The sequence below is a fragment of the Paenibacillus sp. JSM ZJ436 genome (assembly GCF_044383795.1).
Classification (GTDB): Bacteria; Bacillota; Bacilli; order Paenibacillales; family Paenibacillaceae; genus Paenibacillus_AQ; species Paenibacillus_AQ algicola.
Window position 1 is genome coordinate 287936 of record NZ_JBISEO010000003.1, and the last position, 57671, is coordinate 345606.

Sequence of the window (57671 nt, forward strand, 5' to 3'; positions counted from 1 at the left end):
TGCAGGTGAAATTCTCGCTCGGCGTATATACCAGAAAGCCGATTGTACGAGGTGAAGCCGAGTGGCGCTTCACGCCTGACGGGGGCGTCTTGGTTAAGGTCACGGCACAGGTGAAGGAAGAGATTGATTTCCTGCCCCGTTTCGGACTGCAGCTTGTGCTGCCGGAAAGCCTGGATCAGGTGGAGTACTATGGGTACGGTCCGCATGAAAGCTACATTGATAAACGCTATAGTGTCCGCAAGGGCAAATACAGGCATACGGCAGACGAAATGGCCGAGACATACATTATGCCGCAGGAGACAGGCTCCCGGTGGGGTACGGAATGGGCCAGGATCACTAATGAGCTGGGGATGGGTCTTCGCTGTGAAGCCGGTCAGCCTTTTTCGTTTAACGTCTCGCATTTCCTGCCGTCAGACCTGACAAGAGCCAATCACACGCATGAGCTGCAGAAACGAAAGGAAACCATTCTTCAGCTGGATTACAAGATGAGTGGTGTAGGCTCTCATGCGTGCGGACCGATGCTGGCGGAAGAGTATCAAATGAATGAGAAGCAGTTTACGTTTGAGTTTCATCTGCTCCCGGTTTTCGCGGAGGATGAATAACTGACTGTACTTCATTTATAGTTCTTTGTGAAAATAGGGTTGCCACACACATTCATCAACTGTATAATCATTTATAAAATTGGAACAGTGTATCGAATATTTAAGTTATTTTTTAATTAATAGTATGGGTTCTGTTATTTTAAACTTACTGATTGACGCATATTGAACGCCAAAGGAGATGTGTAGGAAATGATGAAAGCAGAACATAATGGTCAAGAATACTACCGCTTGTACATTGACGGTCAGTGGGTAGACTCCTCATCCGCCAAGCTGATCGAGGTGCAGAATCCCGCCAATGAGGAAGTTATCGGGCGGGTCAGCGACGCTGCGGCATCAGATGTACAGAAGGCACTGGAATCCTCGGAGAAAGCACAGCTGCAGTGGCAGCGGCTTCCAGCTGTCAAACGTGCTGCCTACCTCGTCAAGCTGGTAGAGAAGGTGAAGGAGAAGCGAGATTTTCTTGCCAGGCTGCTGGTGCTGGAGCAGGGCAAGACCTATGGCGAGGCGCTGGGCGAGGTGGACGACACCATGGCCTACATGATGTATGCTGCCGAGTCTGCGAACAAGATTAAAGGCGACATTCTGCCTTCGAACCGGGAAGGAGAGATCCTCCAAATCCGCAAGGTTCCTTACGGCGTGACGATTGGCTTGTGTGCCTGGAACTATCCACTTGCCTTGCTTGGCAGAAAGCTTGGACCAGCGCTCGTCACTGGCAATACGATGATCATTAAGCCGCACGAACTGACGCCGATTGCCTCAGCTGAATTTTTCAATTTAATCCACGAAGTAGGGTTTCCGCCCGGCGTTGCCAATTTCGTGACCGGCACTGGCGCTGAGGTGGGACAGCTGCTAGTCAGCAGCCCGATCACCAAGCTGGTTACGGTTACCGGCAGTGTCCGTGCAGGGCAGCAGATTTATAAGGCCGCTTCCGACAATATTACCGCATTGTCACTGGAGCTGGGCGGCAAGGCTCCGTTCATCGTGCTGGAGGATGCAGATATTGATAAAGCAGCGGAAGCGGCGGTGTCTGCACGATTCGCGAACTGCGGTCAGGTTTGCGTGTGCAGTGAGATGGTGCTGGTCCATGAGAAGGTGGCCGATGAATTTACCGCGAAGCTGCTGGAGCATATGAAATCCATCAAGGTCGGGGATCCGTTTGATCCGTCGGTCACGATGGGACCGAAAGCGAACGGCAATGACCTGATCAAGATTGACGACATTGTGCAGCAAACGGTAGCCCAGGGCGCTTCCATCGCGTGGGGCGGCAAACGCCCGAGCGGCGGTATTTTTGACAAAGGTTACTGGTATGAGCCGACCATTCTGGTGGATGTGAAGCCGGATATGGCTGCAGCGCAAAAAGAAATCTTTGGACCGGTGCTTCCGATCGTTCGGATCTCCAGCTTCGAAGAGGCAATTGACATCGTCAATGCCAGCGAGCTGGGCTTGTCGGCTTACCTGTTCACGAATGATATGAAGAAAATGATGCACGGTACGGATGTGCTTCAAGTCGGAACCGTATTCCTGAATCAGGGCATGTCCGGCTGCATGCAGGGCTACCATAGCGGTCACAAGCTGAGCGGGCTCGGTGGAGAAGATGGCGAGTATGGCCTAGAAGGATACCTGCAGAAGCGGACCATCTATATGAATTATTTATAGTACACCTTCATCGGCCTGTGATTATTTCATCACAGGCCGATGATTTACCTGAAGTAGGGTCTAAACAGTGAGCATTCAGGCTGCAATCAAAGAAAGGAGATCAATGAATGAGAGGCATACCTTGGAATGAGGATTGGCGTTTTACACTGGAGGAGCCCGAGGCTCCGCATCTTTTACATACTGATGATTCTACCTGGCGTACGGTGCGGCTGCCGCATGACTGGAGTGTGAAATTCCCGTTTGATCCGGAACTGGAGGCGTGCACAGGTTACCTTCCGGGCGGTACCGGCTGGTATAGAAAGCGCTTTATAACTTCGCCGGAGATGACGGAACAGAAGGTGTTTCTTAACTTTGATGGCATCTATAACCGGGCAAGCATCTATTGCAATGGCAGCCTTGTTCGCTTTCATCCCTCCGGCTACTCCCCGTGCCTGATTGAAATTACCGATCAGCTGCATGGAGTGGATGAGGAGAATGTTATTGCCGTCAAGGTAGACCGGACCCGGTATGCCGACAGCCGCTGGTACACAGGCTCCGGCATTTACCGGAAAGTGGCGCTCCACCTTCTGCCAAAGCTTCATATTCCGGTATGGGGCACCTATCATACGACGCCCCGGCTGGATGACGAAAAAGGCACGCTGCTAAGCCGGATTCAGCTAAACAATGATTCCGGCGAGCTGAAGATGCCGGAAATGAGCGTAACTGTATACCGTCCTGATGGACAGCTGGCAGCCACTCAAAGCAGAGTGACAGCGATCCCTTCAGGGGAACGGTTGGAGCTTAAATTTGAACTGGAAATTTTCCAGCCGCAGCGATGGGAAATTCATGAAGCCAGACTGTACAAGGTTGTAACCGTAATCATAGATGACGGGAAGGTTCTTCAAGAGGTAGAAGAACCTTTCGGCTTCAGAGATTTTCGTTTTGATGCGGACAAGGGCTTCTTCTTTAATGGAAGAAGCATGAAGATCAAGGGGGTCAATCTTCATCATGATGGAGGGCTGGTCGGCGCTGCGGTACCTCTGGATGTTTGGCGGCGGAGACTTCAGAAGCTGAAGGCGTGCGGCTGCAACGCCATCCGGACTGCACACAATCCGGCCTCCGAAGATTTTTTGGATCTGTGCGATGAGATGGGATTTCTCGTGCAGGAAGAGTTTTTTGACGAGTGGGATTATCCGAAGGATAAACGCTATAACGGAAATGAGCAGAGCGTGGATGACATCACGCAGGGTCATGCAGAGTTTTTCCGAGAGTATGCACAAGCTGATTTGCAGGATACGATGCGAAGAGATCGCAATCACCCGTGTATTTTTCAATGGAGCATCGGCAATGAAATTGAATGGACCTATCCGAAATATAACGCGGCGACCGGATATTTCGGCATGAATGCCTCGGGCAATTATTTCTGGACATTGCCGCCGAACAGCAAGGAGACGATATCCGAGCTAATCTCTCGTATGCCCCGTGATCGGTATGACATTGATACCACAGCAGGCATGCTAGTGCGCTGGACGAAGGAGCTTGATGCCACAAGGCCCGTCACCGCCAATTGTATTCTGCCCAGCGCCAGCTATGAATCCGGCTATATTGATCAGCTTGATCTGGCTGGCTACAGCTACAGAAGGGTGATCTATGACTACGGGAAGCGGCATTACCCGGACAAGCCGATTATGGGCACGGAGAATGTAGCCCAGTGGCATGAATGGAAGGCGGTTTTGGAGCGGGAGCATGTTGCCGGAATCTTTTTGTGGACGGGGATTGATCATATGGGGGAAGCGAGACGAAAGCCGTTTCCACTTAAGGGCTCTGAGGCAGGGCTGCTGGACTTGGCCGGGTTCGACAAGCCCTCTTATCACATGTTCAAAAGTCTGTGGAATGAGGAGCCTCATCTGTACATTGCTACCCAAACACTGGAAAAATCATTATATCAAATGAGCGCATCCGGAGAGCTGGTAGAGCGCATTGAAGGCGGGTGGCAGGAGCGCGTATGGTTCTGGCATGATGTGTTTGCCCATTGGAATTACTGTGATGAGGAACAGGTTGTCGTCGAAATGTACTCCAACTGTGAAGAAATATCTCTGTATCACAATGACAGGCTTGTTTCCGTACAGCGTCTTAGAGACTTTGAGGACCATATTTACAAGTGGGTACTGCCGTTTGCTGCCGGAGAACTGAAGGCGGTCGGCCGGTGCGGAGACCAGGAAATTGTTGAAAGGCTTCGCACGGTCGGCCCGGTACACCGGATTCAAATTGAAGTGGATCAGGAGCAGGTGAAGGTGGACGCTGATTCAGTCGTTCATGTGACGGCGAACCTGCTGGATGCGAACGGAACAATCATCCGGAATCAAAATCTCTGTCTTCACTTTCAGGTGGAGGGAGAGGCCCGGATTCTGGGTGTGGATAACGGCAGTGCAGACAATGTCCAGCCTTTCCAGAGCACACGCCTGGTAACCGACCAGGGGCGGGGGCTGATGATTGTTCAGGGCTTGAGGCCGGGCACGCTGATGGTCCGCGCAAGCTGCGCCGATCATCACCTGGTTTCTAATACCTGCATCGTGAAAGTCAACGCCTAACAGGATGGGGGAATCCGAATGAGACCGAATTTTGTCGTATTTGTCGTAGATCAGATGCAAGCCCGCAGCCTGTCTCTGCATGGCCATCCCGATGTAAAGACGCCGAATCTGGATCAATTGGGCCGGGAAGGGATTTCATTTGCCAGAGCCTACTGCAACAATCCGGTATGCATGCCATCGCGGGCGACGCTGCTGACAGGACTCACTCCTCGGCAGCACGGGTGCCTCACCAATGGAAATAAAGTGCCGGAATGGCTTCCTACCCTGCCTGCCATACTCAGCCAGCACGGGTATGTGACCCATGCGGTCGGTAAGCTGCATCATCAGCCGATCGGCTCGGTAAGTAAGGGCGAAGAGATGGAATTCTCCTGGGAGAGCCGGGAACGGTGGGAACGTGGAGAGATTACGTCTCTCCCTCAGGGATATTATGGCTATGAAGCAACTGAGCTCGTCGGCGGCCATGTGGACTGCTATGGCGATTATTTAAGTTGGCTGGAGCAGGAGCTGCCGGGAGGCGGTCGGGCGCTGCTGAGAGAGGGATCGTACGCCAAGAATGAACAGTATGACCAGAATTGGAAAATAGACCTGCCGGAGCGGCTTCACTACAACCGGTGGATCGCACGCCGCTCCTCGGCATTCCTGGAGAGCCTTCGCTCCGATCAGCCATTCTACCTTTGGTGCTCCTTCCCAGACCCGCATCATCCGTTCGCAGCCTGCCGTCCATATAGTGAAATGTACCCTCCGGAAGAGTTGACGCTGCCGGAGTATTGGAGCACAGAGGCTGACTCGATCGAATTTCTGCAAGGGCTTAGAGACGTGCATCCCGGTCACTCTGATTTTGATGAGCCGGTGCTGAGGGAGATTTTGTCTCAAACCTATGGCATGATTTCGCATGTGGACAGCTGCATTGGGGAGGTGCTGGAGAAGCTGAAGCAGCTTGGGCTGTATGAGAATACGGTAATTACCTTCATGGCAGATCATGGAGAGTATTTGGGGTCGCACCGATTGCTGACGAAAGCAGAATGGCCGTGGGAGGAGCTGTTCAATGTTCCTTTCCTGTGGAAATCTCCGGGGAGCACCGGCCAGGGCGTGCAGCCAGAAGCAGTCGTCAGCCTGCTTGACTTTGTGCCGACCGTTCTGGATTTTGCGGGAATAGCTCCCTCTTGTCTCGATACTCGCGGGGTATATAGTGCCAAGCCTTGGGGACTTCCCGGGCGAAGCCTGCGTGCTGCCGTGGAATCCGGCGCAGCACTGGAGCCTCGGCCGGCGCTGATTGAATATGATGAGGATTGGTATGCCCCGGAGACGACCCGTCTGCGTTCCCTCGTGATGGAGCAGTATAAGCTGACCCTGTTTACAAATACAGAGGAGGGGCTGCTGTTTGATCTGGCCGCAGATCCTTATGAGCAGCGGAATGTATGGTCGGAGCCGCAGTATCAGCAGCTGCGCTTCGAGATGACCGAGCGGCTATTGCGAGAGCTGATCCGCACCGATCGCCTAGATACCTATCGCATGACGGGAGCGTAGGCAAGGAGACGCTGAACGGAGAAAAGGTGGAATTTGGCGTTTAGCTGCTTGATACCCATGTGTCTAAAAAGCTGTTAAGAGCAGTTAGCACTTCGCTGACTGTTATTAACAGCTTTTCTTATATTCCTTTTAATTGGGTATTGACGTAAAATGATAGCGGTTTTATAATAAAAACGAAACAAGTTTCGATTAATTAAATAATATATGTAATTATGGTTATTTGTTTCGAAAATTATCACATTGTTGAAATCGCTTTCAATAAGAAAGAGGTGAGCTTTCGGATCCAGATTATTTCAGAAGGAGTGCTAGAGATGCAAAAAGTGAATGAAGTCCAGAAGCTTCCTGCTCCGCTGCACAGGCAGAAAACCCCGCTAAAGCAGAAAGCCGGACGCCTGCTAAAAAGCTATCAGCTGTACCTGTTCGTACTTCCGGCTTTGCTGTACTACGTCGTTTTTCATTATGTCCCGATGTACGGTGTTCAGATTGCGTTCAAGAATTTCATGGCCTTTAAGGGCATTTCGGAAAGTCCCTGGGTCGGTTTTGAGCATTTTGAGCGCTTTTTTAATTCCTTTGAGTTTACCAAGATCATCCTGAATACGATTCAGCTCAGTCTAATGCAGCTGATCCTCGGCTTCCCGGCACCGATCATACTGGCACTGATGCTGAACCAGCTGATGCACAAGCGATTCAAAAAATTCGTTCAGACGATCATCTATGCGCCTCATTTTATTTCCACGGTCGTTATTGCGGGCATGCTCTTCCTGTTCTTGTCCCCCCAAACCGGCTTCATTAACAAGCTGATTGAAGGGCTCGGCGGAGAAGCGGTATTCTTCATGGGCGATCCGGGCTGGTTCCGAAGTGTCTATGTCTTGTCCGAGATCTGGCAGAACACCGGATGGGGCACCATTATCTATCTTGCTGCACTGACGTCCATCAGTCCCGAGCTTCATGAATCGGCCGTGGTGGACGGAGCGAATAAATTTCAGCGTATTGTGCATATCGACATTCCGGGCATTATGCCTACCGCAGTGATTCTGCTTATCCTGAGCACCGGGAACATCATGAGCCTCGGCTTTGAAAAGGTGTACCTGATGCAAACACCGCTCAACCTGCCCACCTCAGAGATCATTTCTACATACGTGTACAAAACCGGCCTGGTTGGAGCGCAATATAGCTTCTCAACAGCAGTAGGGCTGTTCAACTCCATCATCAATTTCGTAATTCTGCTCAGTGTCAATCAAATCGCCAAGAAAACATCGAACACGTCGTTATGGTAAGGACGAAGGAGGGATGACATTGTTCAAGCGCAGTCAGGCGGACATCTGGTTCGACCGAATCAATTTACTTGTCATTTTTACCGGGCTTATCATCATTATTTATCCGCTGTACTTTGTGGTGATAGCTTCCGTTACGGATCCCGGTGCGGTTCAGACAACACTGCTCTGGCCGGAAAAGTTCAGCCTGGATGGCTACAAGAAAATTCTGGAGAGCGAGAATCTCTGGATCGGCTACAAGAACTCATTTATCTACGCCATTCTGGGGACGGTCATTAACCTTGGCCTGACGCTGCCCGCAGCATACGCACTGTCCCGCAAGGATATGCCAGGCCGCAACACGATCATGCTGATCATTACATTCACCATGTTCTTCAGCGGGGGGCTCATTCCAACCTATCTGACCGTGAAGGAACTTGGCATGCTGGATTCTGTATGGGCGATGGTTATTCCTAACGCTGTAGGCGCATGGAATCTGATTATCGCACGGACGTTCTTTCAATCCACCATTCCGGATGAGCTTCTGGAGGCGGCCAAAATGGATGGCTGCTCGGATGCCATGTTCTTCTGGCGGATGGTGCTTCCACTGTCTCAGGCATTGATCGCGATCATGATTTTGTTCTATGGCGTAGCCCACTGGAACTCCTACTTTAATGCCTTAATCTACTTGCGAGACCAGGAATTGTATCCGTTGCAGCTCGTGCTTCGCTCCATTCTGATCGAGAACCAGATCCAGAATGACATGATGACAGATTTATCCTCCATGGGCGATCAGCTGAGAGCAGCAGAGCTGATTAAATACGGCATGATCATCATTGCGGCACTGCCGCTGCTGATTCTGTATCCGTTCCTGCAAAATTATTTCGTTAAGGGAGTCATGATCGGCAGCATTAAAGGCTGATGACATGTCGCTTCTAAAGCTGGTTAGGAGGTGAGTGCCCGGCGTCAACGACTCCTCTCTGTAAGCGCATACGAACACCATTTTAGGAGGTCATGAATTTGAGAAATTGGAGACAATGGTTCATTTTGTTTATGGTCATGGTGATGAGTCTTTCCCTGTTAGCCGGCTGCTCGGGCGACGGCAGCGGATCCGATTCGAAGACATCCGAGAGCACCAGCAACACAGACACTTCTAAAGACCCGGAGGCACCGAATGGAGACAATGAGGGCGTATTTCCACTTAGCGAGAAAGTCACGCTGAAGATGGCAACCTGTAAGCACCCGAATAACGGGCCGTTCGAGGAAATGGATTTCTTCAAGCAATATGAAGAGAAGACGAATGTCCAGATTGAATGGACAGATCTGGAGTTTGCGCAATGCGAGGAGCAGCGGAATCTTATTCTGGCCAGCGGAGATTTGCCGGATGCGTTCTATGGCACACTGGCCTTGTCTGGCAATGATGTGATCAATTACGGCGGCCAAGGCATGCTGGTACCGCTGGAGGAGTATATCAACAAGGAAACCATGCCGAACCTGACGGCCCTGATTGAAGCGAATCCGGAATTCAAGAGCATTATGACGGCACCGGATGGCCACATTTATTCGCTTCCAAGCATCCGGGAGCTGATGCTGTGGCTCTCCCCGGACATGATGTATCTGAACAAGGAATGGCTGGATCAGCTCGGATTGGAAGTGCCGAAGACTACGGATGAGCTGAAGACGGTGCTGGAAGCATTCAAGACACAGGATCCGAACGGCAATGGAAAGAACGATGAAGTTCCGTTCTCTTTCCTATGGGATTTTGCCAACTATAATGTGAATGGAATCGGTTCCCTGTTCGGCGCCTTTGGACGCGCGGATTCTGCGAACCATATGTTTGTCGAAGATGGTAAAGTCGTTTTCTCGGCGATGGAAGAGGAATACAAAGAAGGCATCGCTTACTTCCATACGTATTTCAAGGACGGTCTGTTTGACAAGGAAAGTCTGGCTCAGGACCGCAATCAGCTCGTGGGCAAGGGCAGTGGTACCGAGCAGCGTCTGGGCGGCTTCTTCTCTTGGAACGCCTTCTCCATCGTAGGTGCGGAAAATGATCCTAAATATGTCGTAGTACCGGCCTTAAAGGGTCCGAACGGCGACCAGGTATGGAGAAAGTCACTGGGCAATAACCAGGGTGTCAATCCATTTGCCTTCTCGATGACGGCGGTGAACGAGCATCCGGAATTGACTATGCAGTGGATGGACCTCGCTTACGCTACAGATACGTCTATTGAAGCAGGCTGGGGGCCGATCGGCGTGACGCTGGAGGATAAAGACGGCCAATTGACACTGAAGGAAGCGCCGGCCGGAATGACAACTGATCAATACGTCTTCAAGACGGCACCGGTTGAAGCGCCTTATGCCATCCTTGAAGAAACGTATGGCACCCGTCTGGCTTTGGCAGAGAAAGATAAAATTAAGATTGACGGCATCAAAGAACATTATCTTCCTTACATGACCTCGGAAACGTTCCCGGGTGTGATGTTCACGGCGGAGGAATCCCAGAAGATTAAGACGCTGGATACCGATCTGAACAGCTATATTAGCCAGACCAGTGCAAAATGGCTGCTTGAAGGCGGTGTAGAGAAGGAATGGGACAGCTATATGGCCAACCTGAAAAAAATGAAGGTGGATGAGCTGGTTGCCATTTACCAAACGGCGTACGACCGCTTTATGAGCGCACAATAATCAAGTTACCCCGGGAACAGAGCAAGCTGCGCTGTTTCCGGGAGTTCTTCTAATAGAAGGGAGCCACTGATTTTGAACAGAAAAAAATGGAAGGGAATCCTTTCAGGGCTGCTCTGCTCGGCACTGCTCATTACTTCATTCTTTGCTTCAACTGCCCCGGCAGGCTATGCCGCGCCGAATATGGATGAGCTGCCGGAGAATATTCGTACAGACAAAGCAGACTTTGATACGATTCCGGAAGTCGCGGAGTTCTATAAGGCTAAGTTCGGGGAGGATGCAGTAGCGTATTTTAACAGCATTAATGGCGAAAGCCGGATTCAGCGGATGAATTTCCTGCAATATCCGGAGGGTCAATATTTAGAAATTAATGGAGAAGAGGTCATCGACATTCCAGACCAGGATGCCAGAATATGGCGCCTGTTCAGTGACGTCCGGTTCGAAGGCTCGGCAGCTCAGACGATGGAGCTGTATATAATCGATCCGAATGGTGTAGAAACCGAGTGGACAGTATTCAAGAACGGAGGCTGGAAAGACAAGCTCACGGGACTGTATACCAACTATACCAAAATGGGCTTTCAGGAATCGAACCCTTCCGAAGCGATCACCCATCCTTGGCTGATCAAGGACAACGGTGAGAATGTGTATGAAGGCTATAAGATGAAGATTAAAGGCAATGGTACGCTTCGCAGTGTGTATCACTGGGAAGAAGAAGGGGTTCCCTTGGAGTTTGACATTTCCGCGTGGACCGTCCTTGGTGAAGATAAGGACATTCTCGACGTTTCCGTCGAAGTGGATGCGCTTACAAATTTGAGCATGAACGGTGTGAACAAGCTGCCGGAGGACGTGTTCAAGCGTTATCACATTAACAGCGGTCCGATCGGCATCGAGCAGGCGGGCGGAGAATTCACGGTACTGGATGAAGCCTATCACAAGACCACCAAGGATTGGGGCTTTATCCCGGGACGCGGGGCTTTCCATTATAAGCTGCTGACGGACTGGGCCGGGCTGAAGGAAGATCCGGGGCGTCCAGGCTATGCAGATTTTACAGAGGTCAATAAGATCTATACCAGAAGCCAGCCGGCCATTAATAAATTCGAAAGTCTTTATCCTTCGATCGGAAAAGATTACGTACTTACGATGGATGGATGGCCAAAATGGATGTGGGAAAATCCGGAATCCGGACAATCCGAGCATTTTGGTACCCCGGGATACGAGCATTTTGATGCTGCTGCTGAGGCTTCGGCCCAGCTGATCAAGAGCATTGATACTCGATTGGATGGCCTGGGGCCGAAATATGTTGAAGTGAAGAATGAATCCACAATTCCGCAGGAGTGGTGGTTCCTTCAATCCGAGCCGGACAAGGCATGGGGCTATTTGTCTGAGTTCCACAACAAGGTAGCAGCAGCGGTTAAAGCAGAGAATCCTGATGTTCTCGTAGGCGGACCGAGCAGTGCCTTTATGTACCTGGAGAAAAATGACTTCGATGAGGCTCGCGCTCAGTTGAAGTTTATGGATGAAACCAGGGATTCACTGGATTGGTACTCCCACCATTTCTACGAGAATGCCAACCTGTTCATTCATGACCGGGAAAACAACTCGGACGGCTTCCTGAGCGGACGGCTGGAAGCGGTACTGGATCTGTTGAACGCGCATATGGTGAACACCGATAACGTGAAGCCGATTTACATTACCGAGGAAGGCACGTACAACACCGCTGGAAGCGATGCAGACTATTTTCAAAAGCTGGTTGCTTTCAATGGTTACATGCTTCGCTTCATGAACTATTCCGATTCGATCGGCATGCTGGTGCCTTATCTGTATCCGATCATTAACTGGAAACCGGACTCTACCGGCACGTTCTACAAATATAACGAGAACAAGAATGGCTTGATGGAAGAGATGACGCCGATGGAAGCGTATCTGGATATGTGGAAGGACTACCGGGGCGCCTATCTGCCTTCGCAGTCCGATCATGAACGCGTCCACACGAATGCGGTGCGGTATAACGACAAGGTGTATGTCGCCGTGCATAATCTGAATGCCCAGCGGGTCCATCTTGACCTGGATGTGCTGGCAGGGAATGCCAACATTGATAGCGTAACAAGAAAGCATTTCTTCCTCGAAAAAGGAGAACTGACCTATGAGGAGGACACGGTTACAGACCTGGAGGACGTGTATATGCGCGTCCAGGAAATGAGTATTTTTGAAATTACGCTGGACTCCAATCCTGACTTTACCGGAACGTGGAACCGGGAATTTGCTTATGCCTCCGAGGAACTGATTCCGCTGAGTGATCAAGCGCCTGCTGTGGTGACGATCCAGCAAGATGCAGCACAGCTTGCCAAATCCACACTGCGGATCGGTTTTGGCAAAACAGGCAGCGGCTTCGCCGGGGATATGACGGTTGTGGTCAATCCGGGTGAGCCCGAAGAGCAAACCTTCATTAAGGATCTAAACTATACGAATAAGCCTGGAAACCTGTTGACGTATGCGGAGTTTGAGCTGGAGCCTTCAAAGGTGCTGGCCCAGAACACAATTGAGATTAGGGTGCCGGATCGCGGCGGCTATGTGACGAGTGTCCAGCTCATTCAGTATGATGAGCAAGCTGCTCCTGCGGGTGTGGACACGGAGGCACTTCGCCAGCCGATCGCCGAAGCGAAATCGACGCTGTCTGAAACCGTAATCTCCGCTACCGGTAATGAAGTGCAGCCGGGAGCAGTCTGGATTAAGCAGCATATTCACGATACACTTTCGATCGAAGTAACCAAGGCTGAGATTGTAGCAGAGGATGCCCTGGCAACGGCGGAAGAGGTAGAATCTGCGGTGATGAACCTGAATAAGGCTATGGCGATTTTTGAGCAGTACGCCACCGTTAAATCAGAGCCGACCGGAAGCCGCGGAGCACGGTTTTCTTTTGAAGACGGCGAACCTGCAGCCTACACATACGATGCAGATTCTGTAACGGCCACCGTCGTGTCGCAAAACGCAACGGAGGGTTCCCAAGCGCTGAAGGTTGATTTTGACAAGCTCACTTCTTATGCATGGGATTCTACCGGTAAATATTCCGGCCGTCTGACGTTTACTGCGCCGGAGGAAGGGTGGAGCCTGGGTGGCAAGCCATTCACCTTCGATGTGGCCAATCTGAACAATCAGGCTGCACAGCTGCGCGTCGAGATTACAGACCAATCAGGTCACAAGGGAATCTATTATTATGCTCTGGCGGCAGGAGCATCACGGAAAATTCAGATTTCCGATTTCCAAAAAGCATCAGGAACCTGGTTAGCAGATGGCAATTTCCCGAGAACGGCGGATATTGACACTGAAAACCTGAAGTCCATTCAATGGTATGTTTTCGGTCCAACGGCGGCTCCGATTGATCGGGCATCCCTGGTCTTTGATCATGTGGTGATCGGAGATGCGGAGACAGCGCCAGAGCCTGAGCCTGGAGAACCGCCGGTAGATCCGGAAGAGCCGCCGATTGATCCAGGAGTGCCGCCAGTAACGCCGGAACAACCACCGGTCACGCCAGGAGTGCCGCCAGTAACGCCTGCACCACCTGCCGTTCCTGCTCCGCCTGTTGTCCCTCCGGGCTCCGGCAGCACCGTCAAGGAATCGGAGATTACGATTCTGATCAACGGCAAGCCGTCCCGTAGTCTGGCCAGCCAGGTTGTGGAGAACAAGGACAGCAGATCCGTTACGACAGTAACCTTGAATGCTTCCTCGTTGAAGGAAAGTCTGTCGCAGGCTGCGAACGGCTCGACACTCCGTATTCCGGTCAGCGGAAGCTCTCAAGAAGTTGCCGGTGTGTTCAGCGGCGAGGTACTGGAAGAGTTGGGGAATAAAGAGGTGACGATCGAGCTGGTGTCGGAGCAATTCGCTTACATGCTGCCCGTGCAGCTTCTTCAGACCGAGCGGGAAGCAGCCGCAGCGAATGAGAAGCTTCCTTTAAAAGAGATCGGAATTGAAATCCGGATGAGTCAGTTGGAGGAAGCTGACATGGCGCCAGTGAAGCGGTCGGCTTCGGCAAAAGGCTACACTTTGGCAGCACCGGCCTTTCATTTTGAGATCAGCCTTAGCTATAACGAGAAGACGACAGCCGTGAACGCGTTGAACGGGTTCGTGGAAAGAGCGATTGCTCTGCCAGACGGTATTGCCCGAGATGATGTTTCCACTGGGGTAAGGTACATGGATCATGGAGCGTTCACGCATGTGCCAACGGCCTTCGGCACGATTAACGGCCGGGATTATGCCGTGATGAACAGCATGTCTAACAGCATCTATACGCTGCTCTCTCATGCTGCCGGCTTCACAGATGTGCAGAATCACTGGGCCGAAGCAACGATTCAGAACATGGGCTCGCGACTCATTGTGGAAGGCGGAGGAACAGGCGATTTTGAGCCCAACCGAAGTGTAACGCGGGCTGAATTTGCAGCCATGGTTGTCAAAGCGCTGGGACTGCATACCCTCGAGGGAGGCACTGTATTCTCTGATGTGGAGGCAGGCAGCTGGTACAGCCCTTATATTAATTCAGCAGCACAGCTCCAGTTGATTGCCGGCTATGATCATGGCCAGTTCAAGCCGCTGGACAGCATCACGCGGGAACAGGCTATGACCATTCTACAGCGAGGCATGCATGTAGCGGGTATGGAGGCAGAAGTGGAGGCTTTGGAAGCCGAAGCGCTGCTTCGCAGCTTTACGGACGCAGGCACAGCGTCTTCGTATGCCAAGAGCAGCCTGGCTGCAGGCATCAAGTCCGGCCTGCTCCTTGGACGCGATGGCAGCAAGCTGGCACCGAAGGCCTATGTGACCCGTGCCGAAACCGCCGCCATGCTGGAACGGATGCTGAAGAAGGCGGGCTTGATTTAAAAAGACCTGTAATCGTAAAAAGACTTTTCTCTACCTCTGAGAAAAGTCTTTTTACTCATAAACATTAATTAACATATATGCATTTTTATAGAATTATATTAAGATTTTCATATTCTTCTGAGGTGAGGATTAAGTAATCTGATGAAGCAGGAATTATATTCCTGGACACAGTCCATGGAAGGGAGGAGACCGATCACTCGTTGTTATTCAGGCAATAAAAACCATATGAGGAGGCAAGGTTAATGAAAAAAATGCTTGTAGGCGTGATGGCTCTGATTCTGACAGGGTCTTTACTGAGCAGTCCCGGTACTGTGGAAGCAGCGGTCCCGTTCCCCACCCTGAATTTCGATAATGGCGTGGTCCCTGCGTACGTGACCGGCAGTAATGCCACACTCCAGGTGGTCACGAATACGACGGGCTCCAAGGCGCTGCGGATTAATTATGCGGCAGGGGATTTCCCGTCGGTTCAGTTCTCCCCGTCTACGCCGTGGAGTGTAGGCTCCGGCAATGCCATTGCGTTTGAGCTGACGAATCCAACAGATAAGGATATTACATTCTATTTACGTGTGGACGACAGTGCACAGGCGGATGGCGTGAAGGACTCGATCGTCACGCAAGCGGTGGCGAAGGCCAAGAGTACTAAAAATTATTTCCTGAGCCTTAGCCCGAACGTGCTGGATCTGGGGATGCGGTTCCTTCCACCGAATCCGGCGGGCGCCCAAATGGGATACGCCTGGGGCGATAAGACGATAAACAGCAGCAATATCGTTTCCATGCAATTCTTTCAATTATACCCTTCTGCCAGCTCGGCGCTCGTGCTGGACAATTTGAAGGTCATTAAGGATCCCAATACCGACCCCAGCTATTTGAACGGCATCGCAGATAAGTACGGACAGTATGCAGCCATGAACTGGGGCGACAAAGTGACCAAGGATCAGGACCTTCTGGATGACAAGGCACAAGAGGCAGCAGCTCTCAACGGAGCTCCGCCTGCCGTTCTCAGTCAGTACGGTGGCTGGAAGAAGGGTCCCAAGCTGCAGGCTACCGGCCATTTCAGAGTGACACAGCATGCCGGGAAGTGGACGCTTGTGGATCCGGAAGGCTATTTATTCTTCTCTACAGGCCTTGATGTAGTCCGTCTCGATGATATGCACACCTGGATCTCTGGAAGAGACAGCATGTTCAAAGATCTTCCGGCGAAGAACAGCTCACTCGGGAAGCATTTCCGCTATACGACCTCCGTGGGCAGTCCGCCTTTGGGACAAACCGAGGGCTGGCTCTTTAACCATTACTCTGCCAACCTGGAGCGCAAGTATGGGAATGATTATGTGAACCAGTGGAAGAATGTCTCTGTAGCCCGCTTTAAGAACTGGGGCTTCAATTCTCTGGGGAACTGGTCGGAGCCGTCACTGTATTTTGGCAAGGGCTCGCAGCATAAAATGGCGTATGTCGCTAATGGCTGGACCAATGTGGGCACACATGCCACGATTCCGAGCGGCGAATGGGGAACGGTTGCGGACCCGTACGACCCGCAGTTTACGACCAGCGTCAAAAATATGGTTCAGAACCAGATTCTCGCCTATGGCGTGGCTCAGGACCCTTGGGTCATCGGCGTGTATATCGACAATGAAATTCCTTGGGGCAGCCCGGCGACAACAGACAGTAAATATTTGCTGATCAGCAACATTCTCGCCATGAATGCGTCTGATGCCAAAAGCCATGCCAAACGCGCTATGATTGCACATTTGCAAACAAAATACAACAATAATATCGGTGCTTTGAATACGAAATGGGGAACCTCCTTTGCCTCCTTCACGGCAATGAATGCACCGTTCAAGCCGGCCCAGATTTCAAATGGGATGGTACCGGATTATTCCGCAATGCTGAAGCTGCTTGCCCGGAAATACTTCTCGATTGTCGATGCTGAATTAACCCAGAAGCTGCCGAACAAGCTGTACCTGGGAGCGAGATTTGCCGAGTGGGGCATCAGTAAGGAGGTTCAGGAAGCAGCAGCGGAGTATGTCGATGTCGTGAGCTACAACGTGTATAAAGAATCGGTTAACGGCCATAGCTGGATGGACATCAGCAGTTTGAACAAGCCGGCCATCGTCGGTGAATTTGCATTCGGAGCCAATGACCGCGGCATGTTCGGAACCGGCCCGAATTCGGAATCGGCCGCATCCAGCCAGCAGAACCGGGCCGAGAAGTTTACCAATTACGTCAATGCAGCGCTGAAGAATCCATATTTTGTTGGAACACACTGGTTCCAGTATGTGGATGAGCCATTGCTGGGCCGCCATTGGGACGGCGAGAATTACAACCTTGGCTTTGTGGACGTCGCTGACGTGCCGTATGCAGCGATGGTGAACGCTGCCAAGAGCGTACACGCTAAGGCGTATGCGACCAGATTTGGCGGGTCTTTATAGATTTAAAGACATGTGGAACATCTTGTCAGTCCTTTTTCCAGCTACTATACTACAATAGACGAATTTAGCAGTGGCTGGGGAAGGGTGAAGGACAGCAGATGCTGTTCCTTACGGTTCAGCCCTTGGAGAGGAAGATGTGGTGTGGATCGTTATGAGATTGTATTTGCTGAGCAGGATGGCTGCTCTGTCGTGGAGCTTCGGGACTCTCAGCTAGGAGACCGGGCCCGGATTGTTCCGGAGCTCGGCGGAAATTTGATTTCGTTAAACCTTAACAGGCGCGAGATCCTGGCGGCACCGGACTCCGTAGCGCAGCTAAAAGAGGGTCAGACCATGTACGGAACTCCGATTCTTTTTCCACCTAATCGTGTACAGGACGGCAGATTCACATTCAAGGGCCGAACTTATCAGCTGCCGATTAATGAGGAGCCCGACCGACATCTCCATGGTGAACTGTCGCGCCGGGAGTGGAAGGTCGTGGAGCGGGGGAGCTCTGATGATAAAGGAGCCTATATTGTGCTTTCCTTTCGATATGCCGATCATGAGGATATGCTGACCTATTTCCCACATCCGTTAAGCTTCAGGATGACCTTCTCACTGCGGGAGGGGCAGCTGCACATGGGCGGTACGATTCATAATGAGGGAAAGGATGAGGCTCCATTTGCCTTCGGGCTTCACCCTTACTTCTATACTCCAAGGCTGGAGCAAGGAGATGGGGTGCTGCAAGCTCCGGCAGCGAGAGAGTGGCCGATCACCCGCTTTACCTTTGTGACCGGACCTCCAGAGGATACAGCACTTGCAGCGCAGCTGCGTCAGGGGATGCCGCTGCATGAGATTGCCCCGCTCGGCTCCGCAATGCTGGAGCTTCAGCAGCTTCCAGAGCGGGTATGCCGCCTTCAGCTTAAAGAGCAGGGGTACACCATCGCTTACCAGTTCGGAGAGACCTTTCCGTATCTGCTGATCTTCCGTCCCAACTGGTCGGAGTCGATCTGCCTGGAGCCTTACTCCTGCCTTACCGATGCGTTTAACCTTCCCTATCCTACGGACATGACAGGAGCCCGGGGCATTGGACCAGGCGAGCAGCTTGCGTTTGAAACTTCAATGTGGGTGGAGGATAATTAGCGGTCAACGTGGACGTGTTACAGGAAAGATGGAAAGATGGGAGTGCAGAATACAAAGACGCAGGGAGCTTATGCAGCCCTGCGTTTTTGTGTTGGAGCAATAAATTTACCTTTGGAAATACATATGTGTTATTAGGTTAGGTAGCCTCAATAAGTTTATGTAAGGCGGTAAGGATATCCATCGGGACGATGGAAATGAGTGATGTCTGAATGTTGAGACCATGTTGTTCGTGGGGGACAAAGCCCAACGTTTGTGCGGTCGTTACTGGTTACTCAAAGGTAGCGGATAGCGTTCATCTAACATCTCAGCAAGCTTCTTTTTGACCTCTGTCATCCCGAATCCAGGTGTGACGCGTTCTGCATACGTATCGTTGTACTCAATGCATTGTAAGTAGACGACTTTCTCGGCCGCATCCATATTCGTTAAACTGTTCATTGGCTTGAGCCGCTTACGAAACTCCTTGTTCATACGCTCGATGGGGTTCGACGTATAGATGGCCTTCTTCAGTACTGCGGGGTACTTGTAGAACGTCAACAGCGTCGACAGTTGGCTCTCCCATGACTGCCAGATCTGAATGTCTTCAAGCACAGTTGCCGTAATATTGCTTACCGTCGTCGGAGAATAGTGGCTGCTGAACATGCTCTCGATGAAGCGAACGACGTCACGGGTGCCCATGCCGCTTTTGTACATTTGGATGACGGCTTCCTCCAACCAACCGTCACGACGTGATACGGTTCGAACACTTGCGTCTGGAACTCGCCGTTACGATCTCGCGGAACCGACAGGTCCTCGATGTTGCCGTATTTCGTGTGAAGGGAGCGCTTGTAGTAGCCATTGCGGCTATTGTGTCTGCAGGACTCGTCCGATTCCATAAAGGCTGTAATTTCAGCGCGCATTATGCGCTCGAGGTTATCCTGTACAAATTGCATGACAAGATTTTCAAATAGATTATTCATCGTGTTTTCGGTTATATTAGTCATCGATAGGGTCCTTTCTCTGGTGGCATCGCAACCCCGAGAATACCCTGCTTTTTTTGTGTTCGGCTAGACCACAAATTCTGGTACACAACTTATTTTACGCCAACTTGGGTTACCTTAAGCACGTATACTTAGATCTCTGTTATAGCCGAATTCTGAAACATTATATATTTAGCATGAAAGCATTCGAATGCATTCTCTGGAATACGGAGTAGATCCTTCGTTTCTGCCATATGTTTGCGAAGAGTCTCTAGCATTTGTTCAAGAATAACTCTATATTGAGGATTAAATGCCAAGTTACACTGCTCTTGTTCGTCCTCTGCTGCATACAGCTCTATAAACAGCTCATCTTTGAAGAGATCAACGATCAATTTGAATTCTTTGGTTACTATACATCTTTGATAATTCCCTCGAGAACCGTTTCCGTCATATTGAATAACTACTTCTTCTCTAATGTCTGCCTGATGACCTTCAATAATGGACATTAATGAATGTCCTGACAAGTCGTCAGGGGTATTCAAACCTAGAAACTCACATAGTGTTGGCAGAACGTCAACCGAGCTAACCAGCGCATCCGAGGATTTAATTCCAGGCTGATAGGATGTAGGGAATTTTATGAACAACGGAGTGCGAACGGATTCCTCATACATGCACATTTTTTGCCATAATCCATGGGAGCCCAACATTTCTCCATGATCGCTAGTAAATAAAATTAAAGTGTTATCGTATAAATTTTGTCTTTTTAATTCTGCAATAATCGTCCCCACACAATCATCTAATAGTGAAACCAGACCTGTGTAAACGGGCCAGATTTCACTCCAGTCTTCTCTTGTATAGCGAGAACCTAGCACCCCGGTTAAATTGTACATCTGCAGAGGGGATTGGTTCGCAGACCAGCGCCCCACGTTATATGGAAGCTCTACATTTTGAAATTTGGAGTACCATGGGTCCGGGATCTCTAGTGGTGGATGTGGAGCCAAAAACATAGCGTTTAACAAAAAAGGCCTTGTGCGATCTCTATTTTGTAACGCTTCCAAACTGCACTTTGTAATAAAACCATCATAGAAATAATCAAAACCTTCTTCATAACAGCCTACCGTGGGTATAGAGTATCGTCTTAATTTGGTTGTTGTTCCTCCCACCATCTCTGGGATAAGGGCCGTAAACTTTTTTCCACCAGGTTTTCTCTTGCCATGCTCTTTTAGGTATTGATCATAACGTCGCTCTAGAGACTCCCATTTGGTTTGAGATTCGGGTTTGAGGTCAAATTGGTCCTTCGTATGAAGATGCTGCTTACCTGTATGCCAGCTGTCCCAGACCTCTTCCATTAATGTATATAAATTTTCTATGCCTTCCTGAACTTGACCATGTTGCCTTTCAAGCGGCTCCCACCCGTTGATTAAACAGCCTGTTTCGTTTGGATACTTCCCTGTAAAAAACGCACCCCGGGCCGGGACACAAATAGGTGAAGCACAATAGGCTCTGTTAAAAACAACACTTTCCGAAGCTATTTGATTGATGTTTGGTGTGTGTTCTCCGAGTAAATCATAACGAAGCTGGTCAGCCATTATTATAACAACATTGGGTTTAATCAAGTGAATTCCTCCAACTATAAATGAATGTTTTTTCGCGTTTACTCACTCATCCCTTGTGGTCGGTCATACCAATACCCCTTATGCCCATTATCAAGGCGCATTAAGGCTTCGAGGTAATAATAGTCCCCCCAAATCACGAAATCGTCTGGTGAATTCCCTGACCTGACGCTGTAAGAACCGCGTTTTATTAAGCCTTGTGCGTCTGGTTCACTTATTGTGGAATAGCTTTTAACTAAGCCATGCATGGATTTTTCCATACCTTCTTGTAGAAATGCTTTTTCCGGGTGATTCTCAGGCAGGTATTTTAGTAATTCGTGCAGTCCACATACGGTAATTGCAGATGCTGAACTGTCTCGCTTTGTGTCCGGTGTGACTGGCGCATCAAAGTCCCAATACACCACGTGATCCTTTGGCAGTCTTTCAATAAAGTATTTAGCCATTCTAACAGAGGTTTCTAAGTACAATGGGTTCTTGGTATAGTAATAGGATAGAACAAAACCGTAAATTCCCCAAGCCTGACCGCGTGTCCAAGTAGAACCATCCTCGTAGCCTTGATGTGTTCCTCCTCGAATTGCCTCTCCTGTCGTTTGATTAAAATAAAATGTATGATAAGACGAGTCATCGCCTCTTACAATAAAACGTCTAGTTTTATCCGCTTGCGATATTGCTGCTTCCAAATACTGCTGGTTACCTGTTACCTCATAGGCCCAGTAAAGCAAAGGAAGATTCAGTAAACAATCAATAATAATACGTCCTCCATTTTGCTCATTACCTTCGGGACCCCATGCTTGAAGAATTTCCATCTCTGGTCTCCAGCGCTTCATAAACACATCAGCAGCTGCGAGGGTAAGCTCTTTAGCCTTTGGATCCCTCTCAATCATCCATTGTGCTTTTGAGGATAAGGAGTAGAGAAACCCAATGTCATGATGATCAAGATTAATATGGTGATCTAGTCTATTTCTGAAGCTATCCACTGTTTTTCTTGCTGCATTTCTGAATATCTCATCACCGCTATACTCATAACACAGCCATAAAATACCGGACCAGAAGCCATTCGTCCAATCTGTGTTGGGATTTAAAAGATACTTATCCTCTTTACTCACATGAGGAAACTGATCTCCAAATCGTTCTATGTTCCTTCTCGTCTTGGCTATAGCGTTTTCAAGTGCTTTTTGCCACATTATTTTACACTCCCTTGCATCGGTTTCATTTAATACTATCAAAGGAAATGAAAAATCTGTTAAGGCTGATTGTGATAATATATAGATATATTGCGATTCTGAAGGGGACATTATAATGAACGGTCATCATGTCATGAATTTTTTAGACAGACCCTTCCATGGGAACTTTAAAGTCCAGGCTGACCATACTTATACAGGTTTTTTTCACTACCACCCAGGCTTGGAATTTCTTTATGTTCACCAAGGAGATGGTACTGTTGTATTAGAGCAACAGGTATATAAAATCGAACAAGGCGCTTTATTCATATTCCAGCCTTTTCAATTGCATCATGTCAAAGCACAATTGAGTAAGGAAACCCCATATATACGCTCCACTATTCATTTCGATCCGGAAGTATTTAATCGCTACTTTCAATCGTTTTATGAGATAGACCGCTTTTTTCAATATATTTGGAAAGGTTCATTAACTAAACAAGTGTTTCCTTCATTTTCTGAGCAATTGCCGATCGAGCCGCTCATTAGCTACTACAAAGAAAAGATTACCGAATCGGTCGGTAATCTTAAGCTTGAATATCAAGCCTTACTGTTACAGCAGCTAATGGTGTTTCTTTATGATGGGCTGAACCAATCAGAATCACTTAATTCTTATTCCTTGAGAACGACTACACATACTGAGGACATTCTTCAATGGGTCGAACAACATTTCTCAGAACCGTTCAAACTTGAAGCAATTGCTGAAGAATTACATTTATCTAAATATCATATTTCACATTTATTCAAACGAGATACCGGCAGTACGATTACCAATTACATCCTGGCTCGCCGGATTAAAGAAGCCTGCATGTTACTATCCACTACTCAGCTTTCGATATCTGAAATTGGTTTATCAGTAGGTTGGCCTATCCCTTCCCATTTTGTCCATCAATTCAAAATGATTACAGGAATGACTCCGCTGCAATTCCGAAAAGATAGGGCCTCTAACGCCAGAATGTAATGTGCAGGCAGCCGACCTCTACAACTGTCTGCGAAGCTCGTGAAAAATTGTAGTTTTGAGTTTGAGAACTTAAAAGTAAGGGTTGCTATATATTTTTCTGAAATGAATAGGTGAAACCCCTGTTTTTTTCTTAAATAAGAAACCGAAGTAGGCACTGCTACCAAATCCACATCGCATGGCAATATCCAATATACTTGCATCTGTAGTAAGAAGCATTTTTTTTGCTTTCTCCAACCTCAACTCATTGATGTATTGATTAGGGGTTTGCTGCATCACTTTAGTAAAAACGGAATGAAAATAAGAAGTACTCATTCCTGAAATCTGAGCTAGTTTAGCCAAATTCCAAGACTCTTCCAAGTTAGCTTGGATACAAGTTACTGTATTCTTAATCATTTTTGAATGCGCTGAGGAGGGAACATCCTTACTTGATTGGTGGACAATATGATCCTCATGCAATTGATGAATGATTTGAAGAATAATAGACTTTATCAACAAGTGTGAGCCGGCATTTTGTTTGATAAATTCATTAAAAATCCGTTGAAACCAATATTCATACTTTTCCGCAAATGGAGGGCTGAGTATAGTTGGGATCGCATTCAGTATGGGATTCATATAATAGGGCTGAGATACTTCTTGAATTGTTCCAACAGTATACTCACAGTCCTCTTTACCTGTATTGTTCAGCATGTCAAAAACAACCAAGTGGCAAGAATAAGGCATGATAGATTGGTTGAGATCGCCTGGCCTTCTGAATACCACGTCATTTTTTTTGACAGGGTAAAGAGTGCCATTTAAATCAATTGCTCCTTCGCTTTCAGTATAAAACTCTAACTCATAATCGTAGACTAGGCGATTCTTCAGACGAGAAGCTTTTTCACGCTGAGTTCCATTGAAATAAACGGATGTGAGTATTCGAGGATTTACTTGTTCATTCGTAACGTGCAGAGTTTCAAGACTGATAGACATTTTTTTCCTCCCATATTAAAGAGTTCATGCATATGACAACATAATTATAATAATATTTCTATAATTATCACAGAATATCAAATGAAAAGTTCGCATATATAAGCTAAATTTTAAACAGATATCCAAATAAGATTTATATTATGGGAGGATAAACACTTGGAAGCGTATAAAAATCAAGCATTATCTGTTGAGGAGCGGGTTCAGGATTTGTTGTCTAGAATGACCCTGAAAGAAAAAGTGGCACAAACGCTTTCTCTTGGAAAGCTGCCAGATTTATTTGAAGAAAATCTGATGAATTATAATGACGAGGTAGAACTGCAATTTGAAGACGATATTTTCAAACATGGAGCGGGTGCTATTCAAATGGCATTCAAAACAGATTCTATCGAAACAAGAATTAAAAAGTTAAACGCAATGCAAAACTATTTTTTAAATAAAACTCGTTTAGGAATTCCAGTGATGGCTCAAGAAGAATGTCTCCATGGGCATTTGGCCAAGGGTGCTACATGTTTTCCTGTACCGATTGCGTTGGCTAGCACATGGGATCAAGAGCTTGTAGAACGAGTGTTTACGGCGATTGGTAAAGAAACTAGTGCAAGAGGAGGACATGAAGCTCATACACCTGTACTTGATCTTGCGAGAGATCCACGCTGGGGAAGAACAGAAGAGACGTACGGAGAGGATACGTATTTAGTAACTCGCATGGGCGTAGCAGCTGTAAAAGGACTGCAGGAACATGTGATTGCAGCACCTAAACATTTTGCTGGATACGCTCAATCCGATGGGGGGCGGAATTTTGCGCCTAGTAACATCCCCCCTAGGGTGTTGAAGGATCAAATCCTACCTCCATTTAAAGCCGTGGTTGAAGAGGCTGGCGCCTTAGGCATGATGCCATCTCATAATGAAATTGATGGAGTACCCTGCCACAGCAGTAAGTATTTATTAACCGAGCTGTTGAGGGAAGAATGGGGATTTGAGGGCATTGTTGTCTCAGATTATTCTGATAGTTCCAGACTTGATGTATTATTTCATGTTGTAAATAATCAAAAAGAGGCTGCAATAAAGGCCTTGAAGGCGGGATTAGATATGGACCTGCCGAGCGGATACTGTTATATCCACCTCATTGAAGCCGTAACAGAACAACCCGAATTAGAAGCGGTGTTGGATATTGCTGTGGCTAGAATTTTGCGGCTGAAATTTCATTTAGGTTTATTTGAACGTCCTTATGTGGACCCCGAGCATGCCAAACAGATTATTAATTGTCCTGACCATGTAAAAATTGCAAAGGAAGCAGCAGACAAGGCGATTACATTGCTTAAAAATGAAGGCAATTTATTGCCTTTAAACACTCAAAATATTCAGACATTAGCAGTTATAGGGCCGAACGCTGATCCGATCTGTACAGGCACGTATAGCACAATTCCGAATAAGGGAATCAGTATACTGGAAAGTATCAAGCAAAAATATGAAGGTGAAATCGATATAAGATTTGCTCAAGGCTGCAAAATCACTTTTGAAACCGATATCAGCGGAGAATCTGAGCTTGATAAGCGAGTACATAACCCTAAATTATGTACAATGGCGGAAAATAAAGAATTAATCGAGGAAGCGGTTCGAATTGCCAAGGAATCTGATATAGCCGTTTTATGTGTAGGAGGGAATACTTTAACGAGTAGAGAGGCTATTTTTATTGGAGACGATCGCGGAGACCGGACTGATTTGAATCTGGCTGGAGACCAAAACGAACTGGTAAGAAGGATTGTCGAGACAGGTACGCCTATAGTCGTCATTCTGACAAATGGCACACCGTTGTCCATTAATTACATTGCTGAGCATGTACCTGCTATCCTGGAAGGATGGTATCTCGGGGAAGAAACGGGCAACGCAATTGCTGATGTTTTATTTGGCAAGGTGAATCCTAGTGGGAAGTTGCCGATTACGTTTCCGCGTTCGGTTGGACAACTACCTGTTTATTATTCTCAAAAGCCTACAGGTTTATTTAAAAAATATCTGTTTGATCAAAAAGATGGTCCGCTATTTGCATTTGGAACGGGCTTGAGTTACACCACGTTTCAGTATGATAACTTGACAATTTCAGAAAAAAATATTTCTATATCAAGTTCTACCTCTGTGACTGTAGATGTGACAAATATTGGTGAGTTATCGGGAGACGAAATTGTTCAATTATATGTATCGGATGTCGTTAGTTCCGTGACTAGACCCATAAAAGAATTGAAAGGGTTCAAACGAGTTACTCTTCATCCTGGAGAAACTAAATCGGTTTCATTTACGGTTGAGCCTTCCATGCTTAGTTTTACAAACGAAGATTTTGAAACGGTAGTAGAACCAGGAGAATTCAAAATTATGGTGGGTTCAAGCTCGGTAGAATACCAATCTGTGGTTTTGCAGGTGGTAGAGAGCTAAGTATACGCAAAGTGCTTTTGTGGGAAAAAGTCAAGAATGGTCACCAGAAAAAAATAAACATGGGCCGTAGCGATGGTTAAGCACAAATAAAGGAGAGTTAATGATGAAGCAACCCAATGTAATTGTATTTTTCACCGACCAACAACGCTTTGATACGACGGGCGTGCATGGAAACCCTCTAGGGCTAACTCCGAATTTTGATCGGATTGCAAGAGCAGGTACACATTTATATAACATGTTTACTTGTCAGCCGGTGTGTGGTCCTGCGAGGTCTTGTCTCCAAACGGGTCAGTATGCTACCACTACAGGATGCTATCGGAACGGTATACCATTGCCGCTTGAATCCAGAACTATGGCTCATTACTTCAAGGATGCTGGCTACAATACAAGCTACATTGGCAAATGGCATCTGGGGAGCGAGGATCCGGTGCCGGTTCATGAACGCGGAGGCTATGAGGAGTGGCTGGGAGCAAATTTGCTGGAATTTGTGTCTGACGCCTATGATGCTGTTTTGTTTAATAACGACAATAATCGTGTCAAGTTTCCAGGCTACCGGGTAGATGCCCAGACCGATGCGGCCGTTCGTTATATCCAGAAGCAGCAAGAGATGGAGAATCCTTTTTTTCTGTTTCTCTCATACCTAGAGCCTCACCATCAGAATTACTCGGATAATTATCCCGCTCCCGACGGTATGGAGGAGATGTACGCGTCGCGCTGGACGCCGCCAGATCTTGCTGCGCTCGGAGGCACTGCACATCAGCATTTGGGTGGTTACTATGGGATGGTAAAACGTTTGGATGAAGCCCTAGGGCGCTTGCTTGATGCACTTAAAAGCCTGAATATGCTGGAAAACACCATCATTTTATTTACATCAGATCATGGTAACCACTTCAAAACACGGAATGGGGAATACAAGAGATCCTGCCACGAAAGCTCCATACGAGTGCCAACTGCTATTTATGGCCCTGGCTTTATGGGGGGAGGCCAAATACGTGATCTCGTCAGTCTGGTCGACCTGCCGCCAACACTGCTAGATGCGGTGGGTATTAAAGTGCCCTCAGATATGCAAGGGATGTCTATAGTTCCTCTTGTGTATCGAAGAATTGCAGATTGGCCGAAAGAGGTGCTTGTGCAGATCAGCGAGTCTATGATCGGAAGAGCTATACGAACGGATCGATGGAAGTATTGTGTCGTTGATCCTAATACGAATGGAAGTGAAAGAGCTGGTTCGGATTGTTATGAGGAAGCTTTCCTATACGATTTGCAGGCAGATCCTTACGAACTAAACAATCTGATTGGCCTGGAAACCTTCAATTCAGTAACAGCTGAGTTGAGAGCACGTCTTCAAGCTCGTATGGTAGAGATTGGAGAAACGTTACCGAAGATTGTACCTGCGCAATCCAGAGCTCCTGGACAGAGAAGCGTAACCATAACTGAAATGAAGCACCATGACTGGCCTAAGCACGGCGCAGCTACAGATAAAATTTAACGTCTTAATGACCTTAAATGATACTTGTAAGAGAGTAAATAAAAAAATTGAAGATAAGGAGCTATGCGATCTGTTCTCGCTTAGCTCCTTACTGCTTGAATGCACAACGTTTGCCAGGCTCTCCATTCTTTATGTCGCCGAACTCTCTCGCTTATGGAAGAACGTCTTCAGCGCCTTATAAACCTCATCTTTTTCTTTAATAATTGAAAAAATAAATTTTTTGTCCTGAATGTGCTTATAGGCGGACATCAACGTACTGCTGCGGTTATATTGATTGACCTCGCCATAGCCAAACATATTGCTCACCTTCAGCAGCTCGCTAATCAGCTTGACGCAGCGCTCGTTGTCAGAGGTGAGATTGTCTCCATCTGAGAAGTGAAAGGGGTATATATTGTACTTGGACGGCGGGTAATTCCGCTGAATTAAATCCAGTGCTTTGATATAAGCAGAAGAGCAGATCGTTCCGCCGCTTTCACCGCGGGTAAAGAACTCCTCCTCCGTCACAACCTTAGCCTCTGTATGATGCGCGATAAATACGAGCTCTACATGCTCATATTGCCGCCGCAGAAAGCGGGTCATCCAGAAGAAGAAGCTTCGTGCGCAGTATTTCTCAAACGTTCCCATGGAGCCGGAGGTGTCCATCATTGCGATAATGACCGCATTGGATTCCGGGATGACGATATCCTCCCAGGTCTTGTAGCGAAGATCGTCCGGACTGATATGATGAATACCGGGGCGGCCGCTGGAGGCGTTGCGCCGTAAATTTTCCAGAATGGTACGCTTTTTGTCGATGTTGGACATGATCCCTTTTTTACGGATGTCATTAAAAATGATGGATGGCGCTTCGATCTGCTCCTTGTCTTTCGGCTGCAGATGGGGCAGCTCCAGCTCCTCGAACAGCATGTTCTCCAGCTCCTCGAGATCGACCTCGGTTTCTACGACGTCCTGGCCGGGCTTGTCACCAGCCTTCTCTCCCTGTCCCGGCTGCTGCTGCGCAGGATCCCTTCCCAGCACATCGCCGGTTTGGCTGCTGCCATCTCCTTGACCCACATGCTTTTGCTTCTGATGATTATAAATAAAACGATATTCATCCAGGCTTCGAATCGGCACTTTAATGATCTGCTTGCCGTCAGACATAATAATATTTTCCTCGGTAATCAGATCCGGCAGGTTCTGCTTGATGACTTCCTTGATCTTGCGCTGATGGCGAACCTGGTCCTGATAACCTTTACGGTGAAGAGACCAGTCTTCTCTGGATACGATAAAAGAGCCCTCCGTCATATGTCCACCTCCTGCTTGAGCTAGACCCCAAAAAACGTGTCTTGTAGGTAGTGTATGCGTCCCGAAAAAGAGGTATGAATAAGCGGCTGCCTCATATCCCAGCAGCTGAAATAGTCGAGATCTGAACATTATAAGTCGATCAGAACGCTTTTAGGTGCCCGGGGAAAAAGCTATGATAATACAGAAGTAAGCATCAACAACTTATGAATGCGCTACCATTTCAGGAGATGAGACTAAAGGAGAAGGGAGAGCTTGGCTTGTTCAGACAGCAGTTAAGTATGAATAAAGGTTGGAAGTTCTATGATGGTGAGCTGGCAGATTTCAGCTATGATGCTATACACCGGGAGCATTATGCACAGCCGCAATGGATTAAATCGGGAAACCACGGGGTTTCTAAATGGGGATACGACGACTCCGACTGGCAGGAGGTTCAAATTCCGCATGATTTCGTATCGAGCCGGGGACAATTCGCTGAACATTCACCGGCTTCGCTGGGCTCGCTCGTTAAGGGAAGAGGATGGTATCGGAAAGCGTTTCAGCTCACGAAAGAGGATGACGGTCTGTGCCTAAGCCTCGAGTTTGATGGGGTGTACCGGAACTGCTCGGTGTGGTTGAACGGACATTTTATCGGCAGACATCTTAGTGGGTATGCCAGCTTTTCCTTCGATATTACGGATGTTGCATGCTATGAAGGGCCCAATGTGGTGGCGGTATATGTAGATGCCTCTGAGAACGAGGGCTGGTGGTATGAAGGCGGAGGGATTTATCGGGACGTGAGGTTAGTGAAAACAGCTTCCCTGCATATCCCGCAATGGGGCACCTTTGTCCAAACGGAGCTCCATTCTGATTACAGCAGTGCTCTGATTACCATTCAGACCGAAATCCAATATAGTGATGAAGATGCGGTGTCTTTGGAGCTGTGCTCTGCCATTTATGATCCCAATCAACAGCAAGTGGGAGCAGTGAGCAGCTCTGCGGTTATAGAGGGAGAAGGCCTCATTACACTCACCCAGTCCATCACGTTGGAGAATCCTTTATTATGGTCGATAACTACGCCGCAGCTGTACACTTTACATAGCCGTCTCAGCACAGGTGGCCAGGTCGTGGATATTTATAAAACGATATTCGGAATCCGGGAGGTCAGGTTCGATAATGATCAAGGCTTCTTATTAAATGGCGATGCTGTGAAGCTTAAGGGGGTATGCTGTCACGAGGATCATGCCGGTGTAGGGGTAGCCGTGCCGAAAGCGGTGAATGAATATCGAATGCTGCGGCTAAAAGAAATGGGCTGTAACGCTTATCGGAGCTCTCACAATCCGCCGAATCCGGCTATTGTCGAGGCTTGTGATCGCTTGGGCATCGTAATGATTGATGAAATCAGACATACCGATACCTCAGAAGAGGCCCTGAATCAGATGAGTCGTTTAATACGGAGAGATCGGAATCATCCGTCTATCATTCTATGGTCGCTAGGTAACGAGGAGATGAATATTCAGGGCAGGCCTAGAGGTGTCCGCATCCTGAACAGGCTGCAGCGACTGGCCCATAAGCTCGATCCGACGCGAAAATGCACGTACGGGATGAATGCTCAATGGCTGACAATGACTGATTTTCATGAGCTGAATGGCTTTCATATTGATGTGCACGGATTCAATTACATGATGCTTCGCAATAAACATGCGTATAAGGATTTCCGGGCGAAATACCCGGGCCAAGGCTTGCTGGGCACCGAGAACGCCTCTACCCTATCGACCCGGGGCTTGTATACGGAAGAGCAGAGCTCGGTTCCACTACACGTCGCTGAGCATGCCTTGCCTAGGATTATCTGGTCGAATCCGGATCGGGAAGGAATCGTTAGTGCCTACGGAGAAACCTATCCGGTGTGGGGAGCCCGCCCAGAAGAGGCGTGGCAGGCTGCAGCGGAAGAAGACTATGTAGCCGGCCTGTTTGTCTGGACGGGATTTGATTATCGGGGCGAGACCTTTCCTTATGAATGGCCGAGCGTCGTGTCCCGCTTTGGCATAATGGATTTATGCGGATTTGCCAAAGACATCTATTACTATTATCAAGCACGGTGGACAGATCAGCCTGTGCTGCATCTATTTCCGCACTGGACATGGCAGGGCAGAGAAGGCGACATCATCGACGTCTGGAGTTACTCTAACCTAGAAGACGTTGAACTGTTTCTGAACGGACGCAGTCTGGGCAAGCAACCAGTACCGGTCTATGGACCTGTGAAGTGGCAAGTTCCGTATGAAGCCGGACGTCTGACAGCCTGTGGCTGGCAGCAGGGAAAGCTGGTGAAGGAAACCGTTATGAGGACAGCTTCAGAGCCTCTCCGACTTGACTTGTCCACATCCCGTGCTGAGCTGTCTGCCAATGATGAGGATGTATGTATCGTACAGGTTGCGGTGAAAGACCAGGCTGGGGTGTTCGTTCCTGATGCTGACCAGGAAGTGAGCTTTACTTTGGAGGGGCCGGGAATCATACTGGGCACGGGCAATGGGAATCCGCTGAGCCATGAACAGGATAAAGCACCGCAGCGCCGGTTGTATCATGGCCTATGCCAAGTACTGGTACAGGTCAAAGGAGCGGCGGGGATAATCAAGCTGAAAGCCCAGTCTCCGGGGCTGGAGGCTGCGCAGCTAGTCATTCAGGTTCATCAAGCTGATCCATTGCTGCCTTTCGTAGCCGTCATCGACAAAGAGCAGGCAACACGGAATAGTTCGATGCAGCGGGATGCTGCAGACGGAGGGCTGTAAGGAATAACCTCTGCTAATCTCAGTGAATAAAGGAGTGTTCTTCAAAAAATGAGAATTGATGCTCATCAGCATTATTGGTGCATTACCCGCGGAGATTACGGCTGGATTACGTCAGCGATTCCAGAGCTATACCGCGATTTCGTGCCATCTGATCTAATCCCCTCTCTAGACCGCCATCACATCGATGGGAGTATCGTGATTCAGGCGGCGCCTACCGTGGAAGAGACCGAGTACCTGCTGGCCTTGGCCAGGGAAGAGGAGACTATTCTTGGAGTAGTGGGATGGCTGGACATTGGGGCTGAAAATTGGAGCAAGCATTATCATCAATATCGGCAGCATTATAAATTTAAAGGACTGCGGATTGCACTGCAGGAAATGGAGCATCCGGAGGATGTCTTGGAAGGCCAGTCACTTCGTACATTGCAGATGCTTGCAGAAGATCGATTGCCGCTCGATCTGTTATTACTGCCGCATCAGTTGCACGTCGCGATCAAGCTGATCCAGGCTGTGCCAGGTCTGCACGCCGTCATTGACCACCTGGCCAAGCCAAACATTGCAGCCGGCAGTTGGGAGCCGTGGCGCAGTGAGATCAGCCACATCTCCCAATATCCCAACCTCTATTGCAAATTATCCGGGATGGTGACAGAGGCACAGCATCAGACATGGACTGTGGATGAATTCGAGCCTTACATCACACATGTTCTTCAATGCTTCGGTCCGGATCGTGTCATGTTCGGCAGTGATTGGCCGGTCTGCCTGCGCTCTGCCAGCTACGATGAGGTCGTGAATGTGCTTCAGCACGGAATCCCGCCCCATTGGGGGGATGAAGAGCGGAGCAAGCTGTTTGGCAGGAACGCCGCTTTATTTTATCGGTTAGAGACAACCCATTCTAGAGAAGGAGGCAGGTAGGCTATGAAATATCGCCAGCTGGGAGGGACCGGACTAGACGTTTCGATCCTGAGCTATGGAGCTTCCTCACTCGGCTCTGTATTTCGGGATACGGAGGAGAAGGAGAGCATTCAAACGGTTCATGAAGCTATAAACTGCGGGATCAATTTGATCGATGTCTCTCCTTATTATGGACACACCAAGGCAGAGACGGTGCTCGGGAAAGCACTCCGGACTGTGCCCCGTGACCAGTACATTTTATCCACGAAAGCCGGACGGTACGGGGAAGATGTCTTTGACTTCAGCCGTGACCGAATCCATTCTAGCCTAGAGGAGAGCCTGAAGCGGTTGCATACAGATTATATGGATATTTTATTGCTTCATGATGTGGAATTTGAATCCTCAAGGGTCATTCTGGAGGAAGCGGTTCCTGCCTTGAAAGAACTGAAGAAGCAGGGGAAAATACGACTTTACGGCATTTGCGGTCTGCCGCTGCCAATGTTTGAGGAGCTGCTTCCGCAGATGGATGCGGATGTTATCATTTCGTATTGCCATTATTCCTTGAATGATACGACGCTGCTTTCCTTGCTTCCGCTGCTGGAGAGCCGTCAGGTTGGACTAATCAACGCCTCTCCTCTGTCGATGGGATTGCTGGGAACCCGGGGTGCTCCGGATTGGCATCCGGCAAGCAACGAGGTGAAAGAGGCTTGCCGGAGGGCGGCAGAATATTGTAAGACGCAGGGAACGGACATTGCGAAGCTGGCCCTCCAGTTCTCCACCTCAAATGAGGACATCCCGACGACGCTTGTCAGTACAGCGAATCCCGGCAATATCCGGCGTAATGCTGCCTGGACGGAAGAGAAGCTGGATCCACAGCTGCTGCAAGAGGTGCTGGAGCGATTAAAGCCGATCACCAATCAGACCTGGCTCAGCGGAAGACCGGAATACAATAAGCATTTGCAAAGGAAGCAGGGGGATTGAGTATGAAGGGAATTGTCTGTTTAAGTCCGGAGCGATTGGAGCTGCGGGAAATGGAAGAGCCGGAGCTGCAAGAAGGACGGGCGATTGTTTCGATACGTAGAATTGGTGTCTGCGGCACGGATTTACATGCCTATCGGGGCCGGCAGCCGTATTTTTCATATCCGCGAATTCTAGGCCATGAGCTGGCAGGTGTCCTAGAGTCTGTACCTGCCGGTGTCACGGAGTGGAAAGCCGGGGACCAGGTGAGCGTTATTCCTTATTTGCATTGTGGAGATTGCGGAGCCTGCAGGAGTGGCAAGACGAATTGCTGCTCCCACATGCAGGTGCTCGGCGTTCATGCGGATGGAGGGATGACAGAGCGCATTTCAGTTCCAATGGAGCACTTGATTAGCGCCGATACACTGTCACTGGATGAAGCTGCATTGCTGGAGCCGCTTAGCATTGGTGCCCATGCAGTGAGAAGATCGGGAATCATGCCTGGACAGCGGGCGCTGGTTATCGGTGCAGGTCCGATCGGATTAGGGGTAATGGCATTTGCCCGGCTTGCAGGTGCCGAGGTCATTGCCATGGACGTGCAGCCGGATCGGCTAAAGTTTTGTAAATCCTGGGCCGATGTGGAGCATACCGTGTTGGCGGGAGAAGACGTTCTAACGAAACTAACTTGTATACTGGATCAGAATTTACCTGATGTGGTGTTCGATGCTACAGGCAATGCTCAATCCATGATGTCCGCTTTTGACTATACAGCTCATGGCGGAACCCTTGTGTATGTCGGGCTGGTGAAAGGAGAGATCACCTTCCAGGATCCGGAGTTTCATAGACGGGAATTGACCTTGATGGGCAGCCGTAATGCGACCCGGGAGGATTTCGAGCGGGTGATACAGGCGATTCAATCGAAAGAGCTGGATGTGAGCCGGCTCATCACACACCGAACCCGGTTTGAGCATATAACAACTGAATTTGAACAATGGCTGCAGCCCGGGGTTATTAAAGCGATGATTGAACGAAATGAATCGGGGGGTGGAAAAGTAAAGTGAAGATTACAAGCTTAACGCTTTTTCATGTTCGGCCACGTTGGTTGTTCCTAAAAATTGAAACCGATGAGGGCATTAGTGGCTGGGGCGAGCCTATTGTTGAAGGAAGAGCAAGAACCGTTGAAGCAGCCGTAAAGGAGATGGAGTCTTATCTGATTGGGGCAGATCCGTTCAAGATTGAGCATCATTGGCAGGTGCTGCATAAAGGGAATTTCTATCGTGGAGGCGCGGTATTAACCAGCGCATTGAGCGGGATCGAACAAGCACTTTGGGATATCAAGGGGAAATATTACAATATGCCTGTGTATGAGATGCTCGGCGGCTCCGTTCGCGATAAGGTTCGGATGTATAGTCACTGTCACGGCTATGGAAATGATCAGGGCTTAGGCCAGGAATCTGTGGAAAAAGCGGTCTCGACCGCCCTCAGTAAAAAACAATCGGGCTTCAATGCGCTCAAGCTGTCCATCGAATGTCCTTCACGCCATGTGGATACCTTGGCCTTCGTGGAACGGCAAATTGCAAAGCTGGCAGCCATCCGTGAAGCGGTAGGCAGCGAAATGGATATTGCCATTGATTTTCACGGAAGAATCAGTCCTGCCATGTCTATACGCCTGGCGCAAGCCATGGAGCCGTATTATCCGATGTTCATTGAAGAGCCATGTTTACCGGAAAACGTCGATGCACTGGTGCGGGTAGCGAACTCTACCTCCATTCCGATTGCAGCAGGGGAACGCCTGTTCACCAGATGGGGCTTCAGAGAGCCTTTGGAGAAGCAGGCGATCGCCATCGTACAGCCGGATCTTTGTCATGCGGGCGGTATTTTTGAAAGCAAGAAAATAGCCGCAATGGCAGAAACCTATTATGCATCCATTGCCCCTCATAATCCGCTGGGTCCAATCTCGCTGGCATCCTGTTTACAGCTTGCAGCCTGTACGCCGAACTTCCTCATTCAAGAGCATCCTTCCATGGACTCCAAATGGGATTTGGGAGAGGGCTATCTGAGACATCCGTTCCAGATTGAGAACGGCTACATTGCCGTGCCGAAAGGACCGGGACTGGGGATAGAAATAAATGAAGAGATTCTTCGAGAACGTTCCTTTGACGGCTCTTGGCGAACACCGCATGTTTTTCATGAGGACGGAAGCTTTGCAGAGTGGTAGACACCGTCCTGCTTTGGTAAATCTCCCTTTCGGACCGGAAAAGCTAGACAGATCAACATATACAGAAACAGCTGAAGCCACCCTGACGAGCCCGGGGTGGCTTCAGCTGTTTCGATATTCCGTAGGCGATAGTCCGGTATGCTTCTTAAACACTTGAGTGAAGTAATCCGGAGATTCGAACCCGGCCTGATCGGCAATAGATTTAATGGAGATCTTGGGAGAGCCCAGCAAAGCCTTAGCCCTATTCACTCGCTGCAGGTTTACATATTGGATGGGTGAGAAGCCGAACTGTGCTTTGAACAAACGCACCAGATAATGGGGATGTACATTGACTACGCGGGCCAGCTCCCCCAAGGTAATCCGCTCCCTGAGATGACGGTCGATGTATTGCAGTAACATGCTCATATCATTGGTCGTTTCAGGCATCTGAATACAGAGCTGAGAAGGCTCAACCGATTGAAAATAGAAGTACAGCAGCTCCAGTAATGAGGCCTGAGCTGCAAGCGGTGACCAAGGATCATCCGTCGCCTCGTACGCTTCAATTAATCGTTGAAACAGTCCTTCCAGCTGTAGGGACTGCGAATCTGCTACAGTAAGGATTTGGGGGAAGCTCAGCAGTGACGAAAGCGGCTGGGAGGCCACGTTCGCCGTGAAGTGGCACCAATACTTCGAATAAGGCTCCTCACCCAGCAACGAGTAGGAATGCTGACACCCCTCTGGAACGAAAACTAGATCTCCACGCTTGGGGTAATAGGAATGCCCATCCACCGTGATCTCGCCCGTACCATCTCGAATATAGTAGAGCTTGTTAAGCGTTAGCCGGGATACGGGAGCCCCCCAGGTAAGGGGCGTGGTAGCATATCTGGCGATAATCAAAGTGATTCGCAACTGAGTTAGATACGAGCTGGGTAAACGTGGTTGGTTCTGCACAAAGCTCCCCGCTTTCTGTGATTTTATTATGGTGTAAAGGAAACTACAGCAGCGGAGGTTAGCTCTTCTTGAAGGCTGCAGTTCAAGTCACGGAGTCAACGTCAAGCATCTCAAGCAGCTCTGGGTACTGAAGGTCATCATCGTGATACAACGCCTTCAGCTGACCTAGCTTCTCCTTCAGGCTCTGGATCACATCTGCATACCGGGTATCCTCATACAGATTGCATAGCTCATAAGGGTCTGCCACCATATCATACAGCTCCCAGCCAGTGGGAGTTGGTGTCTGCAGAGCCCCGGAAGCATCAAGCGGCAGCCCGTAATAATAGATCAGCTTATACTCCTTGGTTCGAATCCCGTAATGTGCCGGATTGTCATGCTTGTGCGCCAGGTGCATCCAATAGCGGAAATATATACTGGATCGCACTTCAGTTTCGGTTTCTCCCCGGATTACATCTCGTTGCGATACTCCCTGCATCACTTCCGGCACCGGGATTCCGGCATAGTCAAGAAGGGTAGGCGCCATATCTAGATTAGCCATCAGGTCGGTACAGACCCGGCCAGCGGGGATTTCTTGCGGGTATCGGATCAGCAGCGGTGCGCGCAGAGACTCTTCATAGCTCCAGCGTTTATCCTGGTAATCATGCTCGCCGAGAAACATGCCTTGGTCAGAAGTATACAGAATGATCGTCTGCTCCAGCTCACCGGCGGCTTCGAGCTGGGCGAGAATACGACCGACGGAATCATCAATCCCCGCAACAGTGCGCAAATAATCCTTCAAATATTTCTGATAAGCTGCAAATCCTTTTTCCTCAAACGTTAAATGCTCCGTTCCGCGTAAGGGTCCGGTCACATAATCCTCTTCACAGAAATCAGCATATAAGCTCCTTGCAGCGTTTCTCGGAGTCACAGAGCTGCCGTAATTTCGGGAAGCCGAACTGCGATGGCACTTGTCCTCGAACAAGCTTTCCGGAACCGGAACCTGAATACCATCCAGCAGGTGCTCATGCCGGGCTGCGTACTCCCAGAAGTCGTGAGGGGCTTTATGATGGCACATCAAAAAGAACGGCTTTTCTGAATCGCGCTGCGCTCTTTTCTGCAGCCAGTCAACGGTCATGTCTGTGATGATGTCAGTAACATAACCGGTGTGCTGCCTGCTCTGTCCGTCGGTGCTGATAAACTCCGGATTCTGGTAGGTGCCCTGCCCGCCCTGGCCGGTTAAAACACTGTATTCATAAAAGCCGGAGGGCTCACAGTGAAGATGCCATTTTCCGAAAATAGCGGTTTCATATCCATGCTGCATAAACAGCTCCGCCATATTAGGACCCTTCGCCGGGTTCCAGGCGTCAGAGAGGGTACGTACACCGTTGATATGGCCATATTGTCCGGTCATAATGGTAGCTCTAGCCGGGGTACAGATTGCATTCGTGCTGTAGTAGTGGTCCATGCGGACGCCCTCCCGCGCAATGCGGTCCAGATTCGGTGTCTCAAAGACGGAGCTGAGTCTGGAGCCATAACAGCTAATGGCATTACTGGCATGGTCGTCTGACATGATATAAACAATATTTGGCCGTCGCGTCAACGAAAATCCCTCCTACAAAGTTACATGATCTCTTCATTGTAAGGAGAAACCACAGCTTAAAACATATAAAAAATTAACTTCTTCCTGTAAAAAATTCACTCTTGTTACAGATTTAAAAGATTTGGTTTTTAAGTCAGCCTACTATTAGGCCCCTTACAGATGCTTATGCTGGACTGCAGCCCTATATTTGCCCGGGGTCAGCCCGACCTTTTGCCGGAACATTCGGATGAAATAAGTGCTGCGGTGAAACCCGACATCGAGGGCAATCTCTTCCACGCTGGCCATCGTTTCCGCCAGCAGCATCTTTGCGCGTTCAATGCGAATATGCTGCAAATATTGCAGTGGCGTCAGGCTCAGATGCTTCTTCATGCATCGGGTTAAATAATCAAAGTTATAATGAAACCTCGCCTCTAGTTTCTCAGAGTGAAAAGGCTCCTGCATATGCGCCTCCAGGTAACCGGCAAGCTCGGTGCACAGCTTCATCGAGCGGGACAACGGCCGCTGACGGTGCATGCCATTTTGTAATTCCAGCAGAACCTGGGCGGCCAGGCTGTGCAGCTCCAGGGCATTCTGCTTAAAGATCCGGTTCTGAATACTCATCATCTGCTCCAGCAGCGGGATGAGGGCCGAGAGCTTGACTGCCGAGAATTTGGGCAAGTACATGTTATGGCTCCGAGGATTGGGATCAAAGTCGGAGAGCGCAAGAAATTCCTCCATCCACTGAAATCCATCACTGTCCCGTTCCTTTCCAGGCAGGGAATGGCTGAAGTGCATGAAATACGTCTCCGTTTCCTCCTCGCAGGGCTGATGCCCCCAGTGAATGCGGCCGGGCTCAAGCAGCAGCATGCAGCCGGGCAGAATCTCGTAAGGCTGATCGTCCTCAGTAATATACAATGTGCCCTGGGTCACGATGATCAGATCATAAATATTCCAGTTGCGCTTGAAATGAGCCCGTCCTTTTTTCCACCAGGAGTGCCCGACAGTCACAAATTGCGGCAGCGGCGGAATCTGCAGCTCGATCATTTTCATATTACGTGACACCTCCTGAGGAATGGGCGCCGTTCCGGCGATAAAGTCCAGGAGGTAAGCCTTTGACCTCTTTAAACAAGCGAGTGAAGTGATGAATCGAGCTGAATCCGGTAATCTCTGCGACTTCCTGGACGGTTAGTAAAGAGGTCTTCAGTAAATGAGATGCGATACGAATTCTCTCCTCTCGGATGTATTGGGAGGGGGACCTATTCAGTTCGCTTGTGAACAAACGAATCAAATGCCGCTGTGATATATGCAAGTAAGCAGCGAGCTCCTTCGAGCGGATGCTCAGGGATATATTGTCCCGTATGTATAGCTTCGCCTGATGCAACAAAAGGGAAGTTTCTTGCACAGCTGCAGAGACCGGAAGCTGCCTCCCCTGGTGATAAGGTGCGGCGCAGTGCTCCAGGAGGGCTGCCAGCAGCGAGTATGACAGTGACGGAAGAATCTCCTCTGGCAGTGAGGTTTGAGGGGTGGCCATGGATGAGAGCAAGGACCACAATTTCCCCATCGCGATCTCGCGGGCATCTTTAAAGTAAACGTTGTCTGGGCTCATCAAGTATAGAATCAGCTGAGCAACATGCTCGGAGGCAGCAGGAGCTTCAAGCTCAAAGGCAACATAAATGAGCCCGATTCCGTGTTCTGAGCCCCCCTGGATTCTATGCCACATTCCGGGACGGGACAGAAACATAGAGCCTTCAGTCAGTGCAAAGCAGGTACCGTCATCATGATAGGTGCCTGAGCCGCTCGTGACGTAGCACAGTTCAAAATAGGCATGTTTATGTACAGGGTGGTCATCATGCAGCATGCTTCCCCAGTAATGGATGTTAAAGGAAACGGAGTTTCCGGTCAGTTGCTGCGAGTATGAGTTCAAATATCTTGAAAATTCCGGATCAACCATAGAATCAGACCTCCTTCTGCTGAAAAAAAGCAAGAATACGTCATCTGGGTTCAAAGATTTTCGCTAGTACCCATACTATACTGATCTTGTATTTGGAGTTCCACCATAAATTTCAGAAGGAGTGAGAAGCATGAACGTCACCGAATCCATCAAAGCCCAGTATGAACAGGAGGGCTACGTCAGACTGCAAAAGGTTCTGGATGATGAATTGATTCAAGAAGCGAAAGGCCATGTGGATTGGCTGATGAAAAAAAACCCCGGACTTCGGCCGGAGCAGCTGCATACGGACTTGATGAGAAATGACCCCTTCTGGATCCGTTTGGTGAGTGATGATCGATTGCTAAATATTGCAGAACAGTTTATCGGGCCGGATATTGCGCTCTTTGCTTCACATTATATTTGTAAGCCGCCATTTGACGGGAAGGCCGTGCTCTGGCATCAGGATGGAGCATTCTGGCCGCTAGAGCCAATGAATGTCGTTACGCTTTGGTTAGCGATCGACGATTCGACACCTGAGAATGGGTGCTTAAGAGTAATCCCGGGCACGCATAAGCAGGATTTGAAGCAAATGAACAAACGGGATGATATTGCGAATGTGTTGGAATATGAGGTTGATCCGGCGTTTGTGGATGAATCCCAAGCTAAAGATATCGTTCTTCAAGCTGGAGGCGTATCCATCCACCATCCCAACATCATTCACGGGTCAGAGCCCAACCATTCGCCTCACCGCCGGTGTGGATTGACGATTCGGTATATTCCTGCCACTACCCGCATTACGGCAGAGCCTTGGCCAAGCGCTTTTCTATTAAGAGGAGAAGCGACTGCAGGCATTAACGAGTATTCATCCAAACCGAAATTCATACCTGGAGAGCACATGCCTTTTCAGGGATCGGAGAAGTGGATGTAATCTCGAGAGCATCAAGGATTACAGGCTAAGACTTACTTAACCGCCATTCTCTTGGCGTCACGCCTTTGTACTTTTTGAAGGCTGTTGCAAAATGCTGGCTGGTTTCGTAGCCGAGCTCCATGGCAATAGAGGTGACCGGTGTATCGGTATTCTCTAATCTTCGGCAAGCATGCTCCATTTTGGTTCGAATCACGAAGCTGGCTGGGGACTGCCCGTGAACAGAGCGAAACAATCGATAAAAATGAGATTCACTAACACCCACAGCGCGCGCTAACTGTGCATTGGTCCACCGCAGCCCCGGCTCTTTGTCAATATGATCAATCAGCGCGTGAATCGCCTGGACCATATCTTCAGATATAGAGGAGCTGACGGGCGGGTTCAACAGCAATAACAAAATATCTATCATATAATGCCGAGTCATTAAGGCGCCCATGGAAGTGGGAGACTCCAGAATTTTTCTAAGCTTACGGAATGTATTCCGGACTTGGGGATCCGGTTCAATCGTTCGGGGTAATACAGCGAGCTGCTGAGAGATATGCGATATATCCTCGGGAGCTAATCCCAGCCAAGGGACATGAGGCTCCGGGTTACTGAAGATCATCCACCAAATGGTGCAGGGCTCTATGAAATTCATCATTCCTCGATGAAGCTCATTGGGACGTGTATGGAATAGCTGGCCGGCGTGAGTCGTATAGGCTTCTCCATTCACTTCCCAAGCCGCCTTGCCGCTTTCGACGTAAACGATTTCATAGCAATTGCCATGCTGATGGTCTCCCAAGCCATTTGCTTCCTGAAAGCGGTCGTATCCAAGCAGCAGAAGCTCAGGTACACCTGGATGGGTGTGAGCATTTTCATAAGTCCATCTTACGTTTTTTTTAGACATTCAATGAGCCCTCCTTTGTTCACATTTCCATGCTTGGCAGTCCTGCTTTTTCTTGTTTCTGATCCTATTTGATAAGATTTCAGAAGTCAATGGCTGTCTCTGTATGTTTACATGAACAGGTAGGCGAAATTAGATACAGAGGTGAATCAGAGTATGCGGATCGGAACAGAAACCAGAGAATATGAAGTCATATCTTCATGGGCTTGCCTGCCGGAGGGAATGTCTTTCGGCTATACGCATGGCATTGAAGTGGATTCAAATCAGAGGATTTATGTTTTCCATACCGGCAGCCCCTCCGTTGCGGTCTTCCACGAAAACGGAGAGTATATGACCTCTTGGGGAGAAGAATTTCAGGGCGGAGCACATGGCTTTTACTTGCACCGCGATGAAGAAGGAGAGCATTTCTACATTACGGATACCGAGCGGAATCTGGTAGCCAAGACAACGCTTGAAGGAACAGTGCTGCTGCGGATCGGGACCCCTGACTTGCCGGAAATCTATGACGAGCAGCGGACGTTTATTCCGACAGACGTTGCCGTAGGACCAAACGGAGATATCTATATTGCTGACGGCTATGGACAAAGCTATGTTCATCACTATGACAAGGATGGAAAATACATACGATCTTGGGGAGGAACGGGATCTGAGATGGGTCAGCTTACATGCCCTCACGGTATTTCGGTAAATCTTCGCGGCGAAGAGCCAGAGCTATATGTAGCCGATCGCGGCAACAATCGGATTCAGGTGTTTACCATGGATGGGGAACCTAAGCGCTTGATTACGGCGGAGATGAAGATGCCTTGCGGCTTTTATTTCTTTGGAGATGAGATCATCTTTCCAGACCTGTTGAGCCGCATCACGATATTGGACCGCAACGATGAGCTGATTGCTCACCTTGGTGATGATCCGGAAGCAAGCAAACAGGAGGGATGGCCGAATTTGCCCAAATCCTACTATCGTCCAGACCGATTCAGCTCACCTCATGGGGTATGCGTCGACCGGGAAGGAAATCTATATGTTGCAGAATGGATTGAAGATGGAAGAGTGACAAAGCTGGTAAGAAAGTCATAAGCAGAAGCTACGTAAGCGGCAAGTGAACGGAACGAAAGACTCAGGGCAGAGTCTGCGGTTCCGGCTTGCTGTGGTGGTGCAGCGATTAGGCTCTATATTAGAAAATGTAAGCGTTTTATAAAGATTAATGTAAGCGTTTTAAAGAGAGGAAGGAGGAAGAGGGTTTGAAAAAAGATGGATCATGGACGTCAAACCTGCCAACGCCTAACAACAGCTTCTCAGGTGTCAAAAAGAAACTGAAAAAAAATATTGGGCTCTACTGTATTATATTTCCCGCAGTCCTCTACTTTTTAATTTGGGCGTACTGGCCCATGTATGGTGTAATTATCGCCTTCAAGGATTTTTTACCCGGCATTGGGATCCTGGATAGTCCATGGGTGGGCTTTGCTCATTTCGAACGCTTCTTTAACTCGTTTTACTTTGAACGACTCCTGCGCAACACCGTTGCCATCAGTTTGTACACCATTATCATCGGTATTCCGCTGCCGATCATTCTGGCACTAATGTTCAACGAGATCCGAAGTAAAAGGCTCAGAACCTTTACCCAGACCATTTCATATGCGCCTCATTTTATTTCCGTAGTGGTTGTAGTGGGTATGATCCTGTTTTTTCTCTCCCCTTCGAACGGGTTGATAAATTATTTAATTGAAATGTTCGGCGGTGAGAAAAAGAATTTCTTGGCAGACCCTGCGAGCTTCTGGCACATCTTTGTCTGGTCCGGCGTTTGGCAGAGCATTGGGTGGTCCTCTCTGATTTACACGGCAGCTATGGCTGGCATCTCGCCCGAACAATATGAAGCCGCTTACATTGATGGAGCAGGCAAGCTGCAACGTATTTGGCATGTGACCTTACCGGGAATCATTCCGACGATTATTATCCTCTCCATCCTGAGCGTGGGCGGCATCATGAGCGTTGGGCATGAAAAAATATTGCTCCTTCAAAATGGATTAAATCAAGAGACTTCTGAAGTGATATCCACCTATGTTTATAAATCCGGGATTTTAAATGCACAATACAGCTTCTCGGCTGCCATCGGGCTGTTCAACAACGTGATTAACTTTTCCATCCTGCTGGTCGTCAACTCCATTGCCAGAAAGGTGAGTGAAACAAGCCTTTGGTAAGCGGCACGACTCTACACCTCATGGAAAGGTCTGAATCATACGAAGGACGGGAGGAAGAGGGATGATTACGAACATTAAAAGAACAACGACAGAAAAGATAATAGATGCAGCAAACGTCACGCTCGTGCTCATGTTTACGGCCATCATTTTATATCCGCTAATTTTCGTGCTGTTCGCCTCTATGAGCGATCCGCGGCAATTGTTCCAAGCACAGCTGCTGCTGTATCCCAAGGGCTTCAACATTGAAAGCTATTTGAAAGTGTTTGAGAACAAGGATATATGGAACGCCTATGGGAACACCCTGCTATATACCTTTCTAGGCACTTTTATCAATATTGTAATGACGACGCTAGGTGCCTATCCATTATCCCGAAAATCCTTTTACGGAAAAGGCTTTTTTACCTTTATCTTCACCTTTACGATGTTTTTTAGCGGCGGATTGATCCCTAGTTACCTGGTTAACAAGCAGCTGGGCATTGTCAATACCATCTGGGTGCTTGTTCTGCCGGGAGCCATCAGCGTATTTAATTTGATCATTATGAGAACGTATTTTCAGATGAGAATTCCGCCGGAGCTGGAGGACAGCGCCCATGTCGATGGCTGCAACGATTTCCGTTTGCTGTATAAAATCGTGTTACCCCTGTCTACACCAATTATCGCGGTCATGGTTTTGTTCTACGGGGTAGGGCACTGGAACTCCTATTTCGAAGCCATGATCTATCTATCCGATCGCGACTTGTTCCCGCTGCAGCTTATCTTAAGAGAAATTCTGATTCAGAACGAGATGAATGAAATGCTTGCCGTTGTTGTGGATGAGCAGTATGCCCAGCGATTGATGGCCAAGGAAGGGTTGAAATACGCGGTAGTCGTGGTCTCTACTTTTCCACTGCTCATCATTTATCCGCTTCTTTCAAAGTTTTTCGAAAAAGGAATCTTGGTAGGAGCGATCAAGGGGTGATCTTGCTAAAAGATGAATGCTGTAATTCTCATCTTTTATGGAGATAAAAATATGTTAGCAAAGGGGAGATTTGTAATGAGAAAGCCAAAAACCTTTATGATGGCAGTAACCTTGGTAGTGTCGGTATTCCTTTCCGGCTGCAGTGAATCGAAACCGAAGGATGAAAGCGGCAGCAAAGATGCTTCTGCAGATGGAATCTCCTTTCAATTTGCGAGAATGGGCTATAACGATGTCAGACCGGCCTCCAAGGATCTGTGGATGTGGAAAAAATACGAGGAGATGACGGGCGTCCATATCGACTGGGAGGAAATTCCGGGAGCCAGTTTAGGAGAACGAAAAAACATCATCATGGCTTCCAATGATCTGCCGGATGCTTTTTACCAAATTGGCTTCTCCCATGGGGAGATTTCAAAGTACGGAAAGCAGGGCCTGTTCTTGCCGCTGGATGAGCTGATCGAGGAGCATGCCCCTAATCTGAGCAATCTATTCAAGACCGATCCTAGTATCAAGCAGGCGTTAACGATGCCGGATGGACGTATTTATTCATTGCCGTATGTGGATGAATCTATTCCGTATTCGTCGCTGCGGCTATACATCAACGAGAAATGGCTGGATCAATTGGGGCTGTCCGTGCCCAAGACTACAGAGGAGCTCTATACCACGCTGAAGGCATTTAAAGAACAGGATGCTAACGGGAATGGAGATCCGAACGATGAGCACGGCTGGTATATGCCTGCCGGAAGCGTCGGATGGACACTGGAAAGACAGCTTTACGGAAGCTTTGGCATGGGGAACGGCGGTTTGAAAGCATCCGAGAATTGGATCTACAAGGACTCAGACGGTCAATTAAAGCTCATATTCAATGATGAGAAATTCCGTGACGTCTGGAAATATCTGAACCGCCTGTACGCTGAAGAGCTGCTTCATCCTGAAACATTTACAGGGGTTGAGTATGCCCAATGGGTGGCAGATGGCGCGAAAGATCTGGTAGGCGGCTTCTCGTGGGTTGTTCCCGACTATATTGGCGACAAGGTGCGAGATCATTACTCCGGTATTAACGCATTGGAAGGTCCAGGCGGCGATAAAGTGATGAACTGGCTTGATCATCCGGTCCGCGGAATGTCCTCCTTTATCATTACAAATGTGAATAAGCATCCGGAAGAGACGATCAAATGGGTCGATTACTTCTATGGGGAAGAGGGCTCCACATTCGGTACGCTCGGCCTGGAGGGAGAAACCTACACGATGGTGGATGGCAAGCCGCAGTATATTGACGAGATTCGTAACTATGAAGGAGGTATGCAGCTGGGAGCATTTCAGTATGTGGACAACGTCTACGGTGGCTTTTATCCATATCTTGAACCGCCGGTAGAATTGCGAACCGCTGTAAAAGGAACGACCGTGGATCAGGAAATCAATGCGGATCTTGCGGAGCTCGAGAAGTTCAAGCCTGAAGAGATCTGGCCGAACTTCGCGCCAACCGATGCCGAAACCTCGGAGATTGATCCGATTATGACCGACATTAATAGTTATATTGAAGAGATGCGCGTCAAGTTCATTACAGGCACCTTGAGTCTGGATGCAGATTGGGACAACTATGTGAAAACACTGGACCAAATGGGTGCGCAGCGTTACCTGGAAATAAAGCGAGCTCAGTATGAGCGATACCAGGCGACGAATTAACCTCAAGTAATACGAAACCCTGATCCTCCTTCTACCTAGGATCAGGGTCTGTATTGTTCAGTCCTACATTAAAAAAGTGCCGATCACAATAGACACACCGATAATAATAGAGCGCAGGAGGGTTGCGAGAGCGGTATTGCCCTTCTCGATTTCTTCACACACTTTGAAACTCGGCGTAATCCAGTCAAAGATCAGATAGACCAGGCAGAGCACAGCAATACCGACAACTGACCAGATGATCATCTGCAGCCAGTCATGTGAGCTGTAGGACACCATCGCGACGATGATGCACAGACCCAGCAGCTTGCCGCCCATATAGATGCCGGCTGCCTGATTCCCTGCTGCAATCTGCTTGCGGTCGTCAAAGCGTGTCAGGGTGCTGAATACGAAATAGCCCGCTGCAAGCACGATCAGGATAATGCACAGCCCGATGAGCACGTTCAAGCCATCTAGTAAAAAATGATCCAAGTGATAACCTCCTCTTCCATAAAATCATTGTATGTGTTAAGTCGGGTGAATCGCAGCAGGACAGTAATAAGCACCGTCTCCAGTAATCTTGTCACCGATGCGGGATAATAATCCTCCGAAGGTGCCGGAGATGATGAACACACCCGTTAACAAATAACCAGTGTAGCTTCCCGACTCTGTTTCTACAGAGGCAGCAGGCATACTCCAGTACTGCTGATAGATCTTGGGCTGATTCTCGTAATAAGCCAGCACTTCAGAAGCTTCTGATTCCTCGGTTTCCTCTTCCTCCAGCGCCGTCTTGACATTTCTGCCGGCGTAAGTGAGAGGCTGCTGTCGGTCCTCGTAAGACATAATCGCGGTGCCTTTGCCTTCCCGTCCCCAATAGCTCTTGGCGACATAATCGGTCCCGGATTGCAAGAAGGGCTGGGGCGTGAAGTAGCAGGGGAGACAATAGGCTTCAATCGCGGCAAGCTCCTGATCGGTGAAAAGCGTAAATCCGCAATATTCCGCGGTCTGTGAATTTCGTTCATACAGGGACCACACCGTAGCCAGAAAGCCCTTGCTCTGTAGGACAAGATGAGGTGCGGCATTCAGCATACAGAGCTTGTTCTGCTGCACCAGGCGGAGCAAAGCTTCTCCAACAGGAACCCCGTTATCTTCATCGCGGTCATGCACAAGATATTCTAATGGATACAGGCGATACCACATTTCAATGCGCTGTCCCTTATGAAACAAGCCGTGATCCGGGATAATTTCCAGCTCCTCAAGAGGGGCATAAAGCACGGGAATGCCGGCCCCTTCCAGCAAGCTCATCAAATACAGCGTATTGTGCCGGTCCTCCTCATGCCAGTCATAGCAGCTAAACGCTACAGGACCTTGAAAGCCAGCATGAATACCATGTGTCGCAAAGGCACACAGCTCTTCTTTCAGCAGCTGCGCAAGGTGCTCAGAGGGACCCTTGAAATCGGTAAAATGGTGCAGTACATGTCTCTCCAGGAAAGCTGATTCCGGAATCCCGGTAGGCGTATCTGCATTCATCTCAATCAGCTTCGGTCCTGCTTCTCCCAGGATCCAGTCCTGCCGAGTAATTCCGTTTGTTGGCGCAGGCTGTCTGGCCAATGGCAGGACAGCAGGCGGGATGCCGAATTGTTCGATGAAATAGTGATCCGGTAAATATTGCTGGGCAAACGAAAGTGCTTTGCGAAAGATCTGGTCCATGATCTGAGAGGCCTCCGTAAGAACCTCTATTTCTTCAGGGCTATATATAGCGACAGAAGGAAGGCAGTAGGCTTTACCGTACATCCGGTGATAAGGGACCGTGTCAGAGGAAGCGTAGCCATAGACCTCTTGCTGGGATGCAGGCAGTGGAAAGATGTGGCGCCCGGTATTCGTCAATGGAGCTACCCTCCTGAACGGACGCCGCTGGAGCCTCCGCTGCCAAAGCCTTTGGAGCTGCCAGAGGAGCGAATAGCATCGCTCTGCGTACGCGTCAGCGGTTTGCCTGAGCCGTAATAGACTCCGGAGCCGCCATTATAGTAGTAATAGCCGCCAGAGGAGTCATATTCGCAGTATTCCAGATTGGGATCACAGTCATCGTAGGAAGTGGACTGTCCGCAGCCGCTTAAAGAGGCCGGGACGGTCAGCATCAACGCAAATGCAGCCAGCCGTGCTTTAGATCCGGGAGTTGTCTGACGGATCTGAGATTCAGCCGAAGGCTGTGGCAGATCAGAGCGATGCTTCTTATTGTTCATAGCTTTCTGCCTCCTTCATGAACAGCAGCACCACGTCCTTACGCGGAACATAGATGCTGTACAGTATTTCATACGTCAAGCCGCCGAATACCAGATCATGATTTAAGAGACTTGCGGCGGCATCCTTATGAAATGTCGGCGTGGGAAATCGAGCCTGGGGTTCCTGAAAGGCCTCTCCGTCCCAGATGAAGTAGGATAGGCGCCCTGAAGAGAAGTGGGTCCCCCGATGAAGAAAGAGGGTCAGGCTGTCTTCAATGGAAGAGCCGTACTCTTCCAGTGTGGCTTCGCTGTATGGCACTACATAGATAAGCTCACCCTCCCGGTCGTCCTGTTCATGGGATAAATGCACGAAGAGCTTGTCCTCCAGCATGGTGCTGTCCACCAGCTTCCGGATAAACAGCTCATCCTGTGATATAGAGCCTGTATGAAGTGCTTCCCATGCCTCAGCCGACTTCTCCTCATTCCAATGTATATACTTGATTACATAATAAATAACAGCTACCTTCCTTTCTTCGGCGGACTGAGAAGCTCATAAGTAGGGGGATCACAGATGACAAAGAGCTTCGGATCGGGACCGATGGGTTCATCCAGCTTGCGGTTAATGCTTAAATCCCCGCCGTTTGCAACTAGCGTCGCACCCTGAGCAAGCAGAGCATTGAACGCATCTCTGTACGTGGTCCATTCCGGTCGGCACGCTACCGGGAACAGGTCATCTCCGAAGCTGCGGCTGAGCAGCTGTGTATAGATTTCGGTGCTGCCTTCATGCAGTGCGGAGCGCACGGCAAGGCGGGACACCGCATCATGGGAAAGGACGAAATCGTTCACGTTGGCATGCCTGAAGCTATGGATATGCTTCTCCAGCATAATCTCCACCGTGGTATGCACGGCAGGAGCGAGCCGTTCAATGCTTGCCGCAATGAGCAGGGATTTGCCGTCCGTCAGGGCCGCATCATCAATTCGGACATCGCCGAACACAATGGCCGAGCGGGCCGAGGTAATACCTGCCTGGTTGAGCGTGTGCTCCGACGAAGGATCTCCACTCACAAAATGGATCCGGGGATGCTCCAGCGGCGTTCTCGCAATGTCATCAATGAGAACAATATCGCCTCCGTCCGGGTAGCTGAGCAGCTCGTCAACGGCGGCCTGCGCTTTTTTGTTCCAATGAATAATAATGATGTGCTTCTGTCCAGGGTAGTCCACTTTACCGGTCATTCTCCTTTCCTTGGCGACGATAAATAAATCAATAATTTTGCCGATGACAAGCGTGATCAAGCCAATGCCGAATAAGTACAGAAACATGGCAAATATTTTGCCCGGTACGGTGGCAGGGTAATAATCGCCGTAACCGACCGTGGTCAGCGTCGTCATAACATACCAGAGGGCATTGAAATAATGTTCAAACGTTGTCGGCTCCAGCAGCAGCATAATCCAGGAGCAGATTCCGATAAAGAAGCTGGCAAAAATCATAATAAAAGAGGTCGGCAGCCGAAACAGCTGGTGCGAAAGCCGCCTCAGGAGCAGGATCAATGGAGATCACCATCCTTTTGCAGATGCTTATTCTTCATGCTTCAAGGGCGAGGAGCCCATCTCTGTCAGGAATGCAGCCAGGTCGTTCAGAGGCACCGGCTTGCTGAAGAAATATCCCTGCACAAGCACGCATGTCTTCTCCCGTACGATTTGGAACTGCTCTGCGGTTTCTACACCTTCCGCGCAGCATTCCAGCTTGAGGCCCCGGGCGAGACTGAGTATAGTTTCAAAAATAGCCAGGTTCGCCGGGCTTAACGTCATATCCTGCACAAACGCCCGGTCAATCTTGATCATGTGCAGCGGCAGGGACTTAACCAGAGACAGAGAAGAATTTCCCGTCCCGAAATCGTCCAGGGCAATCTGCACGCCAAGCCGGATCAGTGCGTTAAGCTGGCGGATGCTCAGCTCCAAATTGCGGATCGCTACACTCTCTGTAATTTCCAAGCAGAGGAGCTGCGGCGGAAGCCCTGTCTCATTCAGAATGCGTTCCACCTGGCTCACAAAATGCATGTTCGTAAACTGGTCAGCGCTAATATTGACCGAGACAATCATCGGCTCGTAGCCTTCATCCAGGAGCAGCTTGTTATCTAGACAAGCCTTTGTAAGCACCCATTCACTGATCGGCAGAATGAGTCCTGTTTCCTCAGCGAGCGGAATGAATTTCATCGGAGAAATCATGCCGAGCTGCGGAGAGAACCAGCGGATCAGCGCCTCCATACCTACGATTTTGTCACTTTCCGTATCGTATTGGGGCTGATAATAAAGCTGGAATTCGCCATTGTCCAGCGCACTCCGCAGATGGTTCTCCAAGGTCAGCCGCTCCAGCGAGACGGTGCTCATCCGGGGATGGTAGGTTTGCAGCTGGTTTTTGCCATTCTCCTTGGCGTGATACATCGCAAGATCCGCATTCTTGATCAGCGTTTCCTGATCTCGGCCGTGCTCCGGGTAGAGGCTGATACCGATGGAGGGCGTAACAAATACGAAATGTCCGTCAATCTGGTATTGGGCATTCATAGAGCGGACAATTCCGTCCGCCAGCTCCACGGCCTGCTCCTCATACTCCAGCTGTCCAGTCAGAATAATAAACTCATCCCCGCCTAGCCGGGCCACCACATCGCCGGGATGAATATTGTCCTGCAGCTGCTTGGCTACCTGCTGCAATAGCTTATCTCCGACGGAGTGGCCCAGGCTGTCATTAATATTCTTGAAGCGGTCGAGGTCCAGCAGCATAACAGCAAAGCGTCCCCCGGCCAGAGCATGCTCTGTAATCTGCTCCGAGATATGCCTGCGATTTGGCAGATCCGTAAGCGCATCATGATAGGCTAGGTAGCGGATTCGCTCCTCGGAGCGTTTGCGCTCCGTAATATCAACAATGGAGCCAATCATTCCAACGGCGGAGCCGAACGGATCACGTACGGCTTCTCCGGCTGCTGAGACCCAGGCGTATTTGCCATCTGCTTTACGAAGCCGCAGGTCAATCTGAAAAGGCACATGCTGCCGCAGATGCAGCCGCACAGCTTTGAACAGTGCCTGCTGATCATCCTGATGAACACGCTCAAAAAACTCCCGGCGATGCATGCGAATACCGGTATCCCCCAAAATGCGGAGGATTTTCTTGTTCCAGCTTAACATATTACTCTTCAGGTCCCACTCAAAAATGCCATCATTCGTGATCGAGGTTACGATCTCGATGCGCTTCTCCCGCTCCTTCGCTTCCTCGTACATCGCTTCACGTTCCAGTGTATAAGCGACCAGATCCAGACTGTGAGTCATTGTATCTGCCTTGTAATTGCTCGTCCGGTTTTTGTCATCAATGCGGCCGATCAGCAGCATATATCCCCATTCCCTGCCCTCTGTGCGGATTGAATGAACCGACAGCGCTTCCCCTTTTTCAATGAATGCATGTATTTCGGCAGGAGGGAAGAGGCCTTCATCAAAGACATCTCCGGTCTTCAAGGTACAGCCGTTCTTCTTCTTGGAGTAAATACTGTCAATCATGAGCGTGCGGGTGCCATTCCACAGAGCGAGACAGGCCCAAGTGTAGTCAGTAAATGTGAGCCAGGACAAGTCCCGGATTTTACTGCCGTCCGTTTTGACCATTTCATGGGCAATGTGGTGGTTGCGCTGGATAACCTTGGACAAATAATCAATGGTCACCTGAGCGTTCTTGGGAGGGCTTTCTACACTTGGCACATCAGCCTGCACAGGAGTGCAGCCGCAGGATTGCCGAATGACGAGCGTTGTGGCCTCGCGGTAGAGCTGGGTTACCTGCGGTTTCCCTTCCTGGATTTCGCGAAGCAGCAGCTCGGCCATATGCAATCCCCGCCCAAACAGCGGCTGCTCTACGGTCGTTAGTGCATGCTGCCGTGCAATATCCATATTGTCGAAGCCGATGACGGCAATTTGCTCCGGGACAGACAGGCCCCATTCCTCAAAAGAGTCCAGCAGACCGATGGCGAGTGTATCTGTAAAAGCTGCTACAGCAGTGAAGGGAAAGCCAAGCTCCATCATACGCTGTGCGGCCGCTGCACCGTCCGCTTCCCATACGTCATTCATATCAAAAACAAGGTCTCTGTCTATAGGGATGTGATGGTCGTGCAGCGCTTTCAAATATCCCTCATATCGCAGCAGGCATTCCGGGTTACGGCTCGTGTACACACAGGCAATCCGTCGATGTCCATGCTGCAGAAGATGAAGCGTGGCATCATAGCCCCCTTGTTCATTATCAATGGAGAAAATGCCGGCTTGACGAAAGCCGCCTTGATAAGGGCTGCACAGAATAGGCTTGCCGGAATCCTCAAGCCGCTGGATATATTGCGGATCACTTACGGCATTTAACAGCACAAGCCAGCCGTCAATCTCGTCCATGCCTAGAAACCGCTGATAGGTGACTCTCGACATTTGAGCATCCATGGTTTGAAAGAGAATCAGGCGCGCTCCGTGCGCTTCAGCAGCATGATGAATCCCCTGTATAATTCCATTGAAGTAAAAGCCGTCGAGCAGGGGGGTCAATACCCCGAGGGTTTGTTGTTTCATATCATTGCACCAGCCTAGTAGTTATATATGTGATAGCCGTTTTATACTATTCGATTTACCATATCCTGCTTCCTGCCTAGGACTACACAATTTCCATGACCATAACTCAAAAAAAGAACCCGCACCCCCCGCTTGGCGGCACAAGTTCTTCGGATTTAAAAGCGTAAGGTAAACCATTTATCCATTCAGTACGAAAACAAACATACTGAGAATGGTGAACAATACAACGCCATTAATAATGGAGCCGACTACGGCAATAGCTCGTTTGCTGTTCTTGTTCATGCTGCCGATGATGCCAAGAATCAAGCCAGCAAGATTTAGCACCACAATAACAATAAATACGGCGGCGAGGACAGACATCTTCTCCAAGGCTTCCTGCGGAGGGACAATCGTGCCATCCGGCGTCAAATAAGGCTCAATCATGGATGTGCCCAGCGAGGCAAGAATGATATAGCCCAGCATGGTTATCACAGCAATTGATAATGAGAATATACCTGATTTCGAGGTTTTACGATCCTCAGGTGGAATAAAAATATGCGGTTTGGCCTTGGTAGAGGCGTCCGCTTGCTTCGGCTTGGATGGGTTGGACATGATACCAGCTTCTCTCCTTTATGGACCATTCTCTATCTAAGATTTCATATTTTGTGGTTGAAATCAAGTGCTGGCTTGTCTAGATACATGAAATCGTGGCTCCTTGGCTTTGAAAACATGTTCGTGATCCGTTAAACTAAGAATTTAGAAGGATTACGATGAACAGAGGAGTGGATCGGGTTGCAGTGGGCTGGAAAATGGGTTGCCTGGGGCGCGGTAATCATGGCGCTTTCCGTTGGAATTGGCGCATTCGGAGCGCATATGCTGGAGGATGTGATCAGCAGCGATGCGCTGACGGTGTATGAGACCGGAGTGCAATATCATATGATTCATGGGCTGGCTGTCATTCTCGCCGGCATTTGCGGAGGCTGGCTTGGGGAATCCAAGAAATTACGTTTAGCTGGCTTGTTGTTTATAGCGGGGGTTATTATTTTCTCCGGAAGCTTGTATGTATTGGCGTTAAGCGGCGAGAAATGGCTCGGCGCCATTACTCCGATCGGTGGAGTATCCTTTATCGCTGGCTGGCTCTTGCTTGCCGCAGGAGCGCTGGAAGGAGCTAGAAAAGGCTTTCGTTAGTGAAACTATAAAGCGGCTGTCCTCGTAGAGGGACAGCCGCTTTATAGTTTCAGGACGGGATTACCCGGCCTGGAACTCATCAATTTCATTGACGTTGAATGTGTACACCTGCTTCTCATCTACATGATAAACCGTGACCAGCTGCTTGCTCTCATCAAAGTTCAAGATACGGCAGGGCAGGCTGAATTGCTTCCCCTGGCGGTTCGTTGTCATTCTAACCAGGCGGTTGTCCTTTGCATAATCGGTAATCCACTTATAGGGATTGGAATCCACAGCGGCTGATGCTCCCTTGGGATCCCCTTTAGGAGGCTGAACGGGCTTAGACAAGGGCGCGGCTTCCGACTGAACGACAGCCGGAGCGGGTGAGACCGGACGCTCGACAGCCTCGGATGGCTTAGGGACCACTGCTGCTTTAAGCTCCGAGCCGGATACAGCGGCTTCAGCAGCCTTGCCATGGGCTTTAGAGATGAAGGCCTTCTTCTTGCTCTGGAGGAGCTGGTCAATAATTTCACCGAGCTCGATGCCTGATTTGATACGGAAATCGATAATTTGCTCATCCTGGTTCAGGGTCTGCAGCAGCTGCTGCAGAGCAAAAGCGTTGGAGGGGCTTTTGACCAGAATATCGACATTGAATAAGAACCCTGTGTCATCGTGTGGGGGAGGTTTCTTCATAAGTTTATCATTCACCAGCTTTCAAGATGATCCTGCATAACATGTACTTTACGAAAAGATATATACCCGCTGGCTGCAAGATACAAACTGCATTCAAAAGCCGTGCCGAGGCAAATCTAATATTTCGTTTCTATAGAATACTATATCATAACTGACTTAATTTCATAGTCTTATTGTCATAAATCGTCAGGTAAAAATACATAAACGCTCTATCCCACACAATGACGTTTGCACCACTTGATATGAGTCTGAATACACATGTAATAGACGTTTTGGGAGGTGAGAAGGATGGTGACGTTACTTCCTGTACAGATCGAAGGGCATATTGTAATGGCAGTAGAGGTGAAGCTGCCGAAGACGAATCTGGTCGCTTTATATACGGACCGGGGCTACATTATGTGTGGTGCTCTCGATGTCGGCCTGCTGAACGAGAAGCTTGCCGAGCGTGAAATTTTGGCAGGCAGAGCTGTAGGGGTAAGATCTGTCAGTGACCTGCTGGAAGCGCCGCTGGAGTCCGTGACGATCGAAGCGGAGAAGCAAGGCATTTACGCCGGAATGAAGGGCAGAGATGCGCTCCTGCGTATGATTTAAGGCAGCTGCAGAGACATTTGGCCAAACAAAAACAGGTGCTCTCTTAGAAGGACCAAGCTTCCAGGAGCACCTGTCTGTATAAGTAGCCTAATCGTTATCGGCAAACAAATCCTTGAGGCTCTCGTCGTAAGGAGCTTGAACGATTCCCTTCTCGGTAATGATTGCCGTTACATATTCATTTGGCGTTACATCAAAGGCCGGGTTGAATACCTTAACACCTTGAGGTGCAGTGCGCTTGCCGAAGCCTTCCGTAATTTCTTCGGCTGCACGTTCCTCAATCGGAATATCCTGGCCTGTTGGCGTGCTGAGGTCAATCGTGGACAACGGTGAGGCTACGTAAAATGGAATGCCGTGAGCCTTGGCCAGAACAGCCACACCATAGGTTCCAATCTTGTTCGCAACGTCTCCGTTGGCCGCAATGCGGTCAGTACCCACGATGACGGCCTGAACCCATCCCTTGGACATGACCATGGCTGCCATGTTGTCCGCAAGAAGGGTTACATCGATCCCGGCTTGCTGCAGCTCGAATGCGGTCAGGCGTGCTCCCTGCAGCACAGGACGGGTTTCATCGGCAAATACCTTGAAAGAAATCCCGTTCTCATGAGCCAGGTACATCGGCGCGAGAGCCGTGCCGTATTTGGCGGTTGCAAGTCCGCCGGCATTACAGTGAGTCAGAATTCCCATACCGTCCTGAATGAGCGGCAATGCATGTTCCCCGATCCGGCGGCATACCTCTTCATCCTCCGCACGAATGGCATCGGCCTCTGCCAGCAGCTGCTCGTTCAGCGCTGCAATGGAGGAGGCGGTGTTGGCCAGCTGCCCGGCCTTCTCCTTCATCCGGTCCAAAGCCCAGAATAAATTGACGGCGGTAGGGCGGGAGGTTGCAAGGTAAGCACATGCCTTGCGGGTGACCTCCAGCCACTCTACCGGCAATGCCCCTGAATAGGCACGGGCGGCAAGC

The 57671-nt window shown here is 49.2% G+C and carries 43 protein-coding genes and 1 pseudogene (2 of these 44 running past the window's edge); 25 read left to right on the forward strand and 19 right to left on the reverse strand.

Annotated features, from left to right (window positions below):
• The 10 genes from ACH6EH_RS05510 to ACH6EH_RS05555 form a co-directional block, all read left to right on the forward strand.
• Positions 1–602: the 3' portion of a glycoside hydrolase family 2 TIM barrel-domain containing protein gene (locus ACH6EH_RS05510; protein ID WP_397331459.1), read on the forward strand. It extends 2461 nt beyond the left edge of the window; the window shows 602 of its 3063 coding nt (coding positions 2462–3063); the start codon falls outside the window, past its left edge; the stop codon is at positions 600–602.
• Between the two features lie 189 nt (positions 603–791).
• The gene (gene aldA, locus ACH6EH_RS05515; RefSeq protein ID WP_397331460.1) at positions 792–2258 is read left to right on the forward strand and encodes an aldehyde dehydrogenase; all 1467 of its coding nucleotides are present in this window, start codon (positions 792–794) and stop codon (positions 2256–2258) included.
• A 107-nt stretch (positions 2259–2365) separates the two neighbouring features.
• Positions 2366–4828 (forward strand): glycoside hydrolase family 2 TIM barrel-domain containing protein, encoded by a 2463-nt coding sequence (locus ACH6EH_RS05520; protein WP_397331461.1) that lies wholly within the window; start codon positions 2366–2368, stop codon positions 4826–4828.
• A gap of 18 nt (positions 4829–4846) precedes the next feature.
• Positions 4847–6355: a sulfatase family protein gene (locus ACH6EH_RS05525; RefSeq protein ID WP_397331462.1), complete on the forward strand. Its 1509-nt coding sequence runs from the start codon at positions 4847–4849 to the stop codon at positions 6353–6355.
• 311 nt (positions 6356–6666) lie between these two features.
• Positions 6667–7632: an ABC transporter permease gene (locus ACH6EH_RS05530; RefSeq protein WP_397331463.1), complete on the forward strand. Its 966-nt coding sequence runs from the start codon at positions 6667–6669 to the stop codon at positions 7630–7632.
• Between the two features lie 13 nt (positions 7633–7645).
• Positions 7646–8530: a carbohydrate ABC transporter permease gene (locus tag ACH6EH_RS05535; protein WP_138226494.1), complete on the forward strand. Its 885-nt coding sequence runs from the start codon at positions 7646–7648 to the stop codon at positions 8528–8530.
• Positions 8531–8628: 98 nt separating this feature from the next.
• Positions 8629–10293: an extracellular solute-binding protein gene (locus ACH6EH_RS05540; RefSeq protein WP_397331464.1), complete on the forward strand. Its 1665-nt coding sequence runs from the start codon at positions 8629–8631 to the stop codon at positions 10291–10293.
• Positions 10294–10365: 72 nt separating this feature from the next.
• The gene (locus ACH6EH_RS05545) at positions 10366–15159 is read left to right on the forward strand and encodes an S-layer homology domain-containing protein (protein WP_397331465.1); all 4794 of its coding nucleotides are present in this window, start codon (positions 10366–10368) and stop codon (positions 15157–15159) included.
• Positions 15160–15401: 242 nt separating this feature from the next.
• Positions 15402–17585, forward strand: coding sequence for a hypothetical protein (locus ACH6EH_RS05550; protein ID WP_397331466.1), 2184 nt, complete (start codon positions 15402–15404; stop codon positions 17583–17585).
• 141 nt (positions 17586–17726) lie between these two features.
• Entirely contained in the window at positions 17727–18704 is a 978-nt protein-coding gene (locus ACH6EH_RS05555) for an aldose 1-epimerase (protein WP_397331467.1), read from the forward strand.
• Between the two features lie 261 nt (positions 18705–18965).
• On the opposite strand, the pseudogene ACH6EH_RS05560 reads toward ACH6EH_RS05555, so the two are convergent.
• The 3 genes and pseudogenes from ACH6EH_RS05560 to ACH6EH_RS05570 form a co-directional block, all read right to left on the reverse strand.
• Positions 18966–19684, reverse strand: a pseudogene (locus ACH6EH_RS05560) (transposase).
• Positions 19685–19812: 128 nt separating this feature from the next.
• Complete coding sequence (locus tag ACH6EH_RS05565) at positions 19813–21276, reverse strand: sulfatase family protein (protein ID WP_233281015.1); 1464 nt, start codon at positions 21274–21276, stop codon at positions 19813–19815.
• 38 nt (positions 21277–21314) lie between these two features.
• Positions 21315–22457 (reverse strand): glycoside hydrolase family 88 protein, encoded by a 1143-nt coding sequence (locus tag ACH6EH_RS05570; RefSeq protein WP_138226489.1) that lies wholly within the window; start codon positions 22455–22457, stop codon positions 21315–21317.
• Positions 22458–22572: 115 nt separating this feature from the next.
• On the opposite strand from ACH6EH_RS05570, the gene ACH6EH_RS05575 reads away from it, so the two are divergent.
• Positions 22573–23451: an AraC family transcriptional regulator gene (locus ACH6EH_RS05575; protein ID WP_138226488.1), complete on the forward strand. Its 879-nt coding sequence runs from the start codon at positions 22573–22575 to the stop codon at positions 23449–23451.
• Between the two features lie 69 nt (positions 23452–23520).
• Here the strand turns inward: ACH6EH_RS05575 and ACH6EH_RS05580 are convergent, their stop codons facing one another.
• Entirely contained in the window at positions 23521–24417 is an 897-nt protein-coding gene (locus ACH6EH_RS05580; RefSeq protein WP_138226487.1) for a helix-turn-helix domain-containing protein, read from the reverse strand.
• A 156-nt stretch (positions 24418–24573) separates the two neighbouring features.
• Between ACH6EH_RS05580 and ACH6EH_RS05585 the strand changes: the two genes are divergently transcribed.
• Entirely contained in the window at positions 24574–26841 is a 2268-nt protein-coding gene (locus ACH6EH_RS05585) for a glycoside hydrolase family 3 N-terminal domain-containing protein (protein ID WP_397331468.1), read from the forward strand.
• Positions 26842–26941: 100 nt separating this feature from the next.
• Complete coding sequence (locus ACH6EH_RS05590; RefSeq protein WP_138226485.1) at positions 26942–28330, forward strand: sulfatase family protein; 1389 nt, start codon at positions 26942–26944, stop codon at positions 28328–28330.
• Positions 28331–28459: 129 nt separating this feature from the next.
• On the opposite strand, the gene yhbH is transcribed toward ACH6EH_RS05590, so the two are convergent.
• Entirely contained in the window at positions 28460–29611 is a 1152-nt protein-coding gene (yhbH, locus tag ACH6EH_RS05595; protein ID WP_397331469.1) for a sporulation protein YhbH, read from the reverse strand.
• A gap of 278 nt (positions 29612–29889) precedes the next feature.
• On the opposite strand from yhbH, the gene galA reads away from it, so the two are divergent.
• From galA to dgoD, 5 genes are read left to right on the forward strand one after another with little or no spacing between them, the layout of a single operon-like run.
• Entirely contained in the window at positions 29890–32373 is a 2484-nt protein-coding gene (gene galA, locus ACH6EH_RS05600) for a beta-galactosidase GalA (RefSeq protein ID WP_397331470.1), read from the forward strand.
• Positions 32374–32421: 48 nt separating this feature from the next.
• Complete coding sequence (locus ACH6EH_RS05605; RefSeq protein ID WP_397331471.1) at positions 32422–33282, forward strand: amidohydrolase family protein; 861 nt, start codon at positions 32422–32424, stop codon at positions 33280–33282.
• A 3-nt stretch (positions 33283–33285) separates the two neighbouring features.
• Positions 33286–34242 carry an aldo/keto reductase gene (locus ACH6EH_RS05610; protein ID WP_397331472.1) on the forward strand — a complete coding sequence of 319 codons (957 nt, stop codon included), beginning with the start codon at positions 33286–33288 and terminating at the stop codon, positions 34240–34242.
• Positions 34243–34244: 2 nt separating this feature from the next.
• Positions 34245–35279, forward strand: coding sequence for a zinc-binding alcohol dehydrogenase family protein (locus ACH6EH_RS05615; RefSeq protein WP_397331473.1), 1035 nt, complete (start codon positions 34245–34247; stop codon positions 35277–35279).
• A complete protein-coding gene (gene dgoD, locus ACH6EH_RS05620) occupies positions 35276–36436 on the forward strand; it encodes a galactonate dehydratase (protein ID WP_397331474.1) in 1161 nt (386 codons plus the stop codon). Before ACH6EH_RS05615 ends, dgoD begins: the two co-directional genes overlap by 4 nt.
• A gap of 102 nt (positions 36437–36538) precedes the next feature.
• Here the strand turns inward: dgoD and ACH6EH_RS05625 are convergent, their stop codons facing one another.
• From ACH6EH_RS05625 to ACH6EH_RS05640, 4 genes are all read right to left on the reverse strand, one after another.
• On the reverse strand, positions 36539–37366 hold the full coding sequence (locus ACH6EH_RS05625; protein ID WP_397331475.1) for an AraC family transcriptional regulator: 828 nt from the start codon (positions 37364–37366) through the stop codon (positions 36539–36541).
• Between the two features lie 82 nt (positions 37367–37448).
• Positions 37449–38945, reverse strand: coding sequence for a sulfatase family protein (locus tag ACH6EH_RS05630; protein WP_397331476.1), 1497 nt, complete (start codon positions 38943–38945; stop codon positions 37449–37451).
• A gap of 153 nt (positions 38946–39098) precedes the next feature.
• Entirely contained in the window at positions 39099–39974 is an 876-nt protein-coding gene (locus ACH6EH_RS05635) for a helix-turn-helix transcriptional regulator (protein ID WP_397331477.1), read from the reverse strand.
• 1 nt (position 39975) lies between these two features.
• Complete coding sequence (locus ACH6EH_RS05640; protein ID WP_397331478.1) at positions 39976–40875, reverse strand: helix-turn-helix domain-containing protein; 900 nt, start codon at positions 40873–40875, stop codon at positions 39976–39978.
• A 130-nt stretch (positions 40876–41005) separates the two neighbouring features.
• On the opposite strand from ACH6EH_RS05640, the gene ACH6EH_RS05645 reads away from it, so the two are divergent.
• A complete protein-coding gene (locus ACH6EH_RS05645; RefSeq protein ID WP_397331479.1) occupies positions 41006–41782 on the forward strand; it encodes a phytanoyl-CoA dioxygenase family protein in 777 nt (258 codons plus the stop codon).
• 25 nt (positions 41783–41807) lie between these two features.
• Here ACH6EH_RS05645 and ACH6EH_RS05650 read toward each other — a convergent pair whose 3' ends face one another.
• Positions 41808–42665, reverse strand: coding sequence for a helix-turn-helix domain-containing protein (locus ACH6EH_RS05650; protein ID WP_397331480.1), 858 nt, complete (start codon positions 42663–42665; stop codon positions 41808–41810).
• A 153-nt stretch (positions 42666–42818) separates the two neighbouring features.
• On the opposite strand from ACH6EH_RS05650, the gene ACH6EH_RS05655 reads away from it, so the two are divergent.
• The 4 genes from ACH6EH_RS05655 to ACH6EH_RS05670 all read left to right on the forward strand — a co-directional run bounded on the left by ACH6EH_RS05655 (position 42819) and on the right by ACH6EH_RS05670 (position 47498).
• The gene (locus tag ACH6EH_RS05655; RefSeq protein WP_397331481.1) at positions 42819–43736 is read left to right on the forward strand and encodes an NHL repeat-containing protein; all 918 of its coding nucleotides are present in this window, start codon (positions 42819–42821) and stop codon (positions 43734–43736) included.
• A gap of 164 nt (positions 43737–43900) precedes the next feature.
• Positions 43901–44857 carry an ABC transporter permease gene (locus tag ACH6EH_RS05660; RefSeq protein ID WP_397331482.1) on the forward strand — a complete coding sequence of 319 codons (957 nt, stop codon included), beginning with the start codon at positions 43901–43903 and terminating at the stop codon, positions 44855–44857.
• A gap of 61 nt (positions 44858–44918) precedes the next feature.
• Positions 44919–45815: a carbohydrate ABC transporter permease gene (locus ACH6EH_RS05665; protein WP_138226470.1), complete on the forward strand. Its 897-nt coding sequence runs from the start codon at positions 44919–44921 to the stop codon at positions 45813–45815.
• A gap of 75 nt (positions 45816–45890) precedes the next feature.
• Positions 45891–47498 (forward strand): extracellular solute-binding protein, encoded by a 1608-nt coding sequence (locus ACH6EH_RS05670; protein WP_138226469.1) that lies wholly within the window; start codon positions 45891–45893, stop codon positions 47496–47498.
• A gap of 63 nt (positions 47499–47561) precedes the next feature.
• Here the strand turns inward: ACH6EH_RS05670 and ACH6EH_RS05675 are convergent, their stop codons facing one another.
• From ACH6EH_RS05675 to ACH6EH_RS05705, 7 genes are all read right to left on the reverse strand, one after another.
• Positions 47562–47966, reverse strand: coding sequence for a DUF350 domain-containing protein (locus tag ACH6EH_RS05675; RefSeq protein WP_138226468.1), 405 nt, complete (start codon positions 47964–47966; stop codon positions 47562–47564).
• 36 nt (positions 47967–48002) lie between these two features.
• Complete coding sequence (locus ACH6EH_RS05680) at positions 48003–49361, reverse strand: glutathionylspermidine synthase family protein (protein WP_397331483.1); 1359 nt, start codon at positions 49359–49361, stop codon at positions 48003–48005.
• 5 nt (positions 49362–49366) lie between these two features.
• Positions 49367–49717: a hypothetical protein gene (locus ACH6EH_RS05685; protein ID WP_397331484.1), complete on the reverse strand. Its 351-nt coding sequence runs from the start codon at positions 49715–49717 to the stop codon at positions 49367–49369.
• Entirely contained in the window at positions 49707–50099 is a 393-nt protein-coding gene (locus tag ACH6EH_RS05690; protein ID WP_397331485.1) for a hypothetical protein, read from the reverse strand. Before ACH6EH_RS05690 ends, ACH6EH_RS05685 begins: the two co-directional genes overlap by 11 nt.
• Before the next feature lie 116 nt (positions 50100–50215).
• Positions 50216–51244: a potassium channel family protein gene (locus tag ACH6EH_RS05695; protein ID WP_397331486.1), complete on the reverse strand. Its 1029-nt coding sequence runs from the start codon at positions 51242–51244 to the stop codon at positions 50216–50218.
• A 27-nt stretch (positions 51245–51271) separates the two neighbouring features.
• A complete protein-coding gene (locus ACH6EH_RS05700) occupies positions 51272–54280 on the reverse strand; it encodes an EAL domain-containing protein (protein ID WP_397331487.1) in 3009 nt (1002 codons plus the stop codon).
• Positions 54281–54457: 177 nt separating this feature from the next.
• Positions 54458–54871 carry a hypothetical protein gene (locus ACH6EH_RS05705; RefSeq protein WP_397331488.1) on the reverse strand — a complete coding sequence of 138 codons (414 nt, stop codon included), beginning with the start codon at positions 54869–54871 and terminating at the stop codon, positions 54458–54460.
• Between the two features lie 222 nt (positions 54872–55093).
• Here ACH6EH_RS05705 and ACH6EH_RS05710 point away from each other — a divergent pair, with 222 nt between their 5' ends.
• Positions 55094–55447: a DUF423 domain-containing protein gene (locus ACH6EH_RS05710; RefSeq protein ID WP_397331552.1), complete on the forward strand. Its 354-nt coding sequence runs from the start codon at positions 55094–55096 to the stop codon at positions 55445–55447.
• 60 nt (positions 55448–55507) lie between these two features.
• Here ACH6EH_RS05710 and ACH6EH_RS05715 read toward each other — a convergent pair whose 3' ends face one another.
• Positions 55508–56119: a hypothetical protein gene (locus tag ACH6EH_RS05715; protein WP_397331489.1), complete on the reverse strand. Its 612-nt coding sequence runs from the start codon at positions 56117–56119 to the stop codon at positions 55508–55510.
• Between the two features lie 288 nt (positions 56120–56407).
• Here ACH6EH_RS05715 and ACH6EH_RS05720 point away from each other — a divergent pair, with 288 nt between their 5' ends.
• Positions 56408–56710 carry a YunC family protein gene (locus tag ACH6EH_RS05720; protein WP_138226462.1) on the forward strand — a complete coding sequence of 101 codons (303 nt, stop codon included), beginning with the start codon at positions 56408–56410 and terminating at the stop codon, positions 56708–56710.
• A gap of 87 nt (positions 56711–56797) precedes the next feature.
• Here ACH6EH_RS05720 and mtnA read toward each other — a convergent pair whose 3' ends face one another.
• On the reverse strand, positions 56798–57671 hold the 3' portion of the coding sequence (mtnA, locus tag ACH6EH_RS05725; protein ID WP_397331490.1) for an S-methyl-5-thioribose-1-phosphate isomerase. It continues 215 nt past the right edge of the window; only the last 874 of its 1089 coding nucleotides appear in the window; its start codon lies beyond the right edge, outside the window; the stop codon is at positions 56798–56800.

Excerpts from the sequence above, each read along its gene's own strand:
- aldA (WP_397331460.1), top strand. The coding sequence starts at position 792 with ATGATGAAAGCAGAACATAATGGTCAAGAATACTACCGCTTGTACATT.
- ACH6EH_RS05520 (WP_397331461.1), top strand. The coding sequence starts at position 2,366 with ATGAGAGGCATACCTTGGAATGAGGATTGGCGTTTTACACTGGAGGAG.
- ACH6EH_RS05525 (WP_397331462.1), top strand. The coding sequence starts at position 4,847 with ATGAGACCGAATTTTGTCGTATTTGTCGTAGATCAGATGCAAGCCCGC.
- ACH6EH_RS05530 (WP_397331463.1), top strand. The coding sequence starts at position 6,667 with ATGCAAAAAGTGAATGAAGTCCAGAAGCTTCCTGCTCCGCTGCACAGG.
- ACH6EH_RS05535 (WP_138226494.1), top strand. The coding sequence starts at position 7,646 with ATGACATTGTTCAAGCGCAGTCAGGCGGACATCTGGTTCGACCGAATC.
- ACH6EH_RS05550 (WP_397331466.1), top strand. The coding sequence starts at position 15,402 with ATGAAAAAAATGCTTGTAGGCGTGATGGCTCTGATTCTGACAGGGTCT.
- ACH6EH_RS05570 (WP_138226489.1), bottom strand. The coding sequence starts at position 22,457 with ATGTGGCAAAAAGCACTTGAAAACGCTATAGCCAAGACGAGAAGGAAC.
- ACH6EH_RS05575 (WP_138226488.1), top strand. The coding sequence starts at position 22,573 with ATGAACGGTCATCATGTCATGAATTTTTTAGACAGACCCTTCCATGGG.
- ACH6EH_RS05580 (WP_138226487.1), bottom strand. The coding sequence starts at position 24,417 with ATGTCTATCAGTCTTGAAACTCTGCACGTTACGAATGAACAAGTAAAT.
- ACH6EH_RS05590 (WP_138226485.1), top strand. The coding sequence starts at position 26,942 with ATGATGAAGCAACCCAATGTAATTGTATTTTTCACCGACCAACAACGC.
- yhbH (WP_397331469.1), bottom strand. The coding sequence starts at position 29,611 with ATGACGGAGGGCTCTTTTATCGTATCCAGAGAAGACTGGTCTCTTCAC.
- galA (WP_397331470.1), top strand. The coding sequence starts at position 29,890 with ATGAATAAAGGTTGGAAGTTCTATGATGGTGAGCTGGCAGATTTCAGC.
- ACH6EH_RS05605 (WP_397331471.1), top strand. The coding sequence starts at position 32,422 with ATGAGAATTGATGCTCATCAGCATTATTGGTGCATTACCCGCGGAGAT.
- ACH6EH_RS05610 (WP_397331472.1), top strand. The coding sequence starts at position 33,286 with ATGAAATATCGCCAGCTGGGAGGGACCGGACTAGACGTTTCGATCCTG.
- ACH6EH_RS05615 (WP_397331473.1), top strand. The coding sequence starts at position 34,245 with ATGAAGGGAATTGTCTGTTTAAGTCCGGAGCGATTGGAGCTGCGGGAA.
- ACH6EH_RS05635 (WP_397331477.1), bottom strand. The coding sequence starts at position 39,974 with ATGAAAATGATCGAGCTGCAGATTCCGCCGCTGCCGCAATTTGTGACT.
- ACH6EH_RS05640 (WP_397331478.1), bottom strand. The coding sequence starts at position 40,875 with ATGGTTGATCCGGAATTTTCAAGATATTTGAACTCATACTCGCAGCAA.
- ACH6EH_RS05645 (WP_397331479.1), top strand. The coding sequence starts at position 41,006 with ATGAACGTCACCGAATCCATCAAAGCCCAGTATGAACAGGAGGGCTAC.
- ACH6EH_RS05650 (WP_397331480.1), bottom strand. The coding sequence starts at position 42,665 with ATGTCTAAAAAAAACGTAAGATGGACTTATGAAAATGCTCACACCCAT.
- ACH6EH_RS05655 (WP_397331481.1), top strand. The coding sequence starts at position 42,819 with ATGCGGATCGGAACAGAAACCAGAGAATATGAAGTCATATCTTCATGG.
- ACH6EH_RS05665 (WP_138226470.1), top strand. The coding sequence starts at position 44,919 with ATGATTACGAACATTAAAAGAACAACGACAGAAAAGATAATAGATGCA.
- ACH6EH_RS05670 (WP_138226469.1), top strand. The coding sequence starts at position 45,891 with ATGAGAAAGCCAAAAACCTTTATGATGGCAGTAACCTTGGTAGTGTCG.
- ACH6EH_RS05685 (WP_397331484.1), bottom strand. The coding sequence starts at position 49,717 with ATGAACAATAAGAAGCATCGCTCTGATCTGCCACAGCCTTCGGCTGAA.
- ACH6EH_RS05700 (WP_397331487.1), bottom strand. The coding sequence starts at position 54,280 with ATGAAACAACAAACCCTCGGGGTATTGACCCCCCTGCTCGACGGCTTT.
- ACH6EH_RS05705 (WP_397331488.1), bottom strand. The coding sequence starts at position 54,871 with ATGTCCAACCCATCCAAGCCGAAGCAAGCGGACGCCTCTACCAAGGCC.
- ACH6EH_RS05710 (WP_397331552.1), top strand. The coding sequence starts at position 55,094 with ATGGCGCTTTCCGTTGGAATTGGCGCATTCGGAGCGCATATGCTGGAG.
- ACH6EH_RS05715 (WP_397331489.1), bottom strand. The coding sequence starts at position 56,119 with ATGAAGAAACCTCCCCCACACGATGACACAGGGTTCTTATTCAATGTC.
- ACH6EH_RS05720 (WP_138226462.1), top strand. The coding sequence starts at position 56,408 with ATGGTGACGTTACTTCCTGTACAGATCGAAGGGCATATTGTAATGGCA.